This is a genomic window from Endozoicomonas numazuensis (genome assembly GCF_000722635.1).
GTDB lineage: Bacteria > Pseudomonadota > Gammaproteobacteria > Pseudomonadales > Endozoicomonadaceae > Endozoicomonas_A > Endozoicomonas_A numazuensis.
Window position 1 is genome coordinate 57,672 of the sequence record NZ_JOKH01000002.1, and the last position, 57,671, is coordinate 115,342.

Consider the following 57,671-nt stretch of genomic DNA (forward strand, 5'->3'; position numbering starts at 1 on the left):
CTAGTACGCCCTGGATAAAGGAACTCCCCCACCAGCTGGAACTGCTGGAGCAGGAGGTTCTTTCCCGACTGCAAAGACCTTCTCTCACGGCTCAGCCCAGAGAAGTTGTCATAGATATACTGCAGACTCAAAGCCAGCTGGCTCATCAGATATTTAGACTTTCGGAACGATTAAGTTATCGCCCACTAAGATTGCCGGTAGAGATGATTGTTCCGCTGAACAACCTGACCCGGCAGTTTGGCAAGACCGTTTATGAATTAAGGCAAGGTGTCATAGAGCTCAATGAACTCAGTCAGGGCGGATTTAGGAAACAGCACAGCAAAACCCAAGGAGGCTTTCGAAAAAGCCTAGCATGCTATGTCGATGAGCTCAGAAAGATCAGTCACGAAATCAGAGAGCAAACCTGCCAGATGGAAAGCGAAATAGATCCGGTGGATGTCGCCCTTCTTTTTTTGATTCTGGACGACATCAGTGACCTGTCTCTATGGATGCGCTCCCTGGTGACTCACCTACAAGCCTGACAAGACTCACCGGACTGCACAGTCACTCGTCATCAACAATACAATCAATTCGCTTCTTATTGGTACGATCAAGATAGTCCTGAAAATCTTTGGGTAAACGCCCTGTTGTTGAACCATACCAACGCACTGTATCTCCGGAAGCAGTCTGATATTCAAAGTTATGTTTGGAGACATTCCTCTTACGCTTCCCTTCCTTGCCCATCTCCTGAAAAAGATTCAGATCAGACATTGAAAGGCCTTTGGCTTCCATGACTTTTTTGATCTCTTCTACACTCTGAAGCTTTTCTTTTCTTTTCAGATCTTCAGCTTCTTTTTCCTGATTTTTTTCTTCCAGAACCTCACTCAACCGGTTAATGATGCGTTCCATCTCATCCATACCAATATCTTTGAAGAGAGAACGGATTCTGGTTTTACTACCGAGACGATGCAGAAGTTCATCAAATATATTCATCATCAGACCTCAATGTATCACACACGAAAGCTATTCAGCTTTCACCATAAAATTTGATCAGTCGTTTAATTCTTGAACGCCCCTGACTCATCCGCCAGCGATTGGTATCTCTCAGGCTATACACACAACCACAATATTCCTGTTGATAAAAAGCTTCCTCTTTGGAAACCTCAATCATTCTTGATGCACCACCCTGCTTACGCCAATTAAAAGTCCAGTAAGTGATATCAGGATAGCGATTGGCGGCTTCAACCCCACAGTAGTTGATTTGTTCAAGATTTTTCCATCGGGAAATACCCAATGTACTGGAAATAAGATTGAACCCATGTTCAAAAGCATAGAGCGCAGTCCTCTCAAAACGCATCGAAAAGCAAATCGAACACCTTTCTCCTCGCTCTGGCTCATTCTCAAATCCCTTAATCCGCTCAAACCAGTTTTCTGTATCATAGTCTGCATCAATAAATTTGATGTTATTTTTTTCACAGTACCGCTTGTTCTCTTTTTTCCTTAACTCATATTCTTCCAGTGGGTGGATATTAGGATTATAAAAAAATACGGTTTGTTCAATACCTGACGCTTGAATGGCATTCATGATTTCACAGGCACAGGGAGCGCAGCAAGAGTGCAACAAAATGCGCTTTGAGCCATTAGGAGTCTCCAGAGCAGGTCGCTGATAATTATCAGCTGAATAAGGGGAATTCATAAATACAGATACCTGAGCCCAACCACGTTGACTCAGTTAAATAGCAAATGGGACAATTGAGAAATGATATTTTCTTATATCGAAGAATTAATTAAGAAATATTTGATTTGTTTTTTCAATTTCAGAGACCGCTTAATCGTAGGAAAACCAGCGCATCATCTGGAGCCAATCGATCGATTAAAAGACTTAATTAAATGACAGGTGTAGCCAGAAAATGAGAAGTCTGATTGAATTGCGGCCTTTGCTCATTAACAAAAGACCTGACAAAAGCAGGTCTTAATTTTTTACTTACTTCAGTCCATCTTGCCATTGTTGTATACGCCTTCTTTCGGAAAGTTCAGCTACCGAGCTGGAAGCCAGAGTCCCCACCAGATCCTTAGCAAAATATTCTCTAACCTCACCGCTGTCCATCAGGACTTTGACCCGACCATTTCTCATGCATTGATACAACCGCCCCTGCTCGCAGGTGATTCTATCTCTAACTATCAGATTTCCAGCCATCTTCTAAACCTTCTAAACCTTCTAAACCTTCTAAACCTTCTAAACCTTCTAAACAATGCCTGTAGCGAAAGAAAACACCTGATCGAAGCTCTCTGTCATAAAACTTGCCATCACGGTTTCTTGAGTGCTTCGCGCCCTTGCTCATAAATTAAGCCTTCAATCAACGAGGCTATCCTGTCCTCTGACTAAGCAGTCGGACTTCAGGAACCCATATTATCGGGCCTTATTCCTGACTCTTTAGTGACAGTTTTGCGACAGATAAATTAATTGAAAAGTCCGGGCCGACAAGCCGATAACGACGATATTAAAGTTTCATTCTGGAATGCTTATGAGCTTTCAATCAGGCATGTTAGGCCGGCTTTTTTTACCTTCTATCATTGTGATGCTGATTTACGGATTCTGGGTCAGCCCCGAGTTTCGTGTAATAGCTGCCGGTGTTGCTATCTTTCTTTTTGGTATGGTTTACCTTGAACAGGGCTTCAAGGTTTACACCGGAGGTCTGCTTGAAGCCCTGTTAAAGAAAACAACCGACAAGGTCTGGAAAAGTTTATCTTTTGGTGTGATCTCTACAGCCTTTCTGCAATCCAGCTCTCTGGTTTCGGTCATTGTTATCTCTTTTCTGAGTGCCGGGCTGATAGGTCTCACTGCGGGTGTGGGCATCATTTTTGGCGCTAACCTTGGCAGCACTGCAGGTGCCTGGCTGGTTGCAGTCTTTGGCCTGAAAGTAAAATTATCTGCTTATGCCATGCCGCTGCTCGTAATAGGGCTGATTTTCAAATCTAACCGACATAAAAATATTAACGGGCTAGGCTACATCCTCCTTGGGATAGGCTTTCTATTCCTTGGCATCCATTACATGAAGGTCGGGTTTGATGCCTTCAAGAGTTCCATTGATCTCGTTGAATTTGCTATGCAGGGCTTTCTGGGCGTTCTGGTGTACACCGGAGTGGGCATGTTGGCCACGATCATTATGCAGTCAACCAACGCAACCATGGTTTTAACCTTCTCAGCCCTTGCTGCTGGTCAGCTCAGTTATGAAAACGCTCTGGCTCTGGCTATTGGCTCAAATATTGGTACCACTATTACAGCAATCCTTGGCGCAATCAGTGCCAATGCAGAAGGTAAAAGGTTGGCGGTTGCCCATCTCACCTTCAACATTATCACGGCAATCATTGCTATCGCTGCACTCAAACCTCTGATGGGAGCTGTCGACTATCTGGCCTCCGCTTATGGGATCGCAGCAGATAACTACACCCTGAAACTGGCTATCTTTCACAGCCTGTTCAACATCATTGGCATTCTGACGCTATTACCTTTTCTCAATAAAATGGTGCATTGGCTTCAGACACTTTTTATTGATAACTCACCACAGGTTCCCCTGAATCTTGCTGAAGATGAGTCTCTCAATGTAGAAAGAGCTATTTACCTGAACCCGGTGACTTTAAGCTATCCGGATACAGCCCTGAGAGCCATTACCAAGGAATGTGGCCACCTCTATCGGAATACTCTGGAGCTGATCTGTTATGGCATTTATCTCAGCGGTGAAAAGCTTCGAGAGTCGGACAACCTGGATGAGCTGGTTCAAAGCTGGCGAAGAGAAGAACAACCCTGGACCATCAAAGAGTTGTATATTCGCCACATAAAAGGCATCTATGCGGATATTATCCAGTATTCAGGCGCTCTGGAGGGACAACTACCAAAACAACAGGCTCAAGAGCTGTTTGCCCTGAAAGTCGCCTGTCGGGATTTTGTACAGGCCATCAAACACGTTAAACACATATATAAAAATATGGGCAAGTACACCAACTCCGAGAATGAGCAAATTCGAGAACAATACAATCAACTGAGGCTTTGTCTGGCTTCAGTTCTAAAGCTGGTTGACATACTGGGTGTTCGACGTAACTACAGTCATATTCGCGAACATACAGACCAACTTAAGAAAGAGCTCAGGGAAAGGGATGAGCACACAAACCAGACTTTGAATGAACTGATTCGCTCTGGCCAGGTCGATCCATTTGTTGCCAGTTCGCTATTGAACGACAGCGCACATGTTCACGATGCCTGCACCAGTTTGATTGATGGAGCCGTCATCATGCTCACAAGAGACAGAGAAGAATACCAGGAGTTTGATATGTCATCCGAGCAGCCAAAAACCGCAGCCTAAGGCTACGGCTGAGCATCACTCAATTAACATTCAATTTAAAGCCGACTTTATGAAGATACATTCTCTCTCGTTCGAAGTCGGCAGCTGTCAGTGGATGCTCTTTTAACCAACCTCGCTCGAAGCCAACATTCAAAGTACGACTGCCTGCTTTTAACGCATAATTTGATAATGCCACACCTCGTATGTGATTAAGAACAATCCCCATACGAAGGAGAACGGTCAGTTTCAGCAGGTGGTTACTATCGGAGTGTTCAAGCAATCCTTTTGGGATCCCCCTGCGGTGCCCTTGCACCAGCAGAGCCAATTTCCTTTGTCGCTCCTTACTGAACCCCATCAAATCCGAATGCTGTATCAGATAGGCTCCATGACGGTTGTATTGAGAGTGGGAAATATCCAGACCGACCTCACACACCAAAGAAGCCCAGTTCAACAACTCACGATCAGAAGCCTCAAGATCCCAGCTCTGACTTACCTGATCAAAACAGGCCAGAGCGTGCCTGTTAATCCCTTCTGCATTGGCCCGGTCCACATGATAACGTTCCATCAATGCAGATATGGTTCTCCCCCTGACATCTTCATGGCGGTCCCTGCCCAACATGTCATAAAGAACGCCTTCCCTGAGAGCGCCCTCTGAATATTGCATTTTCTCAAGCTCGAACGCATCGAAACAAGCCATCAATATTGCCAGTCCGGCGGGGAAAATCGCCTGACGGTCAGGCTTCAAACCAGGAAAACGAACCCTGCCAGTATGAGAAAATTCCAGCACCCGGCTTTTCAGCATGTCCATTTTATCCCGGGTAATAACTTCACCATGCCCCATAGCCGAGAGGATAGTGCTCACCGCCCGGATAGAACCTGAAGAACCCACAGCATCAACCCAACCCAAACTTTTGTAGGCCTGTTCAATGTTCAGAAGCTCCAGACGTGCCGCATAATAGGCTGACTGGAAACGCTCAGTTGAAAGCTCTCCACCAGGAAAAAAACGGTCGGTATATGCAACACAACCCATATGAAGGCTTTCCAGCAATTTAGGCTCAAAGCGCTCACCCACAATCAACTCGGTGCTACCCCCACCAATATCTACCACCACTCGGCGATCATTGTCGTCTGACTGAGTCTGTGCAACGCCAAGGTAAATCAGGCGAGCTTCTTCCCGACCAGCGATAATTTCAATGGGGTGATTAAGAATTTTTTCTGCTTTTTCAACAAAATGAGCGCTATTCTTCGCTTTTCGAAGAGCATTGGTTCCTACAACTCTGAGCGCTTGAAAGCATCTTCCTGACATATATTGGGCAAACTGCGCCAGACAATTTAGTCCTCTGGTCATGGCCTGTTCAGAAAGACAGTCGTCCTTACTCAACCCGGCAGCCAGCTGCACTTTTTCTCCCAGGCGCTCAATCGGCCTGATTTCACCCTGTTCCACTCTCGCAACAATCATGTGAAAACTGTTGGAACCCAGATCAATAGCCGCCACTAGTGGCTGGCTGTCGGACTCAATACGACCCTGGTCTGTCATAATGTTCTTCTTCGACACTCCCGCAGCCCGATCAATCCGGGTGTTAGATCTAACACCCGGAGCTGATGGGTCAACGGTTGGTTGAATGATCAGGCCACGACCATACAATCAATTTTGTCATGCATATCATGGCATTGGAGCTTGCATAAACCAGCAATATACCAGAAGGCAGTGGTTACGGCATATTTACTGTAACCCTGATTCGTCTTTCTTCAAGCCTTCGTGCACGCGTCATTAGCCGCGAATTTGTGACATTAAACAAGGCGGGGGACCAGCTTTCTGGAACTAAAAAGTCATCCAGTGTATAAATCTCATCAGTCATGAATTTACGAATGACTGAATCTGATTCAGACTATCAGCCATATACAAATAACCATAACTCTGTAAACTACCACTTATTATTAATCAGAGTGCCGAATTTGTTTCCAGGGTAGCCCCTTTGCTATGATTCGAGCTCTGACATTAAGCAAGATGGCTAGGAGATCCATTCCATGAGCGAAATTGTCAATGTGACAGACGCTACCTTCGAAGAGGACGTGCTGAAGGCAGAAGGTCCTGTACTGGTCGACTATTGGGCTGAATGGTGTGGTCCTTGCAAAATGATCGCACCCGTGCTGGACGAAATCGCACAGGACTACGACGGCAAGCTGAAAATTTGCAAACTTAATATCGATGACAACGAAGCCACTCCTCCAAAGTATGGTGTTCGCGGTATCCCAACCCTGATGCTGTTCAAAAGCGGCAACGTTGAAGCCACCAAGGTTGGAGCATTGTCCAAGTCTCAGCTGACAGCATTTCTTGACAGCAACCTGTAATAGAACCATTCTTCTTGCTTCAGAAGCATTCAGAGGCAAACTGGTACTCCTGCTCAAAAGGCAGATGAGCTACCAGGAACCAGCCGGATGATCAGTCATCATCCGGCAGCTTCAAGATGTTGTTGCTACCCCACATATATCAGTCTGAATAATCTGGCTTCCATTAATCTGCTCAGGATGAGGTTCATGGACTTAAAGCCACAGGCAGGGAACAGCTGTTCTATGCATGCTCCGACGGGAAATATTTCTCAATTAATAGCTTCTGAAAAGTTGACGTAACAGGAGTTCTTGATTATTTTCCAGAAAAGGATATAGACTGTGAATTCGGGAGTTATCAGATCTGCTTGTTTCAGGCATGACTTTTAGAGATGTTCCTGGAGCCTTAGCGGCCCTTCTGATAAGCAGTAGAAAATACTCCGGCCACGTTTGTTTCAAGCTTGTCTTTTCGATTTAGGTCATAGCTTGAAAGCTGTTTTTAATGAGCTTAAGCAGGCATCGATATTGAACGATGCTGAATATAATAATCTCAATAATATCCGATCTTCCTGCAACTACGACGGCCATTACCTTTCAATTTAACGTTCGCGAACTGTTATGCATCTTACCGAACTGAAAAAAAAATCTGTTCCTGAACTTCTGGCGATCGCTAATGAAATGGGCCTTGAAAATCTGGCCCGTTCCCGGAAGCAGGATGTAATCTTCTCAATCCTGAAGCGCCATGCCCGCAGCGGGGAAGACATCTATGGCGATGGTGTTCTTGAGATCCTGCAAGATGGCTTCGGCTTCTTGCGTTCCTCCGACAGCTCATACCTGGCGGGACCTGATGACATTTATGTTTCACCCAGTCAGATTCGTCGTTTTAATCTGAGAACCGGTGATAGCATTGCAGGTAAAATTCGACCACCTAAAGAAGGTGAACGTTATTTTGCCTTGCTGAAAGTTAATGAAATTAACTTTGATCAGCCTGAAAATGCACGTAACAAAATTCTGTTTGAAAACCTGACGCCATTATTTCCTCAGAATCGCCTGATTATGGAAATGGGTAACGGTTCTACAGAAGATTTAACAGGCCGCATCATCGACCTGGTGGCTCCAATCGGTAAAGGCCAGCGTGGTCTTATCGTATCGCCACCCAAGGCAGGTAAAACCCTGATGCTGCAAAATATTGCGGCAAACATCACGCGAAATAATCCTGAATGCCATCTGATCGTTCTGCTGATTGATGAGCGTCCAGAGGAAGTGACAGAAATGTCTCGTTCCGTTCGTGGTGAAGTGGTTGCTTCTACCTTTGACGAACCACCATCACGTCACGTACAAGTGGCTGAAATGGTTCTGGAAAAAGCCAAACGCCTGGTTGAGCACAAGAAAGACGTAGTGATCCTGCTGGACTCCATTACCCGTCTGGCTCGTGCTTACAACACCGTCATTCCTTCATCCGGTAAAGTTCTGACCGGTGGTGTGGACGCCCATGCTCTGGAGCGCCCCAAGCGTTTCTTTGGTGCCGCCCGTAATATCGAAGAAGGTGGCAGCCTGACTATCATGGCTACCGCTCTGGTCGATACGGGTTCCAAGATGGACGAAGTTATCTTTGAGGAATTCAAAGGTACCGGCAACATGGAACTGAATCTTGACCGTCGCATTGCCGAGAAGCGCGTATTCCCTGCAATCAACTTCAACAAGTCCGGCACACGTCGAGAAGACTACCTGACGACCGAAGAAGAGTTGCAGCGTATGTGGATTCTTCGCAAGATTCTGCACCCAATGGACGAAATTGGTGCCATTGAGTTCCTGCTGGATCGCATGAAGCACACCAAAACCAATGAAGAATTCTTCCAGGCTATGAAGCGGAAGTAATCCCTCATTCTCCGGGGGATGAGCATCAGCTCATCCCCATCCTCTCTCTACCACCAGCCTCAGCTTATAATTCCAATGAAATACAGGGACCTCCGGGACTTCATCAAGCTGCTGGAAAAGCAGGGTGAACTCGTCAGAATCAAGACTGAAGTCGATCCATACCTAGAAATGACTGAAATCAGTGATCGAACCCTTCGAAAGAAAGGGCCGGCACTGCTGTTTGAAAACCCAAAAGGCTATGACATGCCCGTACTGGCCAATTTGTTTGGCACAGAACGGCGGGTTGCTCTGGGTATGGGGCAGGATAACGTCAGCGCACTTAAAGAAGTTGGGCAACTTCTGGCTTACCTGAAAGAGCCTGATCCACCCAAGGGCTTTCGTGATGCACTGACAAAACTTCCTGTATTCAAACAAGTACTGAATATGGGGCCCAAAGTTGTCAGCAAAGCGGCCTGTCAGGAAGTAGTTCTAAAAGGTGATGAGATAGACCTGAACCGGATCCCTATTCAAACTTGCTGGCCCGGTGACGCGGCTCCTCTGATCACCTGGCCTCTGGTCATCACCAAAGGTCCTGAAAAAGAACGGCAGAACCTTGGCATTTATCGCCAACAGCTCATTGGCAAAAACAAATTGATTATGCGCTGGCTCTCTCACCGTGGTGGTGCGCTGGACTTCCGTGACTGGCAACAAAAGCACCCTGACAAGCCTTTCCCTGTCACAGTGGCACTAGGCGCTGATCCGGCCACGATCCTGGGTGCAGTCACCCCTGTTCCTGACAGCCTTTCAGAGTATGCCTTTGCCGGCCTGCTCAGAGGCAGCAAAACTGAACTGGTTAAAAGTATGACCAATGACCTTCAGGTTCCTGCCAGTGCAGAAATCGTTCTGGAAGGTCATATCTACCCCGGAGAAATGGCCGATGAGGGCCCGTTCGGGGACCATACCGGTTACTACAACGAGGTTGAACGTTTCCCGGTCTTCACAGTGGAATGCATCACTCACAGGCGTGACCCCATATACCACAGCACCTATACAGGCAGACCACCCGATGAGCCAGCCATTCTGGGTGTAGCCCTGAATGAGGTGTTTATACCCATTCTGAAAAAACAGTTCCCTGAAATTGTGGACTTTTACTTGCCACCGGAAGGGTGCTCGTACCGAATGGCGGTGGTCACCATGCGCAAAGAATATCCAGGTCATGCCAAGCGGGTCATGCTTGGTGTATGGTCATTTCTCAGGCAGTTCATGTACACAAAATTCGTGATTGTCACTGATGACGATGTGAATGCCAGGGACTGGAATGATGTAATCTGGGCCATGACGACTCGAATGGACCCCAAGCGGGACTGTGTTTTTGTTGAAAACACCCCCATCGACTACCTGGACTTTGCCTCACCGGTTGCAGGCCTTGGCTCTAAAGTTGGCTTTGATGCTACTAATAAGTGGTCTGGAGAAACGGACAGGGAGTGGGGTCAAACCATCACTATGACAGAAGAAGTCAAAGACAGGATTGATGCACTCTGGGATGAATTGGGTATAGACTGAAACAGTATCAACTCTGGATAATTGCCTGACCTCCCAGGAGCCATACCGTTCGCACTGAGCCTGTCGAAGTGCATTACCCGAATCGTTCGACAAGCTCAGGATGAACGGAGTATGTATGTGTATTCTCGCTTGGTAGAATAAGGTGATACCCAGTTGCTTTTTTATCGCAATCAGCAGCGACATTCATAACCTCCTGCTGACTGTGACTTTCCGGAGGAAGGCATTGTGCAGATATCCAAACCGTCTAGCCTGCAATGCTCTGTAGCCGACACCCAGCTTCTCAGTTCCGACATCTACCGGGTCAAACTGACCATCGAATCAAACTGCTTTCCTGACTATTATCCGGGTCAGTATTTGATGGTCCACCTTCAGAATAATGAAAGCAGTTGTTTTTCTATCGCCTCTGCTCCCAAAAAAAACCAACAACATCTGGAACTGCATATTCAACGGCTGAAAGACAGCCCAAACTCTCAGCAGCTGTTTCAGGAAATAAAAGAAGGTGTACTGAATATCAGTTTACCTGCAGGGAATTGCTACCTTCCAGACACAATAGACACACAACAACCACTGCTTTTTATTGCGGCCGGGACTGGCTTCTCCCAAATGAAAAGTATGATTGAACATTGCCTGCGTCATCAGCATAGCGGAGAGATACATCTCTATTGGGGAGCCCGAACCCCCGCAGATTTCTATCTGCCAAGCCTTCCAGTGCAATGGTCTGGCAAGGGTCTTCATTACCATCCTGTCGTCAGTGAAGCCAACCATGAAGATGACTGGTGTGGACGCCACGGATTACTTTATGAAGCTATTCTGGCTGATCGGGAACAGCTCATCGATTGCCAGACCTACCTCAGTGGCTCACCAAGAATGGTCTATACGACATATGACGCAATGATCGAGAATGGATTCCCGAAAAAAAACCTATACTCTGACGTTTTTGACTACGCATCCAGAAAATAACATTTGTGAAAATTTCGCTATCCTCCTGAATTTCAAATAAAAATCCTGACTATTTGGCAGAAAAATAAAACACCATTGTCGTGATTTAAATATTTGCAGCGAATGGCAATTGCGTGACTCTTGTCTATATTCATAGTCGATAGTCATAACACCTAATCAATATACGGAGATTTTATGCAATCTTCCGCTGCCAAGGTTCAGCAGACGGCCGTGAAGAGCAGCCGCGTACGCCAGAAGAACATCCAGGTCATACTGCAAGCTGCGGAGGACGAGTTCGTTCTTAGTGGCTTTAAAGGGGCTTCAATCAGGGATATTGCAAATAGAGCTGGATTGCCAAAAGCCAATGTTCATTATTACTTCAACAGCAAAGTAGACCTTTATAGCGCTGTACTCAGTCATATTATGGAACTCTGGGAAGCCGTTTTTTCCGGCCTGAACAAAGAGGATGATCCGGCTTCAGCTTTTCGTCAGTATATTCAGGCAAAAATGCAGTATTGTTTGGCACATGCCAATGCTTCGCGCATTTTCAGCAGTGAAATCATTCATGGAGGGCAACACCTTAAAGAGCACTTTGAGCACTTCAAGGCATGGATTAAAGAGAAATCACTGGTGATTGAGTCCTGGGTACAACAAGGAAAAATGGATCCGGTCGACCCTTTACATCTGTTATTCACGATCTGGGCTACTACCCAGTATTATGTTGATTACAGCCCTCAGGTAGCCTGTGTTATTGGCAAGGAGGCTTTATCAGAAGAGGATCTGGAGGCTGCAACAGAGCACCTGTGCAACCTCATCATAAAGGGTTGTGGTATCAGGAGTAGCTGATCACACAACCATTCGTTTAATAAGCCATCATGGGTTTTTAACTGCCGCAGGAGCTCCCGGCTATAAAAACCCTGTTGTCATGGCTATTAAATTGCAGCATTTTCAACGCTTAACTTTCTTCCTTCTCGTCCGCCCGAATAACTTCAACTGTATCCACTTTCTGGAAGCCACGGGGCAACTTGTTACCTCTGCGGCCTCTCTCTCCGTGATAATGTTCCATGTCTGCAGGCTTTAAGGTCACATGGCGCTTCCCAGCATAGAGCACCAGAGAGTCATTCGAACTCATAACCGACAGATGAACCATCAGTTCAATCCGATCCGATGCCCGGGCTGTAGGAATATTGATAATCTTGTTCCCCTTACCTCTTGCCAATTTAGGCAGCTCAGAAAGAGGGAATACCAGCATACGTCCTTCATTGGTGATAGCTGCCAACACTTGCTCTTCTCCTGTCACCGGAATGGGCGACATGACCTGAGCATATTTAGGCAGTGTCAAAAGCGCTTTACCGGCTTTGTTTTTACTGACCATATCACCGTGTTGAACGACAAAACCGTATCCGGCATCACTGGCCAACAAATAGCAGTCTCCGCCATCACCTACACACAGTCCTTCAAATGTGGCTCCGGAAGGTGGGTTCACCCGCCCGGTCAGCGGCTCTCCCTGACCCCGGGCAGAGGGCAGGGTATGAGTCTGAATAGAATAGGCACGACCGGTAGAATCTATAAAGATAGAGGATTGGTTACTCTTGCCTTTGGCAGACAATCGATACTTATCCCCAGCCTTATAGTTCAGGCTGGTTGGGTCAGCATCATGGCCTTTTGCACAACGCACCCAGCCTTTTTCAGATAACACTACTGTCACTGGATCAGACGTCATCAGATCGGTTTCTGAAAGAGCCTGAGCTTCCTGGCGAATCATCAGTGGAGAACGGCGGTCATCGCCAAACTCTTCAGCATCCGCCTTGATTTCCTTTTTGACCAGGGTTTTTAGACGACGCTCGGAGCTCAGTATTAATTCAAGATTCTTGCGCTCTTCTTCCAGCTCTTTCTGCTCTGCACGAATCTTGATTTCTTCCAGCTTGGCTAACTGGCGCAGCTTGATTTCCAGAATGGCATCAGCCTGAATCTCAGAGAGACCAAATCGGGCCATCATGACGTCTTTTGGCTTATCTTCAGTGCGGATAATGTCAATGACTTCATCAATATTCAGGAATGCTGCCAACAGCCCCTCAAGAATATGAAGCCTTGCCAGTACCTTGTCCAGACGATACTGCAAACGACGTCTGACAGTATCTGTTCTCCAAACCAGCCACTCTTTCAGCATGGTTTCTAGAGATTTAACCTGAGGCTTTCCATCCACGCCGATCATGTTCATGTTGACCCGATAGGTCTTTTCAAGATCAGTCGTGGCAAACAGGTGGTTCATCAAACCATCCACATCAATGCGGCTGGAGCGGGGAACAATCACCAATCGGGTGGGGTTTTCATGATCAGACTCATCCCTCAGGTCTGCCACCATAGGTAGCTTCTTTGCCTGCATCTGGGCAGCAATCTGCTCAAGAATCTTCGCCCCTGACGCTTGATAAGGCAGAGCAGTAATAATGATCTCCCCACTGTCTTTCTGGAAGACAGCTCTCATTCTCAATGAGCCACGTCCCTGCTCATAGATCTTCTGAATTTCATCCCGGGGAGTAATGATTTCAGCATCCGTTGGAAAGTCAGGTCCCTGAACATGCTCCAGCAGCTCAGTAGTCGTTGAGCCCGGATGATCCAGCAGGTGAATACAGGCGTTAGCCACTTCCCTCAAATTGTGGGGAGGAATATCAGTCGCCATTCCTACCGCAATGCCGGTAGTCCCATTCAACAGCAGGTTAGGCAGCCTGGCAGGTAACGTAGAGGGCTCTTCCAGAGTCCCGTCAAAATTAGGTACCCAGTCAACGGTGCCCTGGCCCAACTCTCCAAGCAATACATCCGAATAACGGGTCAGCCTGGATTCGGTGTAACGCATGGCAGCAAAAGATTTGGGATCATCCGGAGACCCCCAGTTTCCCTGCCCGTCCACCAGCGGATACCGATAGGAGAAGGGTTGTGCCATCAATACCATGGCTTCGTAACAGGCGGAATCGCCGTGGGGATGAAATTTACCCAGAACATCACCCACCGTTCGGGCTGACTTCTTGAACTTGGCGGTATTTTTCAGTCCCAGTTCGCTCATCGCATAGACAATACGACGTTGCACGGGCTTAAGGCCATCACCAATATGGGGCAGGGCGCGATCCAGAATGACATACATTGAATAATTCAAGTAAGCGCTTTCTGTATAAGCCCTCAGTGACTGACGTTCTATTCCATCATCGCCGATGAAGGTCTGTTCCATTCTCAATAAACCTTGGGAGCTTTAAAAGTGGGCTAATCGGAATATCATAATACCCAGATCGCCGAGAGGACAGTCGAATGAGCTTATTCATCCTTGTGGCTGTCTTGAAACATAAGGATTCATCCAGCCCTGAACCTCAGAAATCCGGATATTACGCTCAATTTTCCACGGTGTTGCCGAATAAAATCGATCCCAGGCTTCATAGAGTTTTCTTTGATCTTTACCGAGTCTGAAAAGGTAACGATCTGCCATATCTCCAACCGCAGATACCAGATTATGGAAGTTGGATTCCATTTTGCGAAAGTCGGGATTCTTTTTACATCGCTTTCGGCCTCCTTCCTACCAGCACTGCAACTGATGACCAAACTCTCAAGCTGGCACTGCATGCTCCCACTCAACTCTTGAGGCCCGTTTTTTCTGTTTGCGAACCTCGTAACCGCACGAATCAAGATCAGGTACCAGCTTCTTGCCCTGTACCTTGATGTCGCTGCCACAATAAAAGCTGTTGATCGACGTAGATTTTCACCGCTTCCCGCTTGGCCTTGGAAAAACTGGCAGGCGCAGACCAGACAGAAAAGGGTAGAGAGACAAAGCAGGCTAAAACCAGTAAACGAAAAGCAATGGACACAAATCAGACCCGGACATAAAAAACTCAGGTCTGATGGAAGAAAGGTCTGAACCAGTTGCTTGAGCTGATCATGAAGCGACAAATCAAAAGGCTGGTACTCTCGTAAAAAAGAATCCCACAAGGACAGACTGCTTCGGTTCGGTGCCGAGTGGGTCTTTTCGCTCTGTGACATACAGGGCATTGAAATTATCATCATCCACAAAGGCGACCAGCCATCGTTTGAAGAAGAGCGGGCTAATGATGTGTTGGAAATCATTACCGTGTTTAGGGGGCTGACCGAGAATAGACAGCCCGGCCTAAAACCCAGAAAGAACGGCCATCTTTTCTACTGAATTTTATGCTCGGACGCTATTCTCGGTCAGCCTCCCGGGTCGTAGTCATAGCGACGCCTCGTTTTAAACTGCTGTCGTATTTTTCCCAAAAACAGATGAGTCACCTCTCTGCTTTGGAGCTTGTGCGTTTGAGCAAAGGGATGCTGCACGCGAAAGGCGCGAAACCTATCGAACCTCAACCATAGGGTCAATGCGCATTGGCCGCTATCGCTGTAAGCGCTAATATCTTTGGAACTAAAACCTTGCTGTACCAGATGCCATGCCTGTATACCTGACAGAACCTGTAGCCCAGCGCATTGTTGACCGAGCCATGAGTATTATTGGCCGTAACGTCAACGTTATGGATAGAACAGGCATTATCATCGGAACAGGAGACAGCGACCGGCTACACAAGATTCATGAAGGAGCTGTCCGGGTTCTGGAAACCGGTAATCAATACGACATTGATAAAACCAACGCCGACAAGCTCAAAGGAGTACAACACGGCATCAACAGGCCGATTCGTTTTCGCAGGGAAGTCGTGGGGGTAGTGGGTGTTACAGGAACCCCTTCGGACGTATCGCAGTTTGCCGATCTGGTCGTTATGACGGCCGAGCTGATGATTGAAAATGCTTCCGTTATGTCAGAGATTCACTGGAATCAACGACAGCGGGAAAACATTATTTCTGAAATGATTCATGGAGAAGCCGAGTCGGACGATCTCTTTGAAGTCCGAACCCGCAAGCTGGGCATCAATCCCCACATAGCCAGAGTTGCTCTTCTTTTCAGCCTGAAAAGTGAACAGGGCAAGGACCTATCGGTTGAGAAAGTCGAGCACATTCAACAATTATTAAAGTACAACCACCCTGATGACCTGGTTGCTCTTATCTGCCCAACCCAGATTGTGCTTTTGCATACTATTGATGACTCTATTACCTGGCACCCTGATAATATTCTCAAATTCTTGAAGTCACTCATGCTGCGTATAGAGAGCCTGGGGGAAATACAGTACCGGGTCGCACTGGGGCGTTTCATTCCAGGACTCAGAGGTCTGCCTCTTTCCTACCAGAGTGCCCAGGAAGCCATGCAGCTGGGTCTGGAGTTGGAGCCCGAAAAAAAACTCTATCGCTATTTTGACTTTCAACTCGACAGTTTGCTGCTGGAACATGTTGGAAGCTGGAAGGGAGAAGAACTCAGATCCCTTGCCAAGCCTCTAATAGACGTCGACAGTCGAAAGATTTTAAGAAAAACCCTGCGTACCTACATTAATCAGCACACCGACGCCAATGCCACAACCAAAAAGCTGCACATTCATCGCAACACACTCACCTATCGGCTGGATAAAATCCACCAGCTGACAGGAAGGAACCCCAGACGTTTTGACGACCTGATATTTTTGCATTTTGCTCTGCGACTGTATGAAATACAGAATTGTGCAATTGCACAAAATTCACATGAAAATTATTGAACAATCTGTTCAACACCACGATCACTCTTTGCACGCTTATCCCGATAATCACCAGCATTCCAAATAAATTTTTTATGCTGGCGTCCCAATGATCCAAATAACAACCTTGGGGGCTCTTAGTGGTCTCGCAATCTCTATCGCCCTGATTCTTCGTAGAGTTCCACCTGCCTACGGCATGATGATTGGTGCCTTATTGGGCGCACTGATTGGTCTGGCTGATCTGGCAGAAAGTGTCACTCTGATGATTAATGGCGTTAAAGGTATCACGCCTTCCATACTGCGCATTCTGGCCGCAGGTGTACTGGCTGGCGTTCTCATTGAGTCTGGTGGAGCCAACGTCATTGCAGAAAAGATTGTAGATGCCGTGGGCGAAGCGCGCGCTGTGATTGCTTTGATTCTTGCTACGATGCTGCTGACCGCTGCCGGTGTATTTGTTGATGTGGCTGTCATCACGGTAGCCCCCATTGCCCTGGCTATTGCCGGCCGGGCCAACATTTCTGTTTTGGCAGCTCTGGTTGCCATGGTTGGCGGTGGTAAGGCCGGTAACCTTATCTCTCCAAACCCCAACACTATTGCAGCAGCCGATGCTTTTAACCTCCCTTTGACCGATGTCATGATGGCAAATCTGGTGCCTTCCCTGATCGGATTGATTGTTACCTATGTAGTGGCTAAATCTCTGGTTAATAAAGGACCCGGAGTTAATCCGGAACTGCTCGTTGACCATACTTCTGACAGCCGTCGTCCAGGGCTATTAGCAGCTCTGACCGCTCCTCTGGTGGCCATTGCGCTTCTGGCTCTTCGTCCTGTTGCTGGCATCGCTATCGACCCCATGATCGCCTTGCCGTTGGGTGGTGCTGCAGGAGCTCTGGCTATGGGCCGCTTTAAGGACATCAACACTTTCGCCATTGGTGGGCTGCAACGTATGAGCGGTGTTGCCATCATGTTGATCGGTACTGGTACTCTGGCAGGCATTATTGCTAACTCCGGCCTGAGTGACTCTCTTGTTGAGCTTTTAAAAGCTTCTGGCCTGCCGGCTTACCTGCTGGCACCTTTCAGTGGCATGATGATGTCAGCGGCTACAGCCTCTACCACCGCTGGTACAGCAGTTGCCTCCAATGTATTTGGACCTATTATTCTGGCTCTGGGTATTCCTTCACTGGGTGCAGCAGCCATGATGCACTCTGGTGCAACGGTTCTTGACCACATGCCCCACGGCAGTTTCTTCCACGCGACCGGTGGCAGTGTTGGTATGAACATTCGCGAGCGACTGAAGGCAGTTCCCTACGAAACGCTTATCGGTTTCAGTATGGCTCTGACGTCTACCATTATTTACGGCATCCTTAAGATCGCCTGACAGGGAAGAGTAAGACTGATGAAAATTGTCATTGCCCCAGATTCTTTTAAAGAATGTCTGACAGCCGCTCAGGTAGCATCTGCGATCGAGACCGGCTTTAAAGAGATTCTTCCTGATGCTGAGTACATCAAGGTACCTGTTGCAGACGGCGGAGAAGGCACTCTCCAGTCTCTGGTTGATGCCACAGGCGGACGCCTTATAGAAGTGCCCGTAACGGGCCCACTGGGTAACCAGATTCACGCTGAGTTTGGTGTACTGGGTGATGGCAAAACGGCTGTTATCGAAATGGCCAGAGCCTCCGGACTGGAATTGGTCAGCCCGGAGCAGCGCAACCCAATGATTGCCACTACTTTTGGTACCGGTGAGCTGATTCACAGTGCTCTGGATATTGGCGTTGAGAAAATAATCGTCGGCATTGGTGGCAGTGCAACCAATGATGGCGGTGCCGGCATGATGCAGGCTTTGGGTGTTCGTTTACAGGACGAGGAAGGAAAAGAACTGCGCTATGGGGGTGGCCAGCTAAAAAACCTCTGTCGTATTGATGTCAGCAAAATGGATCAGCGCCTGAAGTCCGTAGAATTTATCGCAGCTTGTGATGTCGATAACCCCCTGACCGGTGAAAACGGAGCCTCTGCCATCTTTGGCCCACAAAAGGGTGCCACTGCAGAAATGATCAAGGCTTTGGATCAGTCTCTTGAACATTATGCTCAAATGATGGAGCGCGAGCTGGGTATTTCAGTCCTTGATGTCCCGGGAGCTGGCGCTGCCGGTGGCATGGGCGCCGCCCTGCTGGGCTATCTCAATGCCCGACTGGAGCCCGGTATTGAAATTGTCATGGAAGCTGTTGACCTGGCTGAGAAAATTAAAGGCGCCAATCTTGTTATTACCGGCGAAGGCCGAATTGATGGCCAGACTGCACAAGGGAAAACACCAGTGGGCGTTGCCCGTATTGCCAAGTCAGTTGATCTCCCGGTAGTGGCATTGGCCGGCTCTGTAGGTCAAGGTGTTGACGCAGTTTACTCGCAGGGGATTGATGCCCTGTTTCCTGTCGTGCATGGCGCAGTGAGTCTGGAGCAGGCATTAAAAAAAGGGAAAGAAAACCTGGTCAGGGCAGCCAGGAATCTGGCAGCAGTAGTCACAATGAAACTTTAAAAACCTTCCAGACCAAAAGCTTTTCAGGGGCGAATCATGCAATGAGTACTTGCAATATGATGGCCCCTAATACTTCTATGAAGAAGAATTACTCTTCAACCGGAACCAATACTTCGGATAAATGGCAGCTCAACATGCCAGCAACAAAAATAGTCAACGCAATACCTGCACCAGACTGTGCTGATGCCCAAAGAGAACCTCCCTGCACAACATAGTAGTACGCTGTTCCAATAAATAACCAGAGCCACCAGAAGCCCAGCGAAGCAATAGCAGCCACCTTCAACAGCGCCGACAACGCAATTCTCATCTTTATCTCTTCCTCATTATCAGATGTCTATGACGATATAAAAATTCAAACCGTGAGCTACTAGACTAGCGTCGGGAACAACAATGAGGCATCAGGGTTTAACGCAATATTGTTTTTGATAGTCCTGCAACCCTTGTTATTAAAGGATTTCGTCACCTATACCCGTGACCATTGAAGATGCTTGATTTTTCAACGAGTTTTTAACACGCTTCACAAATGCCAAAATTCACGCTAACACCTCAGCAAAAAACAGCATTGGAATCTCGCCACAAGAAGTCGCGAGATGCTCGAGAGTGTGACCGTATTAAAGCGGTATTACTGAGATCTGAAGGATGGGCAATCCCCTCAATTGCTCAGGCATTAAGAATCAGCGAATACACTATCAGCCGACACTTGGATGATTACCTGAAAAAGGAAAAAATGAAGCCTGAAAATGGTGCTCGGGTTTAGAGAATCATAAGCACTAACGTTTTATATTTTTCGAACTCGAATAAAGTTAAGAAACCGTTCTGATTATCACAACGGAACGGTTGCCATGCTCACTTCAGAACAGAAAGTTATCCTCCGGGAGCTTTCTTTATATACAACATTTCTCACAGGCGCGCTATCATCAATTGCGGCACCAACGTTCTGCGAGTTGCTTCTGGGGAGTATGATTTCTGGTGAAGGGTTTCTTACACAAGCCCTTCTGGTAATTCAATATGAAAACGTCTGGAGCAGCTATCACCATTGGGTCTCACAGGGCAAGTGGCGATGGCGAGATCTGGCCCACCGTCTGATATTGCTGGTTTGCTCCAAAGTACCTGACGGCCAGATCACTTCCATTATCCTCGACGACCTGACAATTGAGCGGTGCTCTGCCAAAGCTCCGGCATGCAGAATACATCGCCAGCACAGCAAGAAAAAGAACCGTGGTCTTTATATCCTTGGTCAATGCTGGGTTTTTCTGGCGATTGCCTTCCAGCGGCCATCAGACAAAGTGCACACCGCTATTCCTGTGATGACATTTCCGTCTCCCAAATCAGGAAACATCAGCAAGATTAAAATGGCAAAAGCCATGCTTAAATCTGTACGGCAGTCCCTTCAGGGGCGGATACTGCGGCTGCTCACTGACAGCTGGTTTATGAATGGCCCCATGATGCAACCCGCACTCGAACTAGGTTACGAAGTCATTGGTCATATCCCCAAGAACCGGGCACTTTATGCGCTTCCTGTTGAAGCAAACCCACCTTCTCCCTTTAAGCGGAAAGGACGCAAGCGTATTTATGGTGCCAAAATGACGCCCGAGGAAGTAGAGAAGTTACCGGAAACCATGATGACTGTCTGGCTTTACAGAAAATACCGGACCGTCTCATTCCGTTCCTGTATTTGCCGTGCCCGTTTTCTGAAAGGTCGTATTGTCCGTGTCGTCTGGAGTCGCTTCGAAAATGACAAGGGACAAACAGAAACCAAATTATTTCTCTCGATTAATCCTGACCTGGAAGCCCATGAGGTGCTTTTGGCTTACTCGCTGAGATGGCCTATAGAGCCCATGTTTCAACAGCTGAAACACGAATTCGGATGTAAACATTTGTGGCAACGAAGGCTCAGAACAGTGTTGCGATGGATGCATAAAATAAAATGGCGGGGTATGCATTGATGCAATTACTGACCATTTGTCAAAATCCAGCGGCTATTGCAATAGCCAAAATCGCCTGAAGGCTCCCGGATACCGTCACAGCCGGAACGCTTAGGCGCGCAATGTTTTGGATTATTCCGCAGTTTCGAATTCGTGACTGCTGGAACCGATATGAGCAAAAATTAGAGCTGGAATTACCAGATAAAGACGAACGTTCGGGAAGTATTTTGCCAAAGGCAACATAACTGAACGCAAAAGCAACTATTTAATGAGCTCAGGCAGGTTTGCGTCCTACGCCTGGCGGTGTTGGTTGTCTACATCCTACATATTTTACCGAACGTTCATGTTTTTAAAACTCTAAACCTGAACACCCATTAATACCGGCAGTTTTTATCCTTCCGTGTATACCGTGAAACGCGCTCCTGCCAAGAATAAGTATCAGTCCAGACCCATCTGTTTGAACTGGTCACAGGCATTATCGCCATTACAGGCTTTATTGTTTCACAGCTTATCTGATAACGGTTACCCCCGGCGGGCTGTGTACATATTCGTAATGAGAAATGTCTGGCTATCAAGCACACTAGCCAGACGACAATAACCAAAAGTTGACAAAACGGCATGCTGAGTATTTTTGATATTTTCAAAGTTGGTATTGGTCCATCCAGCTCCCATACTGTCGGGCCCATGTGGGCGGGCCAGCGCTTTGTGTCCGAGCTCCATGAGAAAGCAGGTATCGATAAAGCAGCTACTGTTAAAGTCAATTTATATGGGTCATTGGCCCTGACAGGGCATGGGCATGGTACCGACAAGGCCACGCTGCTGGGCCTGGCCGGCTTTCAACCCAACACGGTTGACCCTGATGAAGCGGATAATATTGTTGAGCTCATCAAAACGAACCAGAGCATCAAGCTGGCAGGGCATCACCCGGTCAGATTTGATTACGACGCCCAAATGGTTTTCCATAATGAAACCTGTTTGCCCGAGCACCCTAATGGTATGCAGATTCTAGCCAAAGACAGAGACGGTATTGTCATTCATGAAAATACCTACCTGTCGATTGGTGGTGGTTTTATCAAAACACTGGCAGAATTCTCCCAACCTTCTACATCTGCCGATTGCAAAGACACCCCTGACGACGCTGAGATCCCCTACCCCTTTCGCTCAGCAGAACAACTGTTAACACTCTGTCGTGAAAATAACCTTTCTATTGCCCAGCTGACGATGGCCAATGAACAGGCCAGACACCAGGGCGATATTGATGCCGTACACAGCAAAATTGACAGCATCTGGTCAGTGATGAAAGCCTGTATTGATCGCGGTCTTTCTCAAGAAGGCCACCTGCCTGTTAGTGGTATCAAACGAAGATCATCAAACATGCACAAGCATTTGATGGCCAACACTGAAGCCATGCTGAGCGATCACTTTGCCATCATGGACTGGGTGACCCTTTTTGCCATGTCGGTGAATGAAGAAAATGCCTGTGGCGGTCGTGTAGTAACCGCCCCCACCAATGGCGCTGCTGGCGTTATTCCAGCGGTTCTAGCCTATTACACACGTTTCATTTCCAGAAATAATACGCAAGGGATCCGCGACTTTATTGCCACGGCCGCAGCGATTGGCTCTCTTATCAAGATGAATGCTTCGATATCCGGTGCGGAGGCTGGCTGTCAGGCAGAAGTTGGCTCCGCCTGCTCTATGGCGGCAGCAGCTCTGGTCGCTGTTCAGGGCGGTACCATTGAACAGGTTGAGAATGCTGCTGAGATTGGTATGGAGCACCATCTGGGTATGACGTGTGACCCAATAGCAGGATTGGTACAGATTCCTTGCATTGAGCGAAATGGCATGGCAGCCATCAAGGCTATCACCGCTGCTCGTTTGGCCATGCGTGGTGACGGTACACATGCCGTATCACTGGATAGCTGCATTGAAACCATGTACCGCACCGGTTTGGATTTACAGGCGAAATACCGTGAAACCTCATTGGGTGGACTGGCCATTTATGCTAGGGAAGCCAAAGAATATAACGCGATAGTAGCCTGAACTCACAGGTGGCAGACTGGAATACAGGCTGCCACCTGCATCTAGTTGACAAATAAATCATCCTCAATTGAAATTGAAAGCTTGCATTGTCTGATGACGCATAACCCAAACCCACAAGATGCCCTGATTTCAGCTTATCGAGGTGTAAATCTAATTTAGCACTCATCACCCTGAATGGAGCCTCCCCCATTCCATATCCATAGTCTGCCACCAGATAGTAAAACAGCCTGATAGCACTAAGAACCTTCATGCTTTCATCATTCAGAGCCTGCTGCCAGCCATTAGACAAAAGACGGGCCAACCTTTCATCCAAACCAGGGACATGCCACTGCAGTGGCTCTCATTCCCGAGTAAATTGCACCCGATCGGCTTGCGAAAAGAAACTTTGATGGACACTGATATCCAGTGAATGACTCCTTGAAAGGTATATTGTCACTTTCACTGGGCACGAGAAGTTTGTAATACGACAGTGTAACTTCACTCACACCATCGTTTACGCTCACTTCACCTCTGGATGGCAAAATCTGAATACTCAAGGCATCCACAGAAGGTGATATAAAGGTCAGGATAATAAATTTAAAAAAGACAAGAAATGAATGATGAGAATCATACAAGCATTGTCGCGTTCGTTCTCTCATATACCCTCCTGAGAGGCGGAAGTTACATCATTCTGAAATTAAGGTCATAAAGAATCCAGATGGTTCCACCTACCATAATAAAAATCAGCACACCTGCAAAAAACAGAGCCGTCAGATAATCCTTGCCCGTATGTTTTAAGCTGATATTTAAAAAGAAGCGTAAGTGAACAATGACCTGAATGAGCGCACACAGGGTAATAATGCCAAACAGGACTTTGGCCGAAAAAGCTGAAGTCCAGACAACCCAGAAAGGGATTGCGGTCAGGATAACAGCCAGAACAAGTCCGGTAAGATAATCCTGCAGGCTATGTTCGTGTGTTTGCACTGGGAGCCTCCTATATAAATACCGGAAGATAAACCACTGAGAAAATGCCTATCCAGACAATATCCAGAAAATGCCAGAACAAACCAAGACGAAATAATCTGGAACAGACCTGTGGCGACAGACCTTTGATCATGACCTGAAGCACCATCATAAGAATGCCCAGCATCCCAATACTCACATGAATGCCATGAGTGGCTACCAGCGTAAAAAAAGACGACAGGTAACCACTGGCTTGGGGACCCGCTCCCTGACGGATCATATCCAGAAATTCTATGACTTCCAGATAGACGAATGACAGGCCAAAAACCAGAGTAATGATTAACCAGAACATTACAATCTGCCGTTTCTGATGCAGTGCTGCCAGCCAGGCAAATCCAAAAGTAACACTGGAAGTTAACAGACAGGCGGTTTCAAGAAATACATGTTTGAGATCAAACAAATCAATGGGTTCAGGACCATTGGCCGTATTTCTGAACATACTGACATAAGTAGCAAACAGAAGAGCAAAGAGAATCGCATCAGTCATCAGGTAGAGCCAGAATCCAAACTCCCGGTTATCAAGGCACTCCTCATGATGTTCCGCCATGGCTTGCTGAAGGATATCGGGTCTCATAAGGGTGCTCCCATAGCTACAGACTGCCCACCAGAGATCAACTGCGCTTTTCGCTGACTCTCAATACGCATAATCGTCTCTGGTTCAATGATCTCCTCTGCATGATCATTACAACTTCTGAAGATCAGCACCGTCATCCCCCCAACCATCGCCAGAACCGCCAACCACCAGATATACCAAACTGCAGCAAAACCCACTAAAAACCCGAAAAGTCCAATGAATACGCCCGCTCCTGTCCTCGCAGGCATAACAATAGGTGGATACTGCTCAGGAAACGGATATGCAGAGCCTTCTTTCTTCAGGGTCCAGAAGGCATCAACCGAACTCACTCTGGGAATAACCGCAAAGTTATAAGGTGCTGCAGGTGAGGATGTGGCCCATTCCAAAGTTCTTCCATCCCATGGATCACCCGTAAGGTCACGGTTTTCATTTCGATCCCTGATACTGACGTAAAACTGCATAAACACACTGAAAATCCCCACTAAAACAAAGCAGGAACCGATAAAGGCCACCAGCAGAAAAGATTGCCAGTCAGGATTAGTGTATTGCTCCAGCCGTCTTGGCATCCCTAAAAACCCCAGGGCGTAAAGCGGCATGAAAGCCAGATAAAAACCAATGAACCAGCAGTAGAACACCATTTTTCCCCAGAACTCATTGAGCTTGAATCCAAAAGCCTTGGGAAACCACAGCTGTGTACCCGCAAAGTAGCCAAACAAAGCGCCAGGGATGAGCATGTTATGAAAGTGGGCGACCAGGAATGTTGTGTTATGCATCAGGTAGTCTACAGGTGGTATGGCAAGCAACACCCCCGTAACACCACCTATTACAAAAGTGATGATAAACCCGATAGTAAACAGCATGGCCGGATGGAAAATAATGCGCCCACGAACCATGGTAAAGAGCCAGTCAAAAATTTTGACCCCGGTTGGAACCGCAATAATCATCGTGGCAATACCAAAGATGGCATTAACGTTAGGACTCGAACCCATGGTAAAGAAATGATGCAGCCAGACGGTAAACGACAGGAGTGCAATCACCATGGTGGCATAAACCAGTGAACGATAACCAAACAGTCTTTTCTTCGAGAATATCGCCGTCACTTCTGAGAACACACCAAAGGCTGGCAAAATCAATATATAGACTTCGGGGTGGCCCCAAATCCAGATCAGGTTGGCAAAGTTCATCATATTGCCGCCCAGCTCATTGGTAAAAAAATGCATGCCCAATGTTCTGTCCAGCCCCAGTAAAACCGCAACAACGGTTAAAGCAGGAAATGCAAAAGCCATCAAAATACTGGTGCAGAATGATGTCCAGACAAAAAGGGGCATCTGCATCAACTTCATGCCGGGAGCGCGACACCTGAGAATGGTCGTTATAAAGTTAATCCCGGTCATGGTACTGCCAACACCACTGACCAGAAGCGCCCAAATCCAATAATCTACCCCCACCCCCGGGCTGTAACCTATGCCTGAATAGGGCGGATATCCAGTCCAGCCAGCTGTCGAAAACCGTCCAATCACCAGTGAAATACCCATCAGGCCTGCACCGGCAGCGGTTAGCCAAAGACTGACAGAATTCATGAAGGGAAAGGCGACATCCCTGGCTCCCAGTTGCTGAGGAACGACGACATTGATCAACCCCGTCAGGAATGGCATGGCCATAAAAAAAATCATGATGGTGCCATGGGAGGTAAAAATCTGTTCAAAATGCTCCGGCGGCAAATACCCTTCGTTATTCAGTGCAATGGCCTGTTGTGCACGCATCATGATGGCATCAATAAAGCCTCTGACCAGCATGAGCAGAGCTAACACGATGTACATGACACCAATGCGTTTGTGATCAACGCTGGTCAGCCACTCTACCCATAAATATCGCCACTGACCTGCCCAGGTCACTGCCCCGGCAGCCAGAACAACGGTCAGAATAGTAACAACCGCTCCCCCCATGGCCACCCAGCTATAAAATGGCAGGGCTTCAATTGTCAGTCTGCCCAACATGGCTCACTCCAGATTTCTGGGTTTTTGCAGAGGCAAAGCACCTTTTGCTCCAGTGTATTTGCCAATGATTCGACCAAACAGGTCCGGCTCTACCCACGAGAAGTATTCAACCGGATGTTTATTTTCAAGCTTAAGGAGGTTCTGGTAGTGCACATCATCCAGCCTGTTATTGCTCGTTTTGACGCGCTCAAGCCACTGATCAAAATCGGCTTCAGAAAGAGACTGGACATCAAACACCATATGAGGAAACCCCCGACCACTGAACTGTGTATTACGTCCGGTATAGAGGCCTGGCCCATAAGCTTTAAGGTTTAACCTTGTTGTCATACCTGCCATGGCATAAATCTGACCACCCAGCGCAGGAATCATGAAAGATGTCATTACTGTGTCTGACGTAATCTCAATACTGAGAGGCCTGTCACAGGGAAAAGCCAACTCATTAACCACTGCCACCTGCTGATCGGGGTAGATAAAAAGCCACTTCCAGTTTTGGGCAACAGCCTGAACCCTGAAAGCCTGTTCACTGTCAGCTAATGATTTATAGGGATCCAACCGGTAGGTGTAGACGACGACCAGTATTCCAATGACCACAACAATGACCAGAGGCCCGGTCCAGATAAACAGTTCAACGAAAATGGATTGATGCCAGTTAGGCCGATAGGCCCCCTTACCCTTGGCTCGATATCGCCAGCATGACCAGAAAGTAATCAGGTAAACCGGTAATAGAGTAAAAAGCATAATGCCAGTGGCCAGAAATAGCAGATCTCGTTCGGTTTCCGCCACAGGTCCTTTTGGATAAAGGATGGGTGATGACTGCATACTGCAGCCCAACAATAGAGAAAGTGCTAACAGAATAGTCAGCCATTTTGACAAAAAAACCGTTCGACTGGATAGCATCGACAAATTCCAGAGTCACATAGAACTGATCAGAATGACCCGTTTCAAGCTCACTACAGGTTAGATCAAAACTTGAAAGAGTGAGTCAAACTCTAAAGATTTGTGTCAAGTCAGACCTGAGTCTCATCGACCATGGTCGAGTATTACGCAGGAAATCCTCTCCCCTATTCTGTGTCTGACATTGAATGAACACTATTAGTTGAGGCTGGATGCTGGCAACGGAACCACTGCTCAAAGCTGCAAATGGCATAACAATGACTTCTTCCCCAGAGAAAGAAGTACGCCCAGAGAAAGAAGCACGCTCATCCCGAAATACGGGTTGTATTGGCTGGTTTCCTGTACGCCTGTTCAGCACTTAAATACCTTGCTTGTGAAGCCGTTGAGTACTTCCACCGCCCTCAAAAAAACTTGAGCACCTGCACGGTCGCATCGGCTGTAATGTCCTGGCAGAACAGTTACTGGGCATTGCCCGAGATCTGGGGATTAAAGTCAAAAATGATGATGCAGAAGTGACTGAAATAGGTCCAGACAGCATCACACTGAAAGATAAAACGGTTGTTAAATACGATCAGCTTGCGGGTGTTGACGGAGCCCACTCTAAAATGAGGAAAGCTTTAACCAGTGAATCAGTGGAACAGGGTGAGGCTGTAAACCTCAATGCCTTTGGCAGAGAAGACAATAACGACGAATTTATTCTTTCGATTCGAGTCATGAGAGCATTTAAACCAAACTCCTGGACGGACAATCCACCGCCTCGTACACGACGTTTTGTTAGTAATGTCGAGGTATTGGCGTCAGATCAGGAAAACTGTTTTGAAACCTACAGCGACCTGATGGTCAGTTACAGCCGACACCAGAAAGATAATCACCCACTCTCTGCCCAGAGAAAAGATTTGCTTCGATTAGAGGGAGGAGAATTCAAAATTGTTCAAAGAGAAGTGATATTGGATTGGAATGTCATAACCGGACCTTCTTTGAGCCTGTTTCTTTAACAGGTTTCTCGAAAGGAAAGGTTTCTTAAATCATTTCATCGGTTTTGGAGGATTAATAAACGCCGAAATACAAATCTGTTCTATATTATTGTTCCCATCGCCCCTTTAAGTACAGATGTGTTCAAAAAAACAGGAGAAAGCCAGTGAATAATTATGGCAAGGAGGGGCATAAATTTACATTATATGGCTCGGTATGGGTCTTTCTGATCTATTTCTGGCCGAGCCTGCTGGCTGCCTCTGCTTTTGAAGGCTATCTGGGAGGTGTTGATTATCTGGCTGCTGCCCAGATGATCCAGGGCAAGAATGTAGGGTTGGATTCTTTTGGAATGGGATCATTTGGTTTAGTGACTGAGTGGCCCAACAACTGGCAGAATCAGCAATGGTTCAACCCGGATTTTCATGACAATGCTGGAGAGCAAAGTTTACTGTGGTGTCTGTTTAGCGGATGTTTCCTGCGGCAGGCTAATCCGGGTTCTGAAAATAACCCTTCTCAAGGGTTAGCCACTATAAAGGCAAACAGCGCCTATTATGCGAGATGCAGCCGAACGCTGATGCCTACCTGGAATCTGGCTAAAGAAGTTAGCGATATACCTGAACACTGTGATATTTATCTCATGCCTGGAGAATACCCGCTCCATGAGGCCGTTGTTTTAAAGAAAGGTCAGGTTCTGATTGGCCTGTCAGGGAAAAAAAACAAAATTAATTCGAGCGTTCTAACATATCTGATTCGATCGTATTCAGTGAAAAAAAACAGTGATGGTTTTTATTATCTGGCTCTGGATCGATTGTCGAGAGTCAGCCATTCCCAAGAACCTGCCATTCTTCATCTGACCCCTGAGTTTTCCAATAATGGGCTCTTGCAACTACCCCCGCAGACTTCACTACGAAACCTGATCTTACGTCCGTGTATTGCTGAAAGGTGTGTACATGCTGTGGTTTCAGATATTCCACAGGTCATCTTTGAACAGCTGGTATTAGATCTGTCACTCATATCACCGGAAGAGTATGAAGAAGAGCTAACTGAGAGTGATATGGACTCTGACCCTCCGCCCAATAACGGACAGTTACCGCCCGGTTCCAACAATGAAGAAGAGAGCGGCTCTGAGTCGGATGGTGGCAATGATGATGACTCGGAAGAGGGTGAGTACGAAGGAGATGACGAAGGAGATGACGAAGATGATGACGAAGATGATGACGAAGATGATGATAATTCCTGGGTTTCCGACAGTTCAGACGATCCGGATGAGGAAGATCTGTATGAGATTGATCTGGTGGAAAGTCTGTACCAGCTGCTTCTCAATCCCCAAAACCGTCTTTTATATCTAAGAACGCTGGCTCGCTGGTTAGGTCAACCCAGAAACTTTTATTATAAGAGACAGTTCAATCGTCTCCTGGCGAACTGGTTCAACTTGGCTTTGGATAACTACGAAGGGTCTGCATTACAAGTCCTTGAACGTATAAAAGATTGGAAGCTAAACGAACTTTCTGACTCGGATCTAAAGACTTTGCTGACCCATGTTTTTAAAGAGGTGAGGCTTAATCTTGCTGTTGAGATTGATATGCATTTCAGGGGATTTCATCCAGACCTGGTGATTCAGTGGATCAAAACTGATGGAGGAATACATACTTTTCCTTCTTTTCCGATGAGTAGAAGATTGGCATCAAGCAGCGTTTCAAGTTCAAACCAGCCGGTAGCAGCCAAACCAAAGAACAGAAGGAGCCAGAGTCCCCAGAATGGGGTAGCGGTTGATCTCGACTCATTGGTCTCAGTCATCATGCAGAGTCAGGATGGCGTTCATCGCCTGGCTGAATTAATGAGAGCCATTTGTGCCGATGACATGCATCTGGAAGAGAGGCTATTTAGAATTCTTCGTTCTCTGCTTGTAGGGTTGAGAGCCAGAACACTGGATCAGCTTATTTCTCAACAGTACGATCTGTTGCTGGGTCTGATGACCAACGAACAGTTATTGACCGATCTGGTTTTCAATTTACTGAGGCTTGTATCTCCAGATGAGCAGTCAATAGCTGTCCAGCAGGTTTTCAGTCAGGAACCAATGGTTTCAAGTCACCCTGACTGGGTGCTAAATAGCGATGAGGATACTGATACAAAAGTTGAGACTGAAAGGAATGTTCGCAGCAATCCATTCAGCCATAATGTGAAGCCACCCATGATAAGATTGATTCCGCTGCCAATACCGGCAATATATCAAAGGCTTCTGAGAACGCCTCTGCAAAATCTGGTTGCATTCAAGAATCTGTTGCTCTTCCAAAAGAAAAGCAAGTCAGAGCGAGCCATCAATCTGATTATGAAAGACATGAGAGCCAAGTATCAGAGTCTTAAAACCATTTATGATTTTCATATTGCCAGAAGTTTTTTCTCTATCAGTTACCGAACTTCCTGGATGCAGGTTCTGTCTCCCTATCTCAATTCTATGGACAAAGTTCAGGAGTTTATTCTGCTCTTGAGAGTGGCTCTGGAATCTCTGGGCGATCATCGCTGGTATCAAGTGACGCATATTCTGGACACTGAAGATCATCAGGAGTTGATGCAATGGCTGCTTAACTGGCTGGAAGGTGAACTCAGTAACAAGGTGCCGGAATCAGTCGCTCTGGCACTGGGCTATTTCCTCAGCGAAAATGATTTTGATCTGATGTCGAGTCAAATGCAGGAGGAGATGAACAGAGTCGACACTCATCAATCTATAAGCCCTGAGTCGGTTTCTTATCCCTTACAGATCGGGCAGAATTCTCCACCTCCTTCTTATCATCAGATCATGCTAGACAGTCACAGGTTCGGCAATGGTTATCTGCCCTTGTCTCAGCATACCAATAGAGCTCAAACGAGAACAGGAAGCGATCACTCTGTCAGAGCAGGACTACAGCCCTTCAATCCATACACCCCTCAAGATCATTTTCTTCTACCTCCCACCTTGGGGACGCACATGGTGCCAGTTCAGTATGGCTATCAGCTACCTTCTGTTGTCCCCATTCATCATGATGCTTCTCAAAGCAGGTTTGTGCCTAACAGGGCTCTGGTGGAGGATAATCTGAAGTTTATGACAGAGCCCTATAGAAAGTTTGAAGATGTTCCTACTGACCCATCAGAGGCTGAAAGTGATACGCCAGCTGACTCTGATGATGAACAATAAGGATTTGTGGTACAGCAGATGAATGGGCAGGAATAAAACAATTTGGTGTCGTTCAATCCGACCGGACAATTAATGACAAAACTACAACAGCTCTGAGGTTCTACATTTCCAGTAAAACCATGACGGCTGAGGAGCTGCTCAGCGCAACACGCCAGCACTGGGAAGTTGAAAACAACCTGCATTGGATGCTGGATGTCAAAAACGGCTGGAGCGATTTAACGGCTGGAGCAATATAAAGGAAGGATGGAAAAAACGGGTAGATTAAAGAGCAGAGAGCTGGAACTACCAAGGAGTTCCAGCTCTCCAACAAGCCTTAGCCTGCCATTTCCAGCAACAGCTTGTTCAAACGCTGTACATAACTGCCCGGATCATCCAGTTGACCACCTGCCGCCAGGTTAGCCTGATCAAATACAACTCGGCTCAGGTCAGCAAAACGATCTTCATCCGCTTCCTGATCCAGACGGGTGATCAGAGGATGTTCTGGATTAATTTCAAAGATAGGCTTGGACTCTGGCATTGCCTGGCCCGCAGCTTCCATGATCTTACGCATCTGGGCGCCCATATCATGATCGCCTACCACCAGACAGGCTGGCGAGTCGGTCAGTCGATGCGTCACACGGACTTCTTCAACCTGATCGACCAGAGCATCTTTAATTCGCTTAAGCAGATCCTCTTTCTCTTTGGCGCTTTCTTCCAGGGCTTTCTTGTCTTCATCGTCGTCAAGCTGACCCAGATCCAGATCACCACGGGCAATGTCTGCAAACTGCTTGCCATCAAATTCGTTCAGATGGGACATCAGCCACTCATCTACACGATCGGACAACAACAGGACTTCAATACCTTTCTTCTTGAAGACCTCAAGGTGTGGACTGTTAGCCGCTGCATTAAACGTTTCTGCAGTGATGTAGTAGATCTTGTCCTGACCTTCTTTCATGCGGGAGAGATAGCTTTCCAGAGACTGGTTCTGTTCTGAGCCCTTGCTTTCGGTAGAAGCAAAACGCAGCAGTTTAGCCACTTTCTCACGATTGGCATGATCTTCAGCAGGACCTTCTTTAAGAACCTGACCGAACTCTTTCCAGAATTCTGCGTACTGTTCTTCTTCCTTTTTGGCCATTTTTTCCAGCATATCAAGAACACGCTTGGTCAAGGCGGCCTTCATGCTGTCAACTGCAGGGTCTTTCTGAAGGATTTCACGGGAAACGTTCAGGGACAAATCATTGGAATCCACTACACCCTTGATGAAACGAAGGTACATAGGCAGGAATTCATCAGCCTGATCCATGATGAAAACGCGCTGAACATAAAGTTTCAGGCCTTTCTGCATGTCACGGTTGTACAGGTCAAACGGTGCCTTGGCAGGAATAAACAACAAACTGTTGTATTCCAGTTTTCCTTCAACCCGGTTGTGACTCCACTTCATGGGGTCAGTGAAATCGTGGCTGATATGCTTGTAAAACTCTTTGTACTCTTCGTCAGAGATGTCAGAACGGGAACGGGTCCATAGTGCTTTGGCAGTGTTGACTGTTTCCCACTCAGGAGCTTTATCTTCTTCCGGTTTGTCTTCGTCTTCTGTTGGCATATCCTGCTTGATCATCAGGATCGGCATGGAGATATGATCAGAATACTTCCGGATAATATTGCGTAGACGCCAGCCATCAGCAAACTCTTCTGCATCATCTTTCAGGTGCAGGATAATAGCAGTACCACGCTTTTCCTTGCTAATGCCTTCAACCGTAAACTCACCGGAACCATCAGAAACCCAGCGAACGGCTTCGTCTGCTGCAACACCAGCCTTGCGGGTTTCAACAGTCACCTTGTCAGCAACAATAAATGCGGAATAAAAACCTACACCAAACTGACCAATAAGCTGAGAATCTTTTTTCTGATCACCGGTCAACTGTTGCAGAAAATCGGCAGTTCCGGACTTGGCAATAGTACCCAGGTGAGCGATAACATCGTCACGATTCATACCAATGCCATTATCAGCAATGGTGATGGTTTTCGCTTCCTTGTCAAAATCAATACGAATATCCAGATTAGGATCGCTTTCCAGCAGGCCGTCTTTATGCAGCGCTTCAAAGCGCAATTTGTCAGCAGCATCAGAAGCGTTAGAGATCAACTCCCGCAGAAAGATTTCGCGGTTGGAATACAGGGAGTGGATCATCAGTTGCAGAAGTTGTTTAACTTCAGTCTGAAAACCCATTGTTTCTTTTTTAGCTTCGACAGTCATTTGACCCTCTACGTTGCTTTCTCGCAGCGGCCGCCATTCAGAACCCTCTTCTGAGCGGTCAGCCTGATCATTAATTACTTTGGAACTTATGTGGGGACAGTGATTTTGATTTCAAGGCAAATTACCGATTTTTTTACATCAACCTCTAATCAACCTCTAATCAACCTCTAATCAACCTCTAAAAGTGATGCTGTCAAAGCCACCCGCCGGCCCTAAAGACAGGTCATGCAGACTTATACCCATACATTTTCTAATTGCCTTAATGAGCTTGGCAAGCTGGTCATAAGACTAAGGGTTTGTCTCAAAATAAATTCCCTATTAGAGCATGGGCTCTGTTCACCCTGAGCCCTGTCGAAGGGTGGTGGCTCTGGACTTCGACAGGCTCAGCCCGAACGGGTTTGTTCAAATACGGAAGTTATTTCAGGACTATTCCTAAGGCGGAATGACGAGTAATAGGCAGAGCTATTGCGAGGAGCTCCAACGCAGAACTGGTGTTCAAATTGTAAGTGTAATTGCGTAGCCGGAAGACCGACTTGTCTATTTTTGGTCAGGCTCCCAGTATCTGCGATTGGTATTACTCCCTTTCACTGACCGAAAGGGCATCCAGCACTTTGGAATGAAACTCTCTACGATAGAGAATCACCACCACCATGATGGTACTGATGATAAAAATAGACGGATGAATAAACCAGGACAGTGTGGCCAAAGCAAAGTAGTAAGCACGCAGACCGTAGTTAAAGTGGTTGGCGGCCAGCGTCAGTATATGACCCGCTTTGTCAGCAAATACTTTCTGTTCCGTTTTATTGCCACTGATATCATGCATCAACGGCGCACTGCCCATCAGAACACAGGTAAAATTGTACAGCCTCAGGCTCCAGGTAAATTCAAAAAAGGTGTAAACAAAAATGATCAGCATCACCAGTACCTTGAGTTCCCATAACTCCCGGGTATAGGTCGTCACAAAAGGCATCGTCGAAAGCACCCCGACGGCCTCTTCTGAGGCGGCAATGCCCGTAATCAATCCTGCCATTACCAAAATACTGGTAGAAGCAAAAAAACTGACAGAAGCTCTGAGGCTGGATAACAAACTAGCATCCGCTATTCGATTATCTCTACCCAACAACCGGTACATCCAGTCTCTTCGATAGAGCGCCAGTACACTGGCAAGACAAGCAGTAGTCTGTCCTTTTCGATACGCAAAGACCGTATAGCCTACCCACAACACAATGAGTGACAACAGTGCAAACCAGTCAAACCAGGAGGCAATTCCAGATATATTGGTCATAGTGTCCTTCCTCTCCGGGTTATTATTATCTGTCGCTTTGGGTCATTTTTTTAAAGTATCCCTATCTCTTCTCTAATGACAGCATTACAGGTCACTAAACAAGGTGCGAACAGACTCTGTGTGTATACGTATAAGACTGCCTGTCAGTACATCGCAGTAAAAGACTTTTTTGTATCATCCTTAATGTACCTACTTGTTAATCGGGAAAAAATAGCGACTCCAGTCCACAGGCAAAAGATTTAAACACCCAAAACATATGTTAAAGTTATCCAGGGTCTGGTGGTGTGCAAATGGCTTAATCAGGCTCCTTGACTGCCTCTGGTTCAGTACTCACTGGTTAACACCAGCATCAATATAGACTATTGTTTCAGTTTATATCGACTGGCACTTCAGGTTAGATCACCTGAATTTTCATTTCGGCTATTTTGATTTCACGCCAAGGCTTCATCCCGTGCCATCGTCAACAGGAGAAAGGATGACAAGTTCACATTTTATCATAGGCTGGGCAGTCTACCTGGCAGGTGCAACGGGCTGTCTGCTGGCTCTGATGCTAATCACAGGCAGGCTTCCCGTTCGATTCAAACGGGCACTTCGTTTCACGACCGCAGCCTTGCTGTACACACCCTGGTGGTTAAGCCCGGGGTCAAACCTCCTGTCACCGGCGCTCTTTACCATGGCTTATGATGGTCTGACCGATGGCATTGAAGGCATGGCAAGGACCGGGTTAATCACTGTGATTGCAGCTGGCTCCGCCGCTCTGATTGCCATTATTCTTCCCGTTAAGAAGAGCAAGGCAGGCAAGGAAAAAGAAGAAAACACACCCGCAACGGCAGGGCATCGTAAAAAACCCAAACGGCAGGAACCGATTTGCTAATTGAAGCGGGTACTTTTGGGCAGGTCATAACGCCTTACCCAATCGCAAAAGTTAAGACGACAAACCAATCCTGAAAGCCATTACAAAATTAATCCATTTTTTGTTACTTCATGGGACTAAAAATGCTTAGAAACAATAAAAACGGACAGTTGAGATGTGTGAACTGCTGGGCATGAGTGCCAATACACCCACCGATATCTGCTTCAGCTTCAGTGGCTTGATGCAGAGGGGCGGCCGTACCGGCCCTCATAGTGATGGTTGGGGCATAGTCTTTTACGAAGGGGCTGGAGTTCGTGAGTTCCGGGACCCTCACCCCAGCTGTGAGTCTGAAATTGCCAGACTGGTCAGAAATTACCCCATCAAAAGTGATATTGTCATCAGTCACATCCGACAAGCCAATGCCGGTCGAGTTTCGCTTGAAAATACACACCCTTTTACACGAGAATTTTGGGGGCGAAACTGGACATTTGCCCATAACGGGCAGCTGAAAGGTATCAAGAAAAAAGAGCTTTGCTATTACCGTCCTGTCGGCACTACAGACAGTGAATATGCTTTTTGCTGGCTAATGTGCAAGCTCAGGGAACGTTTCCCAAAGCCCCCTGCCCGTCCTGCTACCTTGCAGCGCTACATTCATACACTGGCACTGGAGTTACGAGAGCTGGGTGTATTCAATATGTTATTGACTGACTCTAAGCACCTTTATTGTTTCTGCTCAACCAAATTAAGCTGGATTACCCGAAAAGCACCTTTTGAAAAAGCAACTCTGAAGGATGATTCTTTAAGTGTTGATTTTAAAAAGGTCACCACAGAAAATGATATTGTTACTGTGGTGGCTACTGAACCTCTCACAACCAATGAATCCTGGAATATCATGAAACCCGGAGAATTAATTGTCTTCAGGGAAGGCCAGGTTGAATACCATAAAGAATGAATAAATAATCGGGATGATGATAAATAAGTGCTTTTAACTGATATTAAAGCAACTTTATTATTCATCCCAATTACTTTCAATTAATATAAAGCCCTAATAATAAAATAGATGAATTATTATTAACAACCTGATTATCTATATCGTGTTCTTTATTTCATTAAAGCCATCAACAAGGCAGTTATACTCTTTTGCCAGCATAGAAAGTTTTTTTCAGTTTTCAAGATTCTCAGAAGCTAAAAAGCCAGAACCAACGACTGAAATTAGTCGATAATTCTGGCTTGGGGATTGATACCAATCGCACTTTCAAAATCCCCTACTGTGCAGCCATTTGAGTCCAATATTCTGCGTTGGGGATCGTCCTCATAGCTACGGCTATGACTCCTCACCCCGCCTTTATGCCCTGTGGGTATTGCCTATTGGACTCAAATGGCTTGCTCATAACGGGGTTTGAAAGTTTGATTGGTATAACAATTGACTTTTATTTTCTTTGAGATGCGAGTAAGCCAGCAATACCTGGGTAATCACGTTCCATACGATCTATTGCATTACAAACACGAGAAAACTCTGCGTCCACTCTATTGTAATAACTCCTCAATTCTCTACAATTGGTGCGCCCTTCAAAATATGCACTTTTTTGACTTCCATCCAGAGCGCGAGAAGTTCTTGCTAAATCATTTTGAAGATTATCACGTTGTTCTAGAAGACCTTGGTATTCATCAAGAGTTTTAGCCCCAATGACATCCATAAGTGTCTGCATCTTTTCCGCTTTTTCTCGTGCTTCAACATTACACGTAACGGTGCTTAGAGTTTCTTGAAAACTGAACTGTCTGATTTTATTCTCAGCAAAAATGAATCTTTCAGCTCTGCCCATGTCCATTCCCTTGGTTTCAACAAACTGAATTAAACGGTCATTGATACTTTTTCCTTCAACCCCTTTTTTAACTGGGTTACTGCGCAGATGACCAGCAAACTCAGTCTGATCTGATGAGCGTGTCACGTTTCGGTTATTAAATAAGCCAACGGTCATTAATGTAGTGATAGCTTCACGGTAGTGACCGGTATTGTAGGCATCAATAGCCTGCTGAACAAAAGTAGGTATTTGCATAGTCGTTCTCCTTAACTGTGAGCTTATGAGCCTCAGCAATGCTTACGCCCAGAACGATATTAGCAAAGCGGTGTTCCAGCATTACTAACCAGCTGTTAAGTATTCCTAACCTTTTAAAAATGGCGCTCACAACCTCTGCTTCAGTCAGTGCCAAAAAAAATTCAGAAGATTAAATCCATTCCCAAACCGTTAAAAAAAGTCGTTACAAGTATGACCAATAAGTTCTTTCAAAGCAGAACTATCAAGAAAACCCAAAAGCAATTAGTTAAACACCCAAAGGAACAATTCAACACAGTGTTCGAATGGAATCGAGAGCTGATCATGGATCAGGCGAAAGAATCTGTTACAAAGGATCAGTGCGATCCTCAAGAACGCCCTGTCAGCTGATCACTCTGTTTTCAGCCAAAGCCGGACACTTTCCCTTTCTCTATCTTACTGCCTGTGTGACAGAGAACAGGAAAGATCTGGCATACCGGCTGGATGATTTACCTCAATGGCAACAGGTTTCACTCAACGACTTCAGCCTGCTCCTGAAGCGCTTCAGTCTGGCAGCAGAAAACAACCGAAAGGCCTTTTACAACCGCCGTTGAATGTCATCTGATCAGCCCTGAATCTCACTCCAGTTGACTTCTTCTGAGAGAATTCGTTGAGCTGACATGTAATAAATCAGCTGACCTGCTTTGACAGGCTGTTCAGCAACAGGATTCAGAACAAGGTCGTCACCCGTAGCCGTTTCAGCAATGCCCAGTACAATAGCTTCATGCTGCTTCTTCATACATTCCAGCAAGCGGCTGAAAGTAACCCCCTTAAAGTCATCAGGCACTCTGACACTGTATTGTGTGGGGCCAATAAGGGTAGAGAGTAGCTGTCCCTGAACCCGGGAGGAACCCGGATCCTGAGCGGACCGAACCAGCATTTCCATAGAAATACTGGTATGGCATTCAACGTCCGGGCAATGAGACTTTAACAGCTTGACCATATGCCCCTGTTCAAACCATGCAACTATATGAGCCGTTTCTGTCAGGGCTGCAACCGTCAAACAGCTGGTTAACGTTTTGTCATCTGTAGAGCGATAAATGATCACGCGGTCTGCATAGATGACACCGGCCCTGCTCAACAACTCGTCATCACTTAAACTATCACCCTGGATAAACAAAACCTGATCAGGAAAGGGGTTATCCATCTCTTCCGTTGCACAAAGCACTATTTTCCGGTCTTCCCTTCGGGTGTCCCCAAAAATCAGCCTGATCATTCTGGGCGTCTGTTCCGGATGCCAGCCCAAAATCACAATATGACCCGACAATGCTGAATAATCTCCTTTTCCCTTCATATTCTTTCTCCATAACTCGACAAAAAATGAGGACAGTTTGCCGAGAATACCGGCAAAGACCACCACACCACCGGGCATAACCAGCAGTGAAGCCGTCATTCTTCCACCGGTTGTCTGTGGGCTGTAGTCACCGTAACCGACCGTGGTTGCTGTGGTAACAAAATAATAAAACCAGGTTTCCGGGGTAATCAGCTCAGACTCTCCGGCCAGAAACATGAACAACCAGCTGCCAAAAAACAACAGCATAAAGAGCACAAGCAGAGCCAGCCAACTCAATTTCAAAAGATGCTGATTAATAAAATGCAGGGTTGTTTTTAGCCGTCCCAATGAATGTCCTCCATGAAGCCTATAGCCATTTAAAGAAGCCTGTAGCCATTTAAAGAAGCCTGAATGAATCACCTGTCAGTCTTGACCGGAAAGTATGCCGGAAGATAACAACAACAGCTATGAAGAATCGAAAACAAAGTCACATCAGCCCTCAGTGTATTTATCTGAATGATGGATATGAATCAGGATTCATCACTAGGAGGCTGACCGAGAATAGACAGCCCGGCCTAAAATCCAGAAAGAACGGCCATCTTTTTCACTGAATTTGCTTAAATAGGTCAACTATTCGCACAAATTCAGTGAAAAAGCTGACTCGTTCTACTGAATTTTATGCTCGGACGCTATTCTCGGTCAGCCTCCTAGTAAAAAAATGAGCTCATGATCATATAACCTGCATTTTCCCTGTGTATCTTTTTCTTTAGGATACCCTGATTTATTACTACACAGCCCCTGTGAATTGACTAATCTTGCGTCTTACCCAAACGTTAAAAAGAGCAAGAGACTATGAAAATGCCACCCTTTTTATGTAATAGCCGAGGTGGCGAGAGGAGTCAGTCACTCTTATTAAAAAGCCTCACTCGGCAGGGAAATACTCTGTGCGTTTTTCTGTCCTGTCTTATCACTACCCTGAGCCCAAATGCACAGTCAGCCTTAAGCATTAAATCGGGCGAGATCGATTTTGGCATGGTTCCGGTGGGAGCTATTGAAAAGAAGGTCATCGAGGTTTGCAATTCAGCCGATGCCCCGGCTCAAACCATTCACGTATTCAAAACGCCTGAACATTTTCGAGTAGAGGGCGTCACCCCCTACCGGCTGGGTTCAGGAGAATGTCAGCCTTATATCCTTGAATTCCAACCCAAGCTCACTGATACCGGCCTGACGCGCTATGGGATTCTCATCAATGACGAAGGTCAGGTTGAAATGGAAGAGTACCTCTCACGACTGGTCGTCACTGTTGAACCTTCTGACAGTGATGGACCCGTCGCAGATATTCTGCTGGGACGATTAAGTGGGATCTCTCTTGACCCTGAAGAATGGATTCACCGGATCCCCCCACTCTTCCAGCAGGGTACTTACCGTTACCAGGGATTGATTGAAAACAATAATAACGGTTACAGGTTAATAGAATCCGAGTTTGGAAAAATGGGAAACTTCATTCTGGAACAGGATGAAGTCTTATTTTCGCTATCCAATGATCTTCCCAACAGTTTACTCTCAGAGTTTCAATGGTCCAGAAACAAACATTCATGGGTCAAACGCCCAAATCAGTACACACCCCCAGAAGGAAGTTGCGGTGTTGCACTTCACCCTGCTCAACGTTGGTTAATCTCTGGCTCAAAATTCGACTCTACACTGATGTCTTATGACCGAACTGGCATTGAGCCTTTACCTGTCAAAGCTTCCAGCCACTCCGGCCGATTTACCAAATTCTGCAATCTGCTGTTCGATGTGACCGGTAACACCCTGTTCAGTCTGGCCTTTACCAGCCAATATACTGGGAAACAGACTCAGCTGATTGCCATGAGATTCAACACATCTACCGGCATACTGGAAGATCCAACCTACGTACCTCTTGGCTCTGATGTCAGTTTCAGTACCTTAAGCAGCCTGCACTCTATGTCCCTGGACAATCAGAACAGGCTGGCTGTCCACCCTATGCGCTCAGGCACTAAACAAGCCAGTATCTATCAGTATTCTCCTAATCAGCACAGTCTAACGCTCGAAGAAAGTCTCTCTTTCGATGATGATGAACCCGCACTCAGAACCATTGATCAATCCCGAAATGGTCAATATCTATTGACGAACAGTGAAAAAGTCGGGGAGTTCAAGGTAAAGCAGAAGCTTGATAAACAATGGCAAACCATGATGCTTGCCCCTTGGCTGCGCTTCACACAAGACCTTAACGAAGCCGAGTTTGTGCCCGTAGATGGACGATTTGCACATTACTCTGACGACTTTGTGATCGCCACACGCGACAACAATAGTCTGAGGCTATACACAGAAGAGACCCCTGGCACCCAGAACTGGAGATGTCGTCAGGCATTCTTCGAACAGGAAGGTCTACCGCTGAGTGCGCCGGCCAGAAAAGTGATGTACAGCAAAGATGACCATTGGATAGCAGTCATGAATGATCAGACTATTCTGTTCTTCCAAAAGATGAGCTGTTATACCACGAAAAACCAGTTCTTCTGGCCAAAAGGCAAACCCGAATGGTGGGAGCAGTATGAAGATAAAATCTGTACAACTCACATGAGAGAATTCGCCCATCCATAATGTATGGGCGCTCTTTTTTATGAGTATCAGCTATGTCGATCGATCAGAAGCGTCATGCCTTCTGCGCCTGTAATGATCACAGGACAACCCTTCTCAAGGTGTCCAACTGCTTTTACAGACCAGAGAGTATCACCGATCTGAATCTTACCTTGCCCTCCCGGCAGGTCATTTTCCAGAACAACAACCCGCCCAATCAATTGCGCTGCACGCTGATTCAGCTGAGGGTAATCGCTTTTTTCATTAACCCCCCGGAAGAACTTCCAGTAGGCTACGGTAAAGATCAAACTGCCCACTGCAAACCATACCAGCTGCCATGCCCACCCGGTCTCAGGAAGAAGCCACAGTACAGCCGCCAATAAAAAAGCCGCTGCTGCACTGCCGAGCAGAAAGCCTCCCGCCCCCAGAGCTTCCAGCCCCAAACACAGAAAGGCAACAATCAACCAATGCCAGGGCTGCAGAGTGTTAAGAAAGTCCATAGTATTATCTGCGTCCTGTCAGGGAGTTTTCTTCAAATCATCAACAAGCTCTTTAATACCCGCCAATGAACCAATCACACTGCCTGCTTCCAGAGGCATCATAATGGTTTTACTGTTGTTCGCTGACGCTACTGCTTGCAGGGCAGCCACATATTTTTGAGCCACAAAATAGTTAATCGCTCTGGCATCCCCTGTTGCTATCGCCTGGGAGACCACGTCTGTAGCTCTCGCTTCAGCTTCTGCCAGCCTTTCTCTGGCTTCTGCTTCTCTTTTCGCCGCTTCAAGCTCACCTTCCGCTTTCAATATCTGAGCCTGCTTCTCACCTTCAGCTACTTCGATTGCGGCCGCTCGACTGCCTTCGGCTTCGAGTATTTGCGCCCGCTTCTCCCGCTCTGCTTTCATCTGGCGAGCCATGGACTCCACCAGGTCAGCAGGAGGCGCTATATCCCTGATTTCGATACGAGTGACTTTGACTCCCCAGGGATTCGTGGCTTCATCCACCTTGGCAAGCAACATACTGTTAATGCGGTCACGGTTGGACAACATTTCATCCAGTTCCATGGAGCCCAATACAGCACGAATGTTCGTCATTACCAGATTCTGCATGGCTCGATAGAGTTCATTCACTTCATAGGATGCACGAACGGCGTCTTGCACCTGATAAAAGCAGACAGCATCGGTGGTTACCTGGGCATTATCAGAAGAAATGATTTCCTGAGGCGGAATATCAAGAACCTGCTCCATCATATTGATTTTTTTACCAATCATATCCACAACAGGCACAATAACATGCAAACCAGGAGGCAATGTCCGGGTGTATTTACCAAACCGTTCTACGGTGAAATGAAAGCCCTGGGGAACCATTCTGACACCTGTACCGATCAGTACAGCAATCAGAACGACTAATGCAATGGCTGTAATTTCAAAACCCACTGAGTCACTCCTTCGCCTGAAAAATGAATTATATCCAGTCCACAGTCTGACAGAAAATAGTGACTCTGTCCTGAACCTGCAGTAAAGGCCATAAAGTCTCCCCCTTAATCGCAGATAGCAGTTACAGAACTTTTGAGGGCTGCTCGAATGCCATACGGCTATCTAAACACTCTGTTCCTTACTTTTTGTATTTTACTGATATTTTTAATGCAGATTGGTTTTTTATGCTTGGAAGCAGGGGCTGTCAGAAGCAAGAATAACGTCAATGTAGCTGCCAAGAATCTATTGGACTTTATTGTTGTCACCCTGGTTTATGCGCTGTTCAGTTTTTCAATACAATTTGGCTCCTTTGATACCCTCATGGACAACGCCCATCCACGATCACCGGGCTACCCTTATCTGTTCTTGATTTTTCAATCATTCTTTGCCGTCACCGCCAGCACTATTGTTTCTGGTGCCATTGCTGAACGGAGCAGCCTGAAGGCTTATTTGCTGATTGCCCTTATGATTGCCCTGCTGATCTATCCGGTTGCCGGACAATGGATTTGGGGTGGATTACTGGGTACCCCCCAGGGCTGGTTGTCTGCCATGGGTTTTATTGATTTTGCAGGCTCTACTGTTGTACATGTGCTGGGGGGCTCGGTTGCTCTGGCTGCGGTTCTGGTTATAGGCCCCAGAGAGGGCTTTGCGGAACAAAGCTACAAGAAATTCAGAGGCCAGAATCAGGTGATCACCCTGATGGGAGCCATGATGATCTGGCTAGGCTGGTTTGGATTTAATCTGGGTAGCTTATTAAAAGTCGATGCCTCTATACCGGCCATTTTGACTACTACCCTGCTGGGAGCCTGCTCAGGAGGACTCGCAGCCACGCTCTGGAGTCTGGTGTTTTTCAAAAAATTTGATGTCCCTGTCATCGCCAATGGTGTGCTGGCCGGACTGGTAGGTATCACAGCCGGAGTCCATATTCTTGAGATCTATACAGCCATTCTTACAGGATTTATCGCAGGCTTAATTTGTTGTGGCGCAATGGTTCAATTAGAAAACTGGAAGATTGATGACGTTATCGGAGCCATTCCGGTTCATTTAACTGCTGGTATTTGGGGCACAATAGCCGTTGCCCTGCTCGGAGACCTCAGTCTCATCAACAATGGCTTGAACACCGTTGAACAATTAAGCGTTCAGGCGCTGGGCGTAGCCGTCACCTTTGCCTGGGCTTTTGGTATCAGCTACGTTGCCTTAACGGCCATCAATAAATTTATGCCGCTGCGAGTCTCTCGTCAGGCAGAACAGTTGGGACTTAATATTGCTGAGCATGGCAGTACAACCGAATTGTCTGACCTGGTTAACAAGCTTGAGAAACAAGCAGAACAAGGCCACTTCAAGCCTGTCATACATGACCCTTTTTCAGAACTGAGTGGCATCACCCGCCAATATAATCACGTGCTAGAACGCTTTTTAGAGACTCAATCCCGATTAAACCTAAACATCAAAACATTGAAAAACATTGAAAAACATTCGTGACCAGTTAGAGATGCAAAGAGACAAGACTGAATCAGCCAATCGTCACAAAAGTATTTTTCTGACAAAAATGAGTCATGAAATCAGAACACCCCTTAACGGCATTGTCGCGACTTCTGACTTGATGAAAGATGAGGAGCTTACCGACGAACAGGCTCAATATGTTGAAATCATACAGCAGTCTGGCATGGCATTAATGAGCATTATCACCGACGTGCTGGACTACTCTAAAATCGAATCCGGCAAACTGGAACTGGATCAACAACCCTTTGACCTGGCCATTTTGATTGAACAGAGCAAGGCAGTTTTTATACCAGAAACCCTGTCTCGACCTATAGAGCTCAGCAGCTCGATTGATCTGGGAACACCTCTGCAACTGATGGGAGACTTTAATCGCCTCAGACAGGTACTGATCAATTTACTGGGCAATGCCTTCAAATTTACCCTAACCGGCACGGTTACTTTAAAAGCCTCTACCGTCTCTGAAACAGACAATTTATTGATCGAGGTTGTTGATACAGGCCCAGGCATTCCGGAAGAAAAGCTAAAGTCCATTTTTGACTCTTTTGAACAGGCCGACAATACCTACAGCAGAAAGTTTGGAGGCAGTGGATTAGGCCTGACTCTGAGCAAACACCTGGTTGAGTTAATGGGTGGCAGCCTGAGTGTCTCAAGCCGGACCGATAAAGGAACAACCTTCTCTATCAAGCTGCCTATTGTTCGTCAGACCCCGCAAAAGCCTGCCTGAGCCATTACTGAACCGTCTCGTTATCCGAGAATACACCTTCAAACAAGGCGGTTGAAAGATAACGTTCGCCTGAATCAGGCAAAACAACCACAATGTTTTTGCCTTTATGGACCGGCTGCTCTGCCACTTTCAAGGCAGCTGCCAAAGCCGCTCCTCCAGAGATACCTGCCAAAATGCCTTCTTCTTTCATCAGCTTCAATGCGGTTTCAATAGCCTCTTCATTACTGACCTGTTCAACCTCATCCACCAGATTCAAATCAAGGTTGGCGGGAATAAAACCAGCACCAATACCCTGAATTTTATGAGGGGCAGGTTTCACTTCCTGGCCTGCCAGCGTCTGGCTGATAATAGGAGAAGCACTGGGCTCCACAGCGACTGAAGTAATAGCCTTACCCTGAATATTCTTGATGTATCGGGAGACCCCCGTAATGGTACCTCCGGTACCTACCCCAGCTACAAACACATCGATCTCACCATCGGTGTCATGCCAGATTTCCGGGCCGGTGGTTTCTTCATGAATTCTTGGGTTAGCCGGATTTTCAAATTGCTGGAGCAACAAATACTTTTCAGACTCTGCTTCAGCCAGCTCTTTGGCTTTAGCAATAGCGCCGGGCATGCCCTTGGCTGGTTCCGTCAGAATAATATTGGCACCCAGGGCCTTCATGACTTTTCTTCTTTCCAGACTCATGGAAGCAGGCATCGTCAGTGTTAGAGGAATACCTTTTGAAGAAGCAACAAATGCCAGAGCGATACCGGTATTGCCACTGGTAGGTTCAATCAATTCCATGCCCGGTTTCAGCCGACCTGATGCTTCAGCATCCCAGACCATGCTGGCACCTATACGGCATTTAACACTGTTAGCAGGATTACGAGACTCAATCTTAACAAAGATATTATGATCACCCGCCAACCGATTCAGCTTCACCAGTGGCGTACTTCCGATAGATTGAGAGTTGTCCTGAAATACCTTCTTCATGAGTTCGAATCCTTAATAAATAAACACTGACTCTACCCCACTTATAAATATCTTAAAGTAATAAAATATTATTATTCGATATCGATATAGAATAAGCGTTCACAGCAGTGGTAAACCTCGATAGAGTGCAATCAAAACTATAATGCCACGAAACCCGACTGTGACCATGAAATTCGATTCTACTGACAGCTATATTGCAACCAGCGAACTGAAAACCGCTGTTAATGCTGCTATTGCCCTGCAGCGTCCTCTCTTGATCAAAGGTGAGCCGGGAACTGGCAAAACCATGCTGGCTGAAGAAGTCGCAGAGTCTCTGGGCAAACGACTGCTGCAATGGAATATCAAGTCCACGACCAAAGCTCAACAAGGGCTGTACGAATACGATGCGGTGTCGCGTTTGCGTGACTCCCAACTGGGTGACGAAAAAGTACACGACATAGGCAATTACATTGTCAAAGGCAAACTCTGGGAAGCCTTTGAAGCCGACGAGCAGGTTGTTTTGTTGATTGACGAAATCGACAAAGCCGATATCGAGTTTCCTAATGACCTGCTTCAGGAACTGGATAAAATGGAGTTTTTTGTTTACGAAACCCAAAAAATCGTCAAAGCAAAACAGCGACCTATCGTCATTATCACCAGTAATAATGAAAAAGAACTCCCTGACGCCTTTTTAAGACGCTGTTTCTTCCACTACATTCGTTTTCCTGATCCTGCCACCATGCAGCAGATTGTCGATGTTCACTTCCCCAAACTGAAACAGGAGCTGGTGTCTGAAGCCCTGCAGATGTTTTTTGATTTAAGAGATATTCCAGGCCTGAAGAAAAAGCCTTCTACCTCTGAGCTGATTGACTGGCTGAAGCTACTGAACTCCGACGACATACCTGAAGATGTATTGAGAAACCGGGATTCACGCAGTGCCATTCCACCTCTCTACGGAGCACTGGTCAAAAATGAGCAGGATGTTCAACTGCTCGAAAGACTGGCCTTTATGACCCGTCGATAGGGCGAACCCATGCTGACTAATTTCTTCGACACGGTACGCGCCTTTGGTGTTCCGGCCAGTACCCGGGAATATCTGGATCTGCTCAGAGCGATGCAGACACACGTCGTATTTGCGGACACCGAAGCATTCTATCAACTGTCCAGAGCCATCCTGGTCAAGGATGAACGTTTTTATGACCGTTTCGATAAAGCGTGCAAGGCTTTTTTCGAAGGCATTGAGAGCATAGAAGACCTGCTCGAAGCCACCATACCTGAAGAATGGCTCAGGCAAGAATTCATCAACCAGCTCAGTGAAGAAGAACGGGAAAAACTAAAGGCACTGGGCAGCCTTGAAGAGTTGATGGAGACACTGAAAAAACGTCTACAAGAACAAAAAGAACGCCATGCCGGTGGCAATAAATGGATTGGCACAGGGGGTACTTCTCCATTTGGTGCTTACGGCAATAATCCCATGGGTGTCCGTATAGGTCAGCATGAGAGCAGAAACAAGCAAGCCACCAAGGTCTGGGATAAGCGAGAATTCCAGAACCTGGATGACGACGAAAGGCTGGGCAGCCGTAACATGAAAATGGCTCTACGCAGACTCAGAAAGTTTGCCCGTCAAGGTGCTGCTGATCTGCTGGATCTTGATGACACCATTCGCTCCACTGCCAATAAGGGCATGCTGGACATCAAAATGGTTCCGGAACGACGTAATTCTGTAAAAGTATTGCTCTTTATGGATATCGGTGGCTCAATGGATGCTCACATCAAAATCTGTGAAGAGCTGTTTTCCTGTGCCCGTTCCGAATTCAAACATATGGAGTTCTATTACTTTCACAACTATCTCTACGAGAACGTCTGGAAAAACAACTTCCGTCGTCAAAGTGAGATGAGTGAAACATGGGATATCATTCACCGGTTTGGTAAAGACTACAAAGTAATCTTTGTGGGGGATGCTCAAATGTCACCGTATGAAATAACCTCATCAGGTGGCAGTGTTGAGCATTGGAATGATGAAGCAGGCCACACCTGGATGCAGCGTATTCTGGATCATTTTGACAATACTATTTGGTTGAACCCCATACACAAGGACAGCTGGGAATTCACCCATTCCACAGAGATCATCCATGAGCAGTTCGAAGGCAGGATGTACCCTCTGACGGTCAAAGGACTGGAAGAGGGAATGAAAGAACTGTCGACAAAAAGTTGAAACATGAAAACAGTTAAGGTTTTAGAAGATTACCAGGCCAGCTTCCCGGACCCCGTCACCTTCAACGAAGGAGACAATCTGACGCTGGGTAAAAGTGATGAAGAGTTTCCCGGCTGGATCTGGGTAACTGTATCATCCGGAAAAGAAGGCTGGGCTCCCCTGCCCCTGATACGACGACTCAGTCAGAAACAGGGAACGGCAATAGAAGATTACACCGCCAGAGAGCTCAACATAAAGGCCGGTGAAGAGCTGAAGATTTTGCGGGAACTGAATGCCTGGGCCTGGGTCGAAAACCGGGTAAAAGAAAGTGGCTGGGTGCCGGTTTCGAAGCTGGACCAGACATCCGACACGTCGTTCGGATAGTCAGAATTATGAGGCTGTCACATCTGACAGCCCTTTTCTTAGATAGCCTTAACCCGATTTATTGAGCCGAATAAATCATCTACAGCAGAATACTGCTTTGAGTTCAGGGATATGACTCAACTGTTGTATAAATAACCGTCAACCTCAGGGCGGTAGCGTGCCTGAACTAAAGCCGCTTTACTCATGGCTATCCGTAATCGTCGACCTCCTGAGAGGCTGATCTTTCACACAGATCAAGGTATCGAATAGAAGGCTATGCGCATACAGAATATCCATAAACGCTATACTTTCATCCAGCTTCAATCAAGCCATGTGTATTCCGGGTACTATACCCATTGGATTTCAAGATGCTACTAGGCGACAAGTGAGCGAAGCCCTGTGAGCTTACAAGTAGTAGGTGATCAGGGTGAGCGAACGCTGGCAACAACGTAGCATCTTGAAAGGCGATGGGTATAATACTATTATTTTGAACTTGGTAGCTATGGAGTAAGAATACTTTTCTATCAAGTCTTCAGATTACAAGGATCGATTGCTGATAAATAATAGAGGATGGCTGCAACTGACATGGTTATTAGTGGGCTGGGCCAACCAACCGGCAGAAGGTAACCCAAACTGGATGCTATCAGAAGAATGATCAGTGATCTGATATTGAGCCCTTGTCTATACCAGTAAATCCCTTCTTTTCTATAAAGTGGTTGTACATCTAACTTCCAGTTTCTTAACCAGTAATCCACCAGCAAAAGTCCTGCAATAGCCGAGAAAATCATCCCGAATGCAGTGGCAATTTCAAGAAAGCGGTCAATAATGACAGGGAAACAAGACAGCACCACTGATGGCACACTGACCAATAATGTTGAGCGAATCCGTCCGAGCGATTCAAAGGTATGACTGATAGACAGTCCGCCACTGTAGAGGTTAATAACATTGATGGTCCAGTTGTCCATGACAATCAGGATCAGTATGGACAGAGCCATCCAAAAGCCCGGCACTCGTTCAAGAATGCCATTAAACAGCTCTTTACTGTCTCCTCCCACCAGTGACATCGCAAAAGCACCGGTTGCCGCTCCCAGCAATACGCCCAGAGCTGAACCGGTCATCGAACCCACCCATAAAGCGCGCCTGCTTTTCTGGTACCGGGTAAAGTCAGCCGCGTCGGTGATCATAGTCAACATGCCCGAGAAAATACCGTTGAACCAGGCCATGATCAACAGCCAGTTGTTCTCATTATTGATTGAAAAAGAAACAGAGTCGGGCCCAGCCTGTTGCCAGAGCATAATGATAATAAATCCCAGGCTGATCAGTTTTAGTGGTAAAGCCCAACGGAACAAACCTTTTAACCAGTGATACCCGTAGGATGCGACCAGAACCTGTAAAAATGCAAAAGGGAGCGAAACCTGAACCAAAGTGACGTTGATGGAGAGACACACTTTCAGAATGGCAGCAATTGCCATACTGCCTGCCAGCGTCTGGAAGGCAAACCAGTACACGGAGCAAAGGGCACGCAGAGGTGAAGTCAGCCATCGCCCTCCCCTGACCCCCAGAGCTGCGCGACAGGCCATTTGTCCTGTGAGACCGTAATCTACCCCGACTCTGCCCATGATAAGAAACGCCACCATGCTTAACATAACCGCTGAAAGCTGAACCAGCACCACAGTCAGAAATGAAAGGCCGCCCGCGACTCCCATGGCCGCTGAGAATATTGTACCGGGATTAATCAGGTAATTAATCATGATCAGGAAGCTGTCGGTGCTTCCCGATGTTTGCAGGGACGAAGGAACCTGCTCAGTTCCATAGCATTCAGCTGCCCATTGAGATACGGAGGGTTCTGCCATAATCAACGATCTTATTTTCAGTAAACACCCGAAGATAGACCATCTTTAATGAATGCTTATCCCAACAGAGCGTTAAAAAAATCAGGAACCAGCTCTGTAGCATGGCCTGTAAGACTTCGATCGAACTGGGAAGCATTAGAGCCGGGCTCAAGATTCAACTCGACAGTTTCGGCACCCGCAGCTTTGGCTTCTGCAAAGAAACCAGCGGCCGGATAGACATTGCCAGAGGTTCCAATCGAAACAAAAAGATCACATTGAGACAGTGCCTCATAAATACGATTCATCTCCAGAGGCATCTCACCAAACCAGACAATATTCGGCCTCAGATTACCCGCCTGCTTACAACATGGACAAAGTGTTTGCGTTGTCAGATCTTCATGCCAGTCGAACACCTGCTCAGTATCCTGACATCGGGCTTTATAAAGCTCGCCGTGCATATGAATCAAGTTCTGGCTGCCCGCCCGTGAATGCAGGTCATCTACATTCTGGGTGACCAATAGAAAGTCTCCATCAAACGCTTTTTCAAAGTCTGACAGGGCTTTATGAGCGTCATTACAGACCACTTCTGACAGTTGTTGCCGTCTGCCATTGTAAAAAGACTGCACTAACGCAGGGTTACGATAATAGCCTTCGGGGGTAGCGACTTCTTCCACCGGATGGTTTTCCCAAAGGCCATCACTGGCCCTGAAAGTACGAATCCCGGATTCGGCAGAAATACCGGCACCGGTCAGCACAACAATAGATTGGTAACGGGGCATGGTGTTTTCATCAATAGCAAAATCGGTCTCTATTTTGCCACAGGCAAGAAGCCCGAACGACTGATCTCTTCAGGCTTCTGGAGGTTACAGACACTACCGGGAATAAACCGAGGTATAGGTGAAGGTTTTCTTGCCTTTTGCAGGCACTTTGACCTTGATGGTATCGGTCTTCTCCAAATTACCACCTTTAACATCTTCGAGCTTCAGCAGCGAATGATCCCGATCGGTTGTCAACAGGGTTACGGCTTCATCACTGTCGTTGAAAACCGTTGCCTGCCAGCGACTGATCAGTTGTTTCTCGCGCTGCTGATTATCCAGACGAATTCTTTCCACCCTGACGGCCAGTGCTTCACCCATGGCTAGACGAGCATAATCCCCTTTGGTTGTTTGTGGAATCATGGCATTGCCACTGATAATCACGGTGCCATCCTGACTGGACTCCAGAATCTTAACCTCGCCGGCCGGAAGATCCCGATCAGCCTTAAATCGATAGTTCAGTCTTGGGCGCTGAAGCTCTGAGCCTCTGCCGGAGTATGAACGACCATAAACATCCAGTTGATAATACTGATCCAGCACCAGCTGGTCGTCTTTATACAGGGTAATTTGTTGCCAGGAGAACGGGGCGAGCTTAGTTTTATCCTTTGGCAACGGTGTAACCATAAGCTCCCCTACCCTCTGACTCTCCTGATTGGGCAGTGCACCTGCTGCGGCATCCATCATCACCATTTTGCGGGCATAACCTACATTAGGCCTTCCCATATCTCCGGCGACCAGCTTGATATCGGCGTTGCTGTAATCGGTCTCTGTATTGTTGTTTAACAATGCTGTCAGCTCAATGCGAGCTTTACCCTCATCGTCCAACGTCATGCGATAATGGCTGGAATAGCGAATGGAGGGTGTGATGTAGGACAGACGTAATTGATCAGTACCATCCAGCTCTGGAAAACGGGCCATCAAACGAGCCTGGTAATCTTTTTCCAGAAATACCTGTTCTCGGGCGGCCAGTCTGATGCCTTCAGGATCATTCCAATCCACCAGGTACTGTCGACCATTACTGCCTTGTACCAATCCCATGCCACTGTCGTAAGAGAGCATAACCCCCTGCACAGGAACATTCAGCCCTCCTCCCATCAACTCGACTGATCTACCCACCAGCCTTCGATAAAGACGATCGCGATCCAGACCACCTCGCTGCCAGGTCAGGCTGTCGGGCACCAGGCCCTGCTTTCCTTTCATGTATTCCAGTTCAAGACTGTCATCTTCCCAGTCATGAGCCATGCCCTCAACGATAAGAGTCCCTTCCGGACCCGGTATCACTTTAAATTGTTGTCTTATCAGGGCTCTGTCCGGGTAGAGGGTCAAACCGGTACTTTTGGCATGGCTGACTTCCACTCTGCCTACCTGTTCGTCTGCCAAAACCATATTGACATTCAAGGCACTGAGCACAATGGCACTGCTTAATAGTCCTGTCAGATTAGATCTGGCTCTCATTAAGACTTTCTCCCTGTAATGCGACACCGGGGACTGATGGGATCGTCTTTCAGACATCAGCCCCGACAATGAGGTCAAGCTATTGAAGAGCATGCCCGCAAAATAGCCCACAAATCAACCACAGCCCACTGCTTCCGGCGTAACTTTACATAGTTAATATGTTTTTCGTGACAGCCGAACATGGCAGCAGTCAGGATTTATGACAATCATTACAGCCAGATTAACCTGTGAAAAACAATAGAAGGGAAATAAGGCTGGACACCTCCAGCCTTGAAGACGCCTTAAAAAGACCAGAAAGGATTTTTCACATCAAGATCAACCGGACGACCATACCCGGGCACTTTAATAGACTGGTTGGTGTACTCCAGATCATCGTCTTCCAGAACCCCCTCACCAAATTGATAAATAGGCCGGGCTTCACCTGAAAGCTGAGCACACTCATAGTCTTCCTGACGTCGAGCGGTATTCTCATAGCCCTGCTGCCAGGAAGAGAGTGTTTGTTCGCCATGCTTAGCTTTTAACATATCGCGGGTCACGTCAGGACTCAGTACCAGTGCAGTAGCATTGTTTCCACCAAAGCCCTTGGCGTTAATCAGCGACATAGCCATCTGTGACGGATCCATTTCTTTATGATCCCTACTGATATCGAGATGAGAGTGATGCACATCTTCAGCAATATCAGGAATCGTTTTGATTCCGGGGATAATACCCTGATGCCATACACCCAGCGTTGACATCAGCTGATCACCGGCGGCTACACCGATGGAATGCCCTACATAACTCTTGACTGCGGTTACCGTCCAATTATCCATACCAAAGTTACGAGCCGTCTCATTGAGGATATGGGATTCGGTCACCCTGTTCTGAGGGGTTCCAGTACCATGGGCCTGAACAAAGCTTCGATGTCTCAGAGCCTCTTCACCCATAATCGCCCGACCCAGAGCCGCAGCTCTGGCAACCGTCAGGTAATTACCGGCACCAGGCGCTGAAATGGATTTTTTATAGCCATCGGCATTCACAAACACATCAGCTACCGCACCCAGAATTTCAGCACCGGACTCCAGGGCCAGTTCATCATCCATCAGGACAAAATACTGGGAAGATTCTGCAATAGTAAAACCGGCATTCTCTGCAAAAGGGCGACAAGCTTTACGCCAGTCAGGCGGCGTTTCTGCAGACAGGCCATCGAGCTTTCGCAATGCATCATCTGTAGCCAACGCCCCCATGGTACTGTAACCCTCCATGATTTCAGGCGTAACCGGTGCTTCGCTGTTCCCTACAATCACCACTCGGCGCTTGCCAGAGCGAATGTCATTCACTGCCAGCTGCAGGTTATAGAGCAAGGTGGCGCAGGCCCCCATGGAGGTTCCGGTATTACCCAGAGAGCCCAGAATATAGGCATTGATAAAATCAGCCGACATTTCAGCAAAGCCCAGCGGGCATTGCTTGGAAGTGACCCGTTTACCCATTAAACGGGCTTTGAGCATACCGCCGTAACCGTTGTAATCCAGCTGGCTCATGGCACTGCCGGAATAAACCGCGATCTGTTCTGGAGACAGTTTCTCTTTCAAGAGCAGCCAGTCCAGACCGGAGGACTGCAGCGCATCTGAGGCACCGTAAACCGTCATCGCCAATGAGCGTGGGTGGTTTCTGGACTGATAAAGATCGGCAGGATCAAAACCACTGGGCAACTGACCTGCTGCATTCACTATCCCAGCTCGGGTAGAAGGGAGCATCAGAGATTGCAGCCCGGAAAAACGAACCCTGACATTTCGGCCATCAGCCAGTTCTTCTACCTGCCAGTTTTCAGGCAATGGATTGGGCAGCCGACGCTTGGGCAGTATCAGCTCTGAACCTTCAGCGGCTTTAAGAGGCTGGTGATAATAGAGGGCATTATTATCAAACAGATTGGTTTCAAGCTGCCTGATCAAAGTACCTGAAAGAAGTGCATCTGCCGGAGTATTGTTGTCCAGTCCCCTGAGTCGGGCAATTGCAGTCAGCGTTTTCTTCTGCTGTTCAGCCGCCAGTCGATCAAATACCAGACGGTGATAGCCATGAAATCCTGAACTTCGTCCCGCCGGGCTAATGCCCCCCTGCGCGACAATTACCGGCAATCTGCTCAAGGTAACAACTCCATTGATATAAGGGATATGGCGGTAGTTTAATAGGACATACACAAAGGTACCTGTACATATACGCCATTAAACCCGATAATTGAGCCATTCGATGGATTCATGGGTATAACATTGGTGCAGAACACACTCTCCCTGAACAGGGTATTGATCCCGCTGCTGGATCACATGCTCTCCACCAGCATCAGTTTACCGCTGGAAATGATTCATGCAGGGGTCACCTATAGCCGTTTGAATCATCAGGACTCCAATGTTGAAGTCTGCTTTTGCGCTGAGCGTCTCGACCCGGTGACCAGTATGGGTGGTATCCCTTTAACCCCTGAAGTTACCTTTTCTGAAACAGGTCCGGGCGACCTGATCATTGTTCCCGGTCTCTGGAGGAATCCTCTGCCTGTTGCCCGACAATCTAAAGCATTAGTGCAATGGCTCAAATACCAACATCAACAAGGCGCTACTTTCTGTGTCGCAGCCACTGGGGTTACTTTCATGGCAGAAACGGGCTTACTGGACCATCAACCCGCTGCTACCCACTGGTATTTTCTTGAACGACTGAAACGCAATTATCCGGATGTTGATTTCAAGCCACACCATCTGATTACCCGTTCAGGCAGAATCTTCTGTGCCGGCAGCGTCAATTCGGTCGCTGATCTGATGGTACATCTGATCAGCCAAAGCATGGGGGAACAGATCGCCCATAAAGTAGAGCAACAGTTTTCCCATGAAATCCGTCGCCCACTGGACCAGATTCTGTTTGCTGAAGATCATACAACAGCCCACAACGATGAAGTCGTGATACAGCTACAGGAATGGATAAGGCAGCATTACTGTGAAGATATTGATATGGACAACCTGATTGAAGCTTCAGGCCTCACCCGAAGAACCCTTCACAGAAGGTTTAAGGAGGCTACAGGTTTCTCTCCCACCACTTATATTCAACGCATGCGGTTAACACTGGCTTCTGACCTTTTGAAAAGTACCGATCTTTCAATCAGGGAAGTGGCCTATCAGGCCGGATATACTGACCCGGACTATTTCAGCCGGTTGTTCCAGAAGCACTTTCAGCTGACTCCCAGTGACTTCAAGCGCAGTGTACGGGGCAAACTTTTTTATCTTGAGAGCCCTTGATACATTTCGTATCAATATACCTACTGATATATACCGCCTGCGCCTTTTAGACCTTGCCAGATTTGGATAAGCTTGCCCTACTCAGACAGCCATGAGCGGAAAATACAGCTCACTCAAATCTAGATATGGTTATGAAACCCGATAGAGCTGTATTTTCATACTAAATAGCACGGCGCAGCGAATCTTGTTCGTACTGCCGTCTCTTATCATTGACTGGAGCCAAAGATGATTATCAAGCCAAGGATTCGCGGATTTATCTGCACAACGACCCACCCTGTCGGGTGCGAGGAAAACGTTAAGGAGCAGATCGCTTATACCAAGGCTCAGGGTGAAATAACCGATGGCCCCAAGCGAGTTCTGGTCATTGGCTCATCCAGTGGTTATGGCCTTGCCTCCCGAATCACCGCTGCCTTTGGTTCAGGGGCTGCAACGATCGGCGTGTTTTTTGAAAAGCCTGCCACTGAGAGAAAGCCCGGAACCGCAGGCTGGCACAATTCTGCAGCTTTTGAAAAGCTGGCCCATGAAGAAGGTTTGTATGCCAAAAGCCTTAATGGTGATGCATTCAGCCACGAAGCGAAAGCGAAGACTATCGAACTGATCAAGGAAGACCTTGGCCAGATTGATATGGTCGTTTACTCACTGGCGTCTCCCGTTCGCAAGCTGCCAGACTCAGGCGAAGTGATTCGCTCCGTACTTAAGCCAATGGGCCAGCACTACAAGGCCACAGCGGTAGATACCAATAAGGACGAACTGTTTGAAGCCTCTGTTGAACCAGCCACTGAAGAAGAAGTGTCGGCAACAGTTACCGTTATGGGCGGAGAAGACTGGGAGCTCTGGATGAATGCCCTGTCAGAAGCAGGCGTTCTGGCAGAAAACTGCAAAACTGTGGCTTATAGCTACATCGGTACTGAAATCACCTGGCCTATCTATTGGGAAGGCGCTCTGGGTCAAGCCAAAAAAGATTTGGATCGCGCTGCACACGCTATCGATGAGCAAGTGAAAAGCCTGAACGGTTCAGCCAATATCGCTGTATTGAAAAGCGTTGTGACTC

At 47.0% G+C, this 57,671-nt stretch carries 50 protein-coding genes and 2 pseudogenes (2 of these 52 cut by a window edge); 28 read left to right on the forward strand and 24 right to left on the reverse strand.

From position 1 onward, the window contains the following. On the forward strand, window positions 1–521 hold the 3' portion of the coding sequence (locus GZ78_RS07680) for a DUF47 family protein (protein ID WP_236631506.1). 142 nt of this gene lie to the left of the window's left edge; only the last 521 of its 663 coding nucleotides appear in the window; the start codon falls outside the window, past its left edge; the stop codon is at window positions 519–521. Window positions 522–543: 22 nt separating this feature from the next. On the opposite strand, the gene GZ78_RS07685 is transcribed toward GZ78_RS07680, so the two are convergent. The 4 genes from GZ78_RS07685 to GZ78_RS29375 all read right to left on the reverse strand — a co-directional run bounded on the left by GZ78_RS07685 (window position 544) and on the right by GZ78_RS29375 (window position 2,321). Beyond that, on the reverse strand, window positions 544–975 hold the full coding sequence (locus GZ78_RS07685; protein WP_034834548.1) for an H-NS family histone-like protein: 432 nt from the start codon (window positions 973–975) through the stop codon (window positions 544–546). Between the two features lie 31 nt (window positions 976–1,006). Further along, window positions 1,007–1,675 (reverse strand): epoxyqueuosine reductase QueH, encoded by a 669-nt coding sequence (locus GZ78_RS07690; protein ID WP_034834551.1) that lies wholly within the window; start codon window positions 1,673–1,675, stop codon window positions 1,007–1,009. Between the two features lie 288 nt (window positions 1,676–1,963). Beyond that, window positions 1,964–2,176 carry a hypothetical protein gene (locus GZ78_RS28805; protein ID WP_152558612.1) on the reverse strand — a complete coding sequence of 71 codons (213 nt, stop codon included), beginning with the start codon at window positions 2,174–2,176 and terminating at the stop codon, window positions 1,964–1,966. Further along, window positions 2,154–2,321: a hypothetical protein gene (locus tag GZ78_RS29375; protein ID WP_161787336.1), complete on the reverse strand. Its 168-nt coding sequence runs from the start codon at window positions 2,319–2,321 to the stop codon at window positions 2,154–2,156. Before GZ78_RS29375 ends, GZ78_RS28805 begins: the two co-directional genes overlap by 23 nt. Before the next feature lie 183 nt (window positions 2,322–2,504). Between GZ78_RS29375 and GZ78_RS07695 the strand changes: the two genes are divergently transcribed. Further along, window positions 2,505–4,340: a Na/Pi cotransporter family protein gene (locus GZ78_RS07695; protein WP_051785934.1), complete on the forward strand. Its 1,836-nt coding sequence runs from the start codon at window positions 2,505–2,507 to the stop codon at window positions 4,338–4,340. Window positions 4,341–4,359: 19 nt separating this feature from the next. Here the strand turns inward: GZ78_RS07695 and ppx are convergent, their stop codons facing one another. Beyond that, window positions 4,360–5,856, reverse strand: a complete 1,497-nt coding sequence (ppx, locus tag GZ78_RS07700) for an exopolyphosphatase (protein ID WP_034834553.1) — start codon at window positions 5,854–5,856, stop codon at window positions 4,360–4,362. Between the two features lie 491 nt (window positions 5,857–6,347). On the opposite strand from ppx, the gene trxA reads away from it, so the two are divergent. The 5 genes from trxA (at window position 6,348) to GZ78_RS07725 (ending at window position 11,852) form a co-directional block, all read left to right on the forward strand. Next, window positions 6,348–6,671, forward strand: coding sequence for a thioredoxin TrxA (gene trxA / locus GZ78_RS07705; protein ID WP_034834555.1), 324 nt, complete (start codon window positions 6,348–6,350; stop codon window positions 6,669–6,671). A 594-nt stretch (window positions 6,672–7,265) separates the two neighbouring features. Then, window positions 7,266–8,525 (forward strand): transcription termination factor Rho, encoded by a 1,260-nt coding sequence (gene rho, locus GZ78_RS07710; RefSeq protein WP_034834557.1) that lies wholly within the window; start codon window positions 7,266–7,268, stop codon window positions 8,523–8,525. A gap of 75 nt (window positions 8,526–8,600) precedes the next feature. After that, window positions 8,601–10,067: a 4-hydroxy-3-polyprenylbenzoate decarboxylase gene (gene ubiD / locus GZ78_RS07715; protein WP_034834559.1), complete on the forward strand. Its 1,467-nt coding sequence runs from the start codon at window positions 8,601–8,603 to the stop codon at window positions 10,065–10,067. 225 nt (window positions 10,068–10,292) lie between these two features. Then, window positions 10,293–11,027, forward strand: a complete 735-nt coding sequence (locus GZ78_RS07720; protein ID WP_051785935.1) for an NAD(P)H-flavin reductase — start codon at window positions 10,293–10,295, stop codon at window positions 11,025–11,027. A gap of 174 nt (window positions 11,028–11,201) precedes the next feature. After that, complete coding sequence (locus GZ78_RS07725) at window positions 11,202–11,852, forward strand: TetR/AcrR family transcriptional regulator (protein ID WP_034834561.1); 651 nt, start codon at window positions 11,202–11,204, stop codon at window positions 11,850–11,852. 109 nt (window positions 11,853–11,961) lie between these two features. Here GZ78_RS07725 and parC read toward each other — a convergent pair whose 3' ends face one another. The 3 genes from parC to GZ78_RS30245 form a co-directional block, all read right to left on the reverse strand. Beyond that, on the reverse strand, window positions 11,962–14,229 hold the full coding sequence (gene parC, locus GZ78_RS07730) for a DNA topoisomerase IV subunit A (RefSeq protein WP_034834563.1): 2,268 nt from the start codon (window positions 14,227–14,229) through the stop codon (window positions 11,962–11,964). An 87-nt stretch (window positions 14,230–14,316) separates the two neighbouring features. After that, window positions 14,317–14,523 (reverse strand): HNH endonuclease family protein, encoded by a 207-nt coding sequence (locus GZ78_RS30240; RefSeq protein ID WP_051785936.1) that lies wholly within the window; start codon window positions 14,521–14,523, stop codon window positions 14,317–14,319. A gap of 157 nt (window positions 14,524–14,680) precedes the next feature. Then, entirely contained in the window at window positions 14,681–14,857 is a 177-nt protein-coding gene (locus GZ78_RS30245; protein WP_236631507.1) for a hypothetical protein, read from the reverse strand. A 34-nt stretch (window positions 14,858–14,891) separates the two neighbouring features. Between GZ78_RS30245 and GZ78_RS30250 the strand changes: the two are divergent. The 4 genes and pseudogenes from GZ78_RS30250 to GZ78_RS07750 all read left to right on the forward strand — a co-directional run. Continuing rightward, window positions 14,892–15,189 (forward strand): annotated as a pseudogene (locus tag GZ78_RS30250) (hypothetical protein); the annotation flags it as partial. 259 nt (window positions 15,190–15,448) lie between these two features. Further along, complete coding sequence (locus GZ78_RS07740) at window positions 15,449–16,636, forward strand: sugar diacid recognition domain-containing protein (protein ID WP_034834565.1); 1,188 nt, start codon at window positions 15,449–15,451, stop codon at window positions 16,634–16,636. An 88-nt stretch (window positions 16,637–16,724) separates the two neighbouring features. Beyond that, complete coding sequence (locus GZ78_RS07745) at window positions 16,725–17,990, forward strand: GntP family permease (RefSeq protein WP_034834568.1); 1,266 nt, start codon at window positions 16,725–16,727, stop codon at window positions 17,988–17,990. An 18-nt stretch (window positions 17,991–18,008) separates the two neighbouring features. Then, window positions 18,009–19,142, forward strand: coding sequence for a glycerate kinase (locus GZ78_RS07750; RefSeq protein ID WP_034834569.1), 1,134 nt, complete (start codon window positions 18,009–18,011; stop codon window positions 19,140–19,142). Window positions 19,143–19,230: 88 nt separating this feature from the next. On the opposite strand, the gene GZ78_RS07755 is transcribed toward GZ78_RS07750, so the two are convergent. Further along, window positions 19,231–19,449, reverse strand: a complete 219-nt coding sequence (locus GZ78_RS07755) for a hypothetical protein (protein WP_034834570.1) — start codon at window positions 19,447–19,449, stop codon at window positions 19,231–19,233. A gap of 216 nt (window positions 19,450–19,665) precedes the next feature. On the opposite strand from GZ78_RS07755, the pseudogene GZ78_RS07760 reads away from it, so the two are divergent. From GZ78_RS07760 to GZ78_RS07770, 3 genes and pseudogenes are all read left to right on the forward strand, one after another. Next, a pseudogene (locus GZ78_RS07760) lies at window positions 19,666–19,887 on the forward strand (helix-turn-helix domain-containing protein); the annotation flags it as partial. A gap of 97 nt (window positions 19,888–19,984) precedes the next feature. Then, on the forward strand, window positions 19,985–21,088 hold the full coding sequence (locus GZ78_RS07765; RefSeq protein WP_081869732.1) for an IS701 family transposase: 1,104 nt from the start codon (window positions 19,985–19,987) through the stop codon (window positions 21,086–21,088). Between the two features lie 597 nt (window positions 21,089–21,685). After that, window positions 21,686–23,107: an L-serine ammonia-lyase gene (locus GZ78_RS07770; protein WP_034834572.1), complete on the forward strand. Its 1,422-nt coding sequence runs from the start codon at window positions 21,686–21,688 to the stop codon at window positions 23,105–23,107. A 660-nt stretch (window positions 23,108–23,767) separates the two neighbouring features. Here GZ78_RS07770 and cyoD read toward each other — a convergent pair. From cyoD to GZ78_RS07795, 4 genes are read right to left on the reverse strand one after another with little or no spacing between them, the layout of a single operon-like run. Beyond that, window positions 23,768–24,070 carry a cytochrome o ubiquinol oxidase subunit IV gene (gene cyoD, locus GZ78_RS07780; protein WP_034834575.1) on the reverse strand — a complete coding sequence of 101 codons (303 nt, stop codon included), beginning with the start codon at window positions 24,068–24,070 and terminating at the stop codon, window positions 23,768–23,770. 10 nt (window positions 24,071–24,080) lie between these two features. Then, the gene (locus GZ78_RS07785; RefSeq protein WP_034834576.1) at window positions 24,081–24,683 is read right to left on the reverse strand and encodes a cytochrome (ubi)quinol oxidase subunit III; all 603 of its coding nucleotides are present in this window, start codon (window positions 24,681–24,683) and stop codon (window positions 24,081–24,083) included. Beyond that, window positions 24,680–26,680 carry a cbb3-type cytochrome c oxidase subunit I gene (locus GZ78_RS07790; protein WP_034834578.1) on the reverse strand — a complete coding sequence of 667 codons (2,001 nt, stop codon included), beginning with the start codon at window positions 26,678–26,680 and terminating at the stop codon, window positions 24,680–24,682. Before GZ78_RS07790 ends, GZ78_RS07785 begins: the two co-directional genes overlap by 4 nt. Before the next feature lie 3 nt (window positions 26,681–26,683). Then, window positions 26,684–27,577: a COX aromatic rich motif-containing protein gene (locus GZ78_RS07795; protein WP_201772687.1), complete on the reverse strand. Its 894-nt coding sequence runs from the start codon at window positions 27,575–27,577 to the stop codon at window positions 26,684–26,686. Window positions 27,578–28,086: 509 nt separating this feature from the next. Between GZ78_RS07795 and GZ78_RS27270 the strand changes: the two genes are divergently transcribed. The 3 genes from GZ78_RS27270 to GZ78_RS30945 all read left to right on the forward strand — a co-directional run bounded on the left by GZ78_RS27270 (window position 28,087) and on the right by GZ78_RS30945 (window position 31,954). Next, window positions 28,087–28,569, forward strand: coding sequence for an aromatic-ring-hydroxylating dioxygenase subunit beta (locus tag GZ78_RS27270; protein ID WP_051785939.1), 483 nt, complete (start codon window positions 28,087–28,089; stop codon window positions 28,567–28,569). Between the two features lie 143 nt (window positions 28,570–28,712). Continuing rightward, window positions 28,713–31,718 carry a hypothetical protein gene (locus GZ78_RS07805; RefSeq protein ID WP_034834579.1) on the forward strand — a complete coding sequence of 1,002 codons (3,006 nt, stop codon included), beginning with the start codon at window positions 28,713–28,715 and terminating at the stop codon, window positions 31,716–31,718. Window positions 31,719–31,720: 2 nt separating this feature from the next. Next, window positions 31,721–31,954 (forward strand): ISAs1 family transposase, encoded by a 234-nt coding sequence (locus GZ78_RS30945; RefSeq protein ID WP_407919774.1) that lies wholly within the window; start codon window positions 31,721–31,723, stop codon window positions 31,952–31,954. A 77-nt stretch (window positions 31,955–32,031) separates the two neighbouring features. Here GZ78_RS30945 and htpG read toward each other — a convergent pair whose 3' ends face one another. Together htpG and GZ78_RS07820 are read right to left on the reverse strand one after the other, a co-directional pair. Continuing rightward, complete coding sequence (gene htpG, locus GZ78_RS07815) at window positions 32,032–33,948, reverse strand: molecular chaperone HtpG (protein WP_034834581.1); 1,917 nt, start codon at window positions 33,946–33,948, stop codon at window positions 32,032–32,034. Between the two features lie 574 nt (window positions 33,949–34,522). Then, on the reverse strand, window positions 34,523–35,233 hold the full coding sequence (locus GZ78_RS07820; protein WP_051785940.1) for a DUF599 domain-containing protein: 711 nt from the start codon (window positions 35,231–35,233) through the stop codon (window positions 34,523–34,525). Window positions 35,234–35,708: 475 nt separating this feature from the next. Between GZ78_RS07820 and GZ78_RS07825 the strand changes: the two genes are divergently transcribed. Then, complete coding sequence (locus tag GZ78_RS07825) at window positions 35,709–36,107, forward strand: hypothetical protein (protein ID WP_034834586.1); 399 nt, start codon at window positions 35,709–35,711, stop codon at window positions 36,105–36,107. 154 nt (window positions 36,108–36,261) lie between these two features. Further along, window positions 36,262–37,038 carry a class II glutamine amidotransferase gene (locus GZ78_RS07830; RefSeq protein WP_034834588.1) on the forward strand — a complete coding sequence of 259 codons (777 nt, stop codon included), beginning with the start codon at window positions 36,262–36,264 and terminating at the stop codon, window positions 37,036–37,038. Window positions 37,039–37,516: 478 nt separating this feature from the next. Here GZ78_RS07830 and GZ78_RS07835 read toward each other — a convergent pair whose 3' ends face one another. Then, window positions 37,517–38,143 (reverse strand): hypothetical protein, encoded by a 627-nt coding sequence (locus tag GZ78_RS07835; RefSeq protein ID WP_034834590.1) that lies wholly within the window; start codon window positions 38,141–38,143, stop codon window positions 37,517–37,519. A gap of 302 nt (window positions 38,144–38,445) precedes the next feature. Between GZ78_RS07835 and GZ78_RS07845 the strand changes: the two genes are divergently transcribed. Further along, window positions 38,446–38,733, forward strand: coding sequence for a hypothetical protein (locus GZ78_RS07845; RefSeq protein ID WP_152558613.1), 288 nt, complete (start codon window positions 38,446–38,448; stop codon window positions 38,731–38,733). An 11-nt stretch (window positions 38,734–38,744) separates the two neighbouring features. Here GZ78_RS07845 and GZ78_RS07850 read toward each other — a convergent pair whose 3' ends face one another. Continuing rightward, window positions 38,745–39,800 (reverse strand): ion channel, encoded by a 1,056-nt coding sequence (locus GZ78_RS07850; protein ID WP_152558614.1) that lies wholly within the window; start codon window positions 39,798–39,800, stop codon window positions 38,745–38,747. Between the two features lie 684 nt (window positions 39,801–40,484). Between GZ78_RS07850 and GZ78_RS07855 the strand changes: the two genes are divergently transcribed. After that, complete coding sequence (locus GZ78_RS07855) at window positions 40,485–42,074, forward strand: hypothetical protein (RefSeq protein WP_034834596.1); 1,590 nt, start codon at window positions 40,485–40,487, stop codon at window positions 42,072–42,074. Window positions 42,075–42,100: 26 nt separating this feature from the next. On the opposite strand, the gene GZ78_RS07860 is transcribed toward GZ78_RS07855, so the two are convergent. After that, entirely contained in the window at window positions 42,101–42,550 is a 450-nt protein-coding gene (locus GZ78_RS07860; RefSeq protein ID WP_034834598.1) for an NfeD family protein, read from the reverse strand. 18 nt (window positions 42,551–42,568) lie between these two features. Further along, a complete protein-coding gene (locus GZ78_RS07865; protein ID WP_034834600.1) occupies window positions 42,569–43,483 on the reverse strand; it encodes an SPFH domain-containing protein in 915 nt (304 codons plus the stop codon). Window positions 43,484–43,630: 147 nt separating this feature from the next. Here GZ78_RS07865 and GZ78_RS07870 point away from each other — a divergent pair, with 147 nt between their 5' ends. Together GZ78_RS07870 and GZ78_RS07875 are read left to right on the forward strand one after the other, a co-directional pair. Then, complete coding sequence (locus tag GZ78_RS07870) at window positions 43,631–45,004, forward strand: ammonium transporter (protein ID WP_081869733.1); 1,374 nt, start codon at window positions 43,631–43,633, stop codon at window positions 45,002–45,004. Then, window positions 44,988–45,749: a sensor histidine kinase gene (locus GZ78_RS07875; protein ID WP_152558615.1), complete on the forward strand. Its 762-nt coding sequence runs from the start codon at window positions 44,988–44,990 to the stop codon at window positions 45,747–45,749. The genes GZ78_RS07870 and GZ78_RS07875 overlap by 17 nt, the downstream gene beginning before the upstream one ends. Before the next feature lie 4 nt (window positions 45,750–45,753). Here GZ78_RS07875 and cysK read toward each other — a convergent pair whose 3' ends face one another. Continuing rightward, window positions 45,754–46,725 carry a cysteine synthase A gene (gene cysK / locus GZ78_RS07880; RefSeq protein ID WP_034834602.1) on the reverse strand — a complete coding sequence of 324 codons (972 nt, stop codon included), beginning with the start codon at window positions 46,723–46,725 and terminating at the stop codon, window positions 45,754–45,756. 166 nt (window positions 46,726–46,891) lie between these two features. On the opposite strand from cysK, the gene GZ78_RS07885 reads away from it, so the two are divergent. The 3 genes from GZ78_RS07885 to GZ78_RS07895 are packed head-to-tail and all read left to right on the forward strand — an operon-like array spanning window position 46,892 to window position 49,282. Continuing rightward, window positions 46,892–47,728 (forward strand): AAA family ATPase, encoded by an 837-nt coding sequence (locus GZ78_RS07885; protein WP_034836092.1) that lies wholly within the window; start codon window positions 46,892–46,894, stop codon window positions 47,726–47,728. 9 nt (window positions 47,729–47,737) lie between these two features. Continuing rightward, window positions 47,738–48,919: a vWA domain-containing protein gene (locus GZ78_RS07890; RefSeq protein WP_034834604.1), complete on the forward strand. Its 1,182-nt coding sequence runs from the start codon at window positions 47,738–47,740 to the stop codon at window positions 48,917–48,919. A 3-nt stretch (window positions 48,920–48,922) separates the two neighbouring features. Further along, window positions 48,923–49,282, forward strand: coding sequence for an SH3 domain-containing protein (locus GZ78_RS07895; protein ID WP_034834606.1), 360 nt, complete (start codon window positions 48,923–48,925; stop codon window positions 49,280–49,282). Window positions 49,283–49,785: 503 nt separating this feature from the next. Here GZ78_RS07895 and GZ78_RS07900 read toward each other — a convergent pair. The 4 genes from GZ78_RS07900 to GZ78_RS07915 all read right to left on the reverse strand — a co-directional run bounded on the left by GZ78_RS07900 (window position 49,786) and on the right by GZ78_RS07915 (window position 55,540). Beyond that, on the reverse strand, window positions 49,786–51,114 hold the full coding sequence (locus tag GZ78_RS07900; protein ID WP_034834608.1) for a purine-cytosine permease family protein: 1,329 nt from the start codon (window positions 51,112–51,114) through the stop codon (window positions 49,786–49,788). A gap of 56 nt (window positions 51,115–51,170) precedes the next feature. Then, window positions 51,171–51,872, reverse strand: coding sequence for a Sir2 family NAD+-dependent deacetylase (gene cobB, locus GZ78_RS07905; protein WP_034834610.1), 702 nt, complete (start codon window positions 51,870–51,872; stop codon window positions 51,171–51,173). A 93-nt stretch (window positions 51,873–51,965) separates the two neighbouring features. Continuing rightward, entirely contained in the window at window positions 51,966–53,363 is a 1,398-nt protein-coding gene (locus GZ78_RS07910) for a DUF4139 domain-containing protein (protein ID WP_034834612.1), read from the reverse strand. A 281-nt stretch (window positions 53,364–53,644) separates the two neighbouring features. Beyond that, window positions 53,645–55,540, reverse strand: a complete 1,896-nt coding sequence (locus GZ78_RS07915; protein WP_330217604.1) for a beta-ketoacyl synthase — start codon at window positions 55,538–55,540, stop codon at window positions 53,645–53,647. 57 nt (window positions 55,541–55,597) lie between these two features. Here GZ78_RS07915 and GZ78_RS07920 point away from each other — a divergent pair, with 57 nt between their 5' ends. Together GZ78_RS07920 and fabV are read left to right on the forward strand one after the other, a co-directional pair. Further along, window positions 55,598–56,620, forward strand: a complete 1,023-nt coding sequence (locus GZ78_RS07920) for a GlxA family transcriptional regulator (protein ID WP_081869734.1) — start codon at window positions 55,598–55,600, stop codon at window positions 56,618–56,620. Between the two features lie 225 nt (window positions 56,621–56,845). Continuing rightward, window positions 56,846–57,671 carry the 5' portion of an enoyl-ACP reductase FabV gene (gene fabV / locus GZ78_RS07925; protein WP_034834614.1) on the forward strand. Its footprint extends 377 nt past the window's final position, so only the first 826 of its 1,203 coding nucleotides appear in the window; the start codon lies at window positions 56,846–56,848; its stop codon lies off the right edge, out of view.

Bases quoted from the DNA above. Each gene is read 5' to 3' on its own strand.
- parC (WP_034834563.1), bottom strand. From the start codon at position 14,229: ATGGAACAGACCTTCATCGGCGATGATGGAATAGAACGTCAGTCACTG.
- GZ78_RS07765 (WP_081869732.1), top strand. From the start codon at position 19,985: ATGCTCACTTCAGAACAGAAAGTTATCCTCCGGGAGCTTTCTTTATAT.
- cobB (WP_034834610.1), bottom strand. From the start codon at position 51,872: ATGCCCCGTTACCAATCTATTGTTGTGCTGACCGGTGCCGGTATTTCT.
- GZ78_RS07685 (WP_034834548.1), bottom strand. From the start codon at position 975: ATGATGAATATATTTGATGAACTTCTGCATCGTCTCGGTAGTAAAACC.
- ppx (WP_034834553.1), bottom strand. From the start codon at position 5,856: ATGACAGACCAGGGTCGTATTGAGTCCGACAGCCAGCCACTAGTGGCG.
- GZ78_RS07835 (WP_034834590.1), bottom strand. From the start codon at position 38,143: ATGCAAATACCTACTTTTGTTCAGCAGGCTATTGATGCCTACAATACC.
- GZ78_RS07750 (WP_034834569.1), top strand. From the start codon at position 18,009: ATGAAAATTGTCATTGCCCCAGATTCTTTTAAAGAATGTCTGACAGCC.
- GZ78_RS07860 (WP_034834598.1), bottom strand. From the start codon at position 42,550: ATGGACTTTCTTAACACTCTGCAGCCCTGGCATTGGTTGATTGTTGCC.
- GZ78_RS07855 (WP_034834596.1), top strand. From the start codon at position 40,485: ATGGTTCCGGTGGGAGCTATTGAAAAGAAGGTCATCGAGGTTTGCAAT.
- GZ78_RS28805 (WP_152558612.1), bottom strand. From the start codon at position 2,176: ATGGCTGGAAATCTGATAGTTAGAGATAGAATCACCTGCGAGCAGGGG.
- GZ78_RS07845 (WP_152558613.1), top strand. From the start codon at position 38,446: ATGGAATCGAGAGCTGATCATGGATCAGGCGAAAGAATCTGTTACAAA.
- ubiD (WP_034834559.1), top strand. From the start codon at position 8,601: ATGAAATACAGGGACCTCCGGGACTTCATCAAGCTGCTGGAAAAGCAG.
- rho (WP_034834557.1), top strand. From the start codon at position 7,266: ATGCATCTTACCGAACTGAAAAAAAAATCTGTTCCTGAACTTCTGGCG.
- GZ78_RS07890 (WP_034834604.1), top strand. From the start codon at position 47,738: ATGCTGACTAATTTCTTCGACACGGTACGCGCCTTTGGTGTTCCGGCC.
- cysK (WP_034834602.1), bottom strand. From the start codon at position 46,725: ATGAAGAAGGTATTTCAGGACAACTCTCAATCTATCGGAAGTACGCCA.
- GZ78_RS07770 (WP_034834572.1), top strand. From the start codon at position 21,686: ATGCTGAGTATTTTTGATATTTTCAAAGTTGGTATTGGTCCATCCAGC.
- GZ78_RS07740 (WP_034834565.1), top strand. From the start codon at position 15,449: ATGCCTGTATACCTGACAGAACCTGTAGCCCAGCGCATTGTTGACCGA.
- GZ78_RS07795 (WP_201772687.1), bottom strand. From the start codon at position 27,577: ATGCTATCCAGTCGAACGGTTTTTTTGTCAAAATGGCTGACTATTCTG.
- GZ78_RS07920 (WP_081869734.1), top strand. From the start codon at position 55,598: ATGGGTATAACATTGGTGCAGAACACACTCTCCCTGAACAGGGTATTG.
- GZ78_RS07690 (WP_034834551.1), bottom strand. From the start codon at position 1,675: ATGAATTCCCCTTATTCAGCTGATAATTATCAGCGACCTGCTCTGGAG.
- GZ78_RS07870 (WP_081869733.1), top strand. From the start codon at position 43,631: ATGCCATACGGCTATCTAAACACTCTGTTCCTTACTTTTTGTATTTTA.
- GZ78_RS07910 (WP_034834612.1), bottom strand. From the start codon at position 53,363: ATGAGAGCCAGATCTAATCTGACAGGACTATTAAGCAGTGCCATTGTG.
- trxA (WP_034834555.1), top strand. From the start codon at position 6,348: ATGAGCGAAATTGTCAATGTGACAGACGCTACCTTCGAAGAGGACGTG.
- GZ78_RS07830 (WP_034834588.1), top strand. From the start codon at position 36,262: ATGTGTGAACTGCTGGGCATGAGTGCCAATACACCCACCGATATCTGC.
- GZ78_RS07820 (WP_051785940.1), bottom strand. From the start codon at position 35,233: ATGACCAATATATCTGGAATTGCCTCCTGGTTTGACTGGTTTGCACTG.
- GZ78_RS07895 (WP_034834606.1), top strand. From the start codon at position 48,923: ATGAAAACAGTTAAGGTTTTAGAAGATTACCAGGCCAGCTTCCCGGAC.
- GZ78_RS07745 (WP_034834568.1), top strand. From the start codon at position 16,725: ATGATCCAAATAACAACCTTGGGGGCTCTTAGTGGTCTCGCAATCTCT.
- GZ78_RS07790 (WP_034834578.1), bottom strand. From the start codon at position 26,680: ATGTTGGGCAGACTGACAATTGAAGCCCTGCCATTTTATAGCTGGGTG.
- GZ78_RS07725 (WP_034834561.1), top strand. From the start codon at position 11,202: ATGCAATCTTCCGCTGCCAAGGTTCAGCAGACGGCCGTGAAGAGCAGC.
- GZ78_RS07785 (WP_034834576.1), bottom strand. From the start codon at position 24,683: ATGAGACCCGATATCCTTCAGCAAGCCATGGCGGAACATCATGAGGAG.
- GZ78_RS07900 (WP_034834608.1), bottom strand. From the start codon at position 51,114: ATGGCAGAACCCTCCGTATCTCAATGGGCAGCTGAATGCTATGGAACT.
- GZ78_RS29375 (WP_161787336.1), bottom strand. From the start codon at position 2,321: ATGAGCAAGGGCGCGAAGCACTCAAGAAACCGTGATGGCAAGTTTTAT.
- GZ78_RS07755 (WP_034834570.1), bottom strand. From the start codon at position 19,449: ATGAGAATTGCGTTGTCGGCGCTGTTGAAGGTGGCTGCTATTGCTTCG.
- htpG (WP_034834581.1), bottom strand. From the start codon at position 33,948: ATGACTGTCGAAGCTAAAAAAGAAACAATGGGTTTTCAGACTGAAGTT.
- GZ78_RS30240 (WP_051785936.1), bottom strand. From the start codon at position 14,523: ATGGAATCCAACTTCCATAATCTGGTATCTGCGGTTGGAGATATGGCA.
- GZ78_RS07695 (WP_051785934.1), top strand. From the start codon at position 2,505: ATGAGCTTTCAATCAGGCATGTTAGGCCGGCTTTTTTTACCTTCTATC.
- GZ78_RS07825 (WP_034834586.1), top strand. From the start codon at position 35,709: ATGACAAGTTCACATTTTATCATAGGCTGGGCAGTCTACCTGGCAGGT.
- GZ78_RS07885 (WP_034836092.1), top strand. From the start codon at position 46,892: ATGAAATTCGATTCTACTGACAGCTATATTGCAACCAGCGAACTGAAA.